This window comes from Paenibacillus sp. IHB B 3415, from assembly GCF_000802655.2.
In the GTDB taxonomy this organism is placed as follows: domain Bacteria; phylum Bacillota; class Bacilli; order Paenibacillales; family Paenibacillaceae; genus Paenibacillus_AQ; species Paenibacillus_AQ phytohabitans.
This window is the reverse complement of record NZ_JUEI01000030.1, coordinates 1-57,671: the sequence shown is the minus strand read 5'-3', so window position 1 is coordinate 57,671 and position 57,671 is coordinate 1. Positions and strand designations below refer to the sequence as shown.

General features: G+C 52.1%; 52 protein-coding genes and 1 pseudogene (1 of these 53 running past the window's edge). 17 read left to right on the top strand and 36 right to left on the bottom strand.

Translation table 11 applies throughout. The features are described from left to right. The 4 genes from QW71_RS15735 to QW71_RS15720 all read right to left on the bottom strand — a co-directional run. Window positions 1–263 carry the 5' portion of a MarR family winged helix-turn-helix transcriptional regulator gene (locus QW71_RS15735; RefSeq protein ID WP_039300070.1) on the bottom strand. Its footprint begins 280 nt before the window's first position, so the window shows 263 of its 543 coding nt (coding positions 1–263); it begins with the start codon at window positions 261–263; its stop codon lies off the left edge, out of view. A gap of 572 nt (window positions 264–835) precedes the next feature. Next, the gene (locus tag QW71_RS15730; protein WP_039300067.1) at window positions 836–1,957 is read right to left on the bottom strand and encodes a PD40 domain-containing protein; all 1,122 of its coding nucleotides are present in this window, start codon (window positions 1,955–1,957) and stop codon (window positions 836–838) included. Window positions 1,958–2,066: 109 nt separating this feature from the next. After that, entirely contained in the window at window positions 2,067–3,551 is a 1,485-nt protein-coding gene (locus QW71_RS15725; RefSeq protein ID WP_039300064.1) for a HAMP domain-containing sensor histidine kinase, read from the bottom strand. Next, a complete protein-coding gene (locus QW71_RS15720) occupies window positions 3,548–4,240 on the bottom strand; it encodes a response regulator transcription factor (RefSeq protein ID WP_039300061.1) in 693 nt (230 codons plus the stop codon). Before QW71_RS15720 ends, QW71_RS15725 begins: the two co-directional genes overlap by 4 nt. A 334-nt stretch (window positions 4,241–4,574) precedes the next feature. Here QW71_RS15720 and QW71_RS15715 point away from each other — a divergent pair, with 334 nt between their 5' ends. Beyond that, complete coding sequence (locus QW71_RS15715; protein WP_235441468.1) at window positions 4,575–4,985, top strand: hypothetical protein; 411 nt, start codon at window positions 4,575–4,577, stop codon at window positions 4,983–4,985. Between the two features lie 65 nt (window positions 4,986–5,050). Here QW71_RS15715 and QW71_RS15710 read toward each other — a convergent pair whose 3' ends face one another. The 6 genes from QW71_RS15710 to QW71_RS15685 all read right to left on the bottom strand — a co-directional run bounded on the left by QW71_RS15710 (window position 5,051) and on the right by QW71_RS15685 (window position 12,091). Continuing rightward, on the bottom strand, window positions 5,051–6,454 hold the full coding sequence (locus tag QW71_RS15710; RefSeq protein WP_039300058.1) for an MFS transporter: 1,404 nt from the start codon (window positions 6,452–6,454) through the stop codon (window positions 5,051–5,053). Further along, entirely contained in the window at window positions 6,451–7,743 is a 1,293-nt protein-coding gene (locus QW71_RS15705; RefSeq protein WP_039300055.1) for a CehA/McbA family metallohydrolase, read from the bottom strand. The genes QW71_RS15710 and QW71_RS15705 overlap by 4 nt, the downstream gene beginning before the upstream one ends. Window positions 7,744–7,758: 15 nt before the next feature. Then, window positions 7,759–8,631, bottom strand: coding sequence for a carbohydrate ABC transporter permease (locus QW71_RS15700; protein ID WP_047013796.1), 873 nt, complete (start codon window positions 8,629–8,631; stop codon window positions 7,759–7,761). A gap of 2 nt (window positions 8,632–8,633) precedes the next feature. Further along, entirely contained in the window at window positions 8,634–9,509 is an 876-nt protein-coding gene (locus tag QW71_RS15695) for an ABC transporter permease subunit (protein WP_039300052.1), read from the bottom strand. Between the two features lie 93 nt (window positions 9,510–9,602). After that, entirely contained in the window at window positions 9,603–11,048 is a 1,446-nt protein-coding gene (locus tag QW71_RS15690; protein ID WP_039300049.1) for an extracellular solute-binding protein, read from the bottom strand. Further along, on the bottom strand, window positions 11,045–12,091 hold the full coding sequence (locus QW71_RS15685; RefSeq protein ID WP_039300046.1) for a LacI family DNA-binding transcriptional regulator: 1,047 nt from the start codon (window positions 12,089–12,091) through the stop codon (window positions 11,045–11,047). The genes QW71_RS15690 and QW71_RS15685 overlap by 4 nt, the downstream gene beginning before the upstream one ends. Before the next feature lie 1,062 nt (window positions 12,092–13,153). On the opposite strand from QW71_RS15685, the gene pyk reads away from it, so the two are divergent. The 4 genes from pyk to QW71_RS15670 all read left to right on the top strand — a co-directional run bounded on the left by pyk (window position 13,154) and on the right by QW71_RS15670 (window position 18,058). Next, window positions 13,154–14,584: a pyruvate kinase gene (pyk, locus tag QW71_RS15680; protein ID WP_039300044.1), complete on the top strand. Its 1,431-nt coding sequence runs from the start codon at window positions 13,154–13,156 to the stop codon at window positions 14,582–14,584. A gap of 468 nt (window positions 14,585–15,052) precedes the next feature. Further along, entirely contained in the window at window positions 15,053–15,271 is a 219-nt protein-coding gene (locus tag QW71_RS42210) for an AarF/UbiB family protein (RefSeq protein ID WP_373604770.1), read from the top strand. An 85-nt stretch (window positions 15,272–15,356) separates the two neighbouring features. Next, a complete protein-coding gene (locus tag QW71_RS15675) occupies window positions 15,357–16,103 on the top strand; it encodes an ABC transporter ATP-binding protein (RefSeq protein WP_039300041.1) in 747 nt (248 codons plus the stop codon). Then, complete coding sequence (locus QW71_RS15670) at window positions 16,100–18,058, top strand: ABC transporter permease (protein ID WP_039300038.1); 1,959 nt, start codon at window positions 16,100–16,102, stop codon at window positions 18,056–18,058. The genes QW71_RS15675 and QW71_RS15670 overlap by 4 nt, the downstream gene beginning before the upstream one ends. 9 nt (window positions 18,059–18,067) lie before the next feature. Here QW71_RS15670 and QW71_RS15665 read toward each other — a convergent pair whose 3' ends face one another. The 4 genes from QW71_RS15665 to QW71_RS15650 all read right to left on the bottom strand — a co-directional run bounded on the left by QW71_RS15665 (window position 18,068) and on the right by QW71_RS15650 (window position 21,986). Then, window positions 18,068–19,060 (bottom strand): HAMP domain-containing sensor histidine kinase, encoded by a 993-nt coding sequence (locus QW71_RS15665; RefSeq protein WP_039300033.1) that lies wholly within the window; start codon window positions 19,058–19,060, stop codon window positions 18,068–18,070. Further along, window positions 19,057–19,731: a response regulator transcription factor gene (locus tag QW71_RS15660; protein WP_039300030.1), complete on the bottom strand. Its 675-nt coding sequence runs from the start codon at window positions 19,729–19,731 to the stop codon at window positions 19,057–19,059. The genes QW71_RS15665 and QW71_RS15660 overlap by 4 nt, the downstream gene beginning before the upstream one ends. A 60-nt stretch (window positions 19,732–19,791) precedes the next feature. After that, window positions 19,792–20,808: a S66 peptidase family protein gene (locus tag QW71_RS15655; RefSeq protein ID WP_039300027.1), complete on the bottom strand. Its 1,017-nt coding sequence runs from the start codon at window positions 20,806–20,808 to the stop codon at window positions 19,792–19,794. A gap of 149 nt (window positions 20,809–20,957) precedes the next feature. Continuing rightward, entirely contained in the window at window positions 20,958–21,986 is a 1,029-nt protein-coding gene (locus QW71_RS15650; protein WP_039300024.1) for an AI-2E family transporter, read from the bottom strand. Between the two features lie 217 nt (window positions 21,987–22,203). Here QW71_RS15650 and QW71_RS15645 point away from each other — a divergent pair, with 217 nt between their 5' ends. Next, window positions 22,204–23,043: an SDR family oxidoreductase gene (locus QW71_RS15645; protein ID WP_039300021.1), complete on the top strand. Its 840-nt coding sequence runs from the start codon at window positions 22,204–22,206 to the stop codon at window positions 23,041–23,043. A gap of 8 nt (window positions 23,044–23,051) precedes the next feature. Here QW71_RS15645 and QW71_RS15640 read toward each other — a convergent pair whose 3' ends face one another. After that, window positions 23,052–23,885, bottom strand: a complete 834-nt coding sequence (locus QW71_RS15640; RefSeq protein WP_039300018.1) for an MBL fold metallo-hydrolase — start codon at window positions 23,883–23,885, stop codon at window positions 23,052–23,054. A gap of 403 nt (window positions 23,886–24,288) precedes the next feature. Between QW71_RS15640 and QW71_RS15635 the strand changes: the two genes are divergently transcribed. Together QW71_RS15635 and QW71_RS15630 are read left to right on the top strand one after the other, a co-directional pair. After that, window positions 24,289–24,726, top strand: coding sequence for a DUF3888 domain-containing protein (locus QW71_RS15635; RefSeq protein ID WP_039300015.1), 438 nt, complete (start codon window positions 24,289–24,291; stop codon window positions 24,724–24,726). Between the two features lie 256 nt (window positions 24,727–24,982). Continuing rightward, on the top strand, window positions 24,983–25,396 hold the full coding sequence (locus QW71_RS15630) for a DUF3888 domain-containing protein (RefSeq protein ID WP_052770046.1): 414 nt from the start codon (window positions 24,983–24,985) through the stop codon (window positions 25,394–25,396). A gap of 105 nt (window positions 25,397–25,501) precedes the next feature. Here QW71_RS15630 and QW71_RS40490 read toward each other — a convergent pair whose 3' ends face one another. From QW71_RS40490 to QW71_RS15590, 9 genes are all read right to left on the bottom strand, one after another. Continuing rightward, window positions 25,502–25,651, bottom strand: a complete 150-nt coding sequence (locus tag QW71_RS40490; RefSeq protein WP_160311811.1) for a hypothetical protein — start codon at window positions 25,649–25,651, stop codon at window positions 25,502–25,504. Between the two features lie 87 nt (window positions 25,652–25,738). After that, on the bottom strand, window positions 25,739–26,188 hold the full coding sequence (locus QW71_RS15625; protein WP_039300013.1) for a hypothetical protein: 450 nt from the start codon (window positions 26,186–26,188) through the stop codon (window positions 25,739–25,741). Between the two features lie 71 nt (window positions 26,189–26,259). Beyond that, the gene (locus tag QW71_RS15620) at window positions 26,260–27,177 is read right to left on the bottom strand and encodes an ABC transporter ATP-binding protein (RefSeq protein ID WP_039300010.1); all 918 of its coding nucleotides are present in this window, start codon (window positions 27,175–27,177) and stop codon (window positions 26,260–26,262) included. After that, a complete protein-coding gene (locus QW71_RS15615) occupies window positions 27,170–28,183 on the bottom strand; it encodes an ABC transporter ATP-binding protein (RefSeq protein ID WP_039300007.1) in 1,014 nt (337 codons plus the stop codon). Before QW71_RS15615 ends, QW71_RS15620 begins: the two co-directional genes overlap by 8 nt. A 14-nt stretch (window positions 28,184–28,197) precedes the next feature. Further along, on the bottom strand, window positions 28,198–29,043 hold the full coding sequence (locus tag QW71_RS15610) for an ABC transporter permease (protein WP_039300005.1): 846 nt from the start codon (window positions 29,041–29,043) through the stop codon (window positions 28,198–28,200). A gap of 4 nt (window positions 29,044–29,047) precedes the next feature. Continuing rightward, a complete protein-coding gene (locus QW71_RS15605; protein WP_039300002.1) occupies window positions 29,048–29,998 on the bottom strand; it encodes an ABC transporter permease in 951 nt (316 codons plus the stop codon). A gap of 86 nt (window positions 29,999–30,084) precedes the next feature. After that, on the bottom strand, window positions 30,085–31,704 hold the full coding sequence (locus tag QW71_RS15600) for an ABC transporter substrate-binding protein (RefSeq protein WP_039299999.1): 1,620 nt from the start codon (window positions 31,702–31,704) through the stop codon (window positions 30,085–30,087). A 121-nt stretch (window positions 31,705–31,825) separates the two neighbouring features. Next, on the bottom strand, window positions 31,826–32,272 hold the full coding sequence (locus tag QW71_RS15595; protein WP_039299997.1) for a peptidylprolyl isomerase: 447 nt from the start codon (window positions 32,270–32,272) through the stop codon (window positions 31,826–31,828). Beyond that, window positions 32,269–32,487, bottom strand: coding sequence for a hypothetical protein (locus QW71_RS15590; RefSeq protein WP_039299994.1), 219 nt, complete (start codon window positions 32,485–32,487; stop codon window positions 32,269–32,271). The genes QW71_RS15595 and QW71_RS15590 overlap by 4 nt, the downstream gene beginning before the upstream one ends. Window positions 32,488–32,722: 235 nt before the next feature. On the opposite strand from QW71_RS15590, the gene QW71_RS41345 reads away from it, so the two are divergent. Then, on the top strand, window positions 32,723–35,029 hold the full coding sequence (locus QW71_RS41345; RefSeq protein ID WP_063776448.1) for a glycosyltransferase: 2,307 nt from the start codon (window positions 32,723–32,725) through the stop codon (window positions 35,027–35,029). A gap of 447 nt (window positions 35,030–35,476) precedes the next feature. Here QW71_RS41345 and clpB read toward each other — a convergent pair whose 3' ends face one another. The 4 genes from clpB to QW71_RS15565 all read right to left on the bottom strand — a co-directional run bounded on the left by clpB (window position 35,477) and on the right by QW71_RS15565 (window position 40,070). Then, entirely contained in the window at window positions 35,477–38,119 is a 2,643-nt protein-coding gene (clpB, locus tag QW71_RS15575; RefSeq protein WP_039299990.1) for an ATP-dependent chaperone ClpB, read from the bottom strand. A 96-nt stretch (window positions 38,120–38,215) separates the two neighbouring features. Further along, window positions 38,216–39,223, bottom strand: a complete 1,008-nt coding sequence (locus QW71_RS15570) for a DnaJ C-terminal domain-containing protein (RefSeq protein ID WP_052770045.1) — start codon at window positions 39,221–39,223, stop codon at window positions 38,216–38,218. A 162-nt stretch (window positions 39,224–39,385) separates the two neighbouring features. Next, window positions 39,386–39,535 carry a hypothetical protein gene (locus tag QW71_RS40485; RefSeq protein WP_160311810.1) on the bottom strand — a complete coding sequence of 50 codons (150 nt, stop codon included), beginning with the start codon at window positions 39,533–39,535 and terminating at the stop codon, window positions 39,386–39,388. A gap of 64 nt (window positions 39,536–39,599) precedes the next feature. Next, a complete protein-coding gene (locus QW71_RS15565; protein ID WP_039299988.1) occupies window positions 39,600–40,070 on the bottom strand; it encodes an Hsp20/alpha crystallin family protein in 471 nt (156 codons plus the stop codon). Between the two features lie 341 nt (window positions 40,071–40,411). On the opposite strand from QW71_RS15565, the gene QW71_RS15560 reads away from it, so the two are divergent. Beyond that, window positions 40,412–41,119, top strand: coding sequence for a DUF2569 domain-containing protein (locus QW71_RS15560; protein WP_039299985.1), 708 nt, complete (start codon window positions 40,412–40,414; stop codon window positions 41,117–41,119). Window positions 41,120–41,199: 80 nt separating this feature from the next. On the opposite strand, the gene QW71_RS15555 is transcribed toward QW71_RS15560, so the two are convergent. Further along, on the bottom strand, window positions 41,200–41,754 hold the full coding sequence (locus QW71_RS15555) for a GNAT family N-acetyltransferase (protein WP_047013795.1): 555 nt from the start codon (window positions 41,752–41,754) through the stop codon (window positions 41,200–41,202). Window positions 41,755–41,858: 104 nt separating this feature from the next. On the opposite strand from QW71_RS15555, the gene QW71_RS15550 reads away from it, so the two are divergent. Beyond that, window positions 41,859–43,280, top strand: a complete 1,422-nt coding sequence (locus QW71_RS15550; RefSeq protein ID WP_306766045.1) for a PLP-dependent aminotransferase family protein — start codon at window positions 41,859–41,861, stop codon at window positions 43,278–43,280. 193 nt (window positions 43,281–43,473) lie between these two features. Here the strand turns inward: QW71_RS15550 and QW71_RS15545 are convergent, their stop codons facing one another. Beyond that, window positions 43,474–44,433 carry a YafY family protein gene (locus tag QW71_RS15545; protein WP_039299978.1) on the bottom strand — a complete coding sequence of 320 codons (960 nt, stop codon included), beginning with the start codon at window positions 44,431–44,433 and terminating at the stop codon, window positions 43,474–43,476. A 114-nt stretch (window positions 44,434–44,547) separates the two neighbouring features. Between QW71_RS15545 and QW71_RS15540 the strand changes: the two genes are divergently transcribed. Continuing rightward, a complete protein-coding gene (locus QW71_RS15540; RefSeq protein WP_039299976.1) occupies window positions 44,548–44,973 on the top strand; it encodes a VOC family protein in 426 nt (141 codons plus the stop codon). A 113-nt stretch (window positions 44,974–45,086) separates the two neighbouring features. Here the strand turns inward: QW71_RS15540 and QW71_RS15535 are convergent, their stop codons facing one another. Genes QW71_RS15535 through QW71_RS15525 form a run of 3 tightly spaced genes read right to left on the bottom strand, consistent with a single transcriptional unit; the run spans window position 45,087 to window position 47,116 of the window. Beyond that, window positions 45,087–45,986: a DNA-3-methyladenine glycosylase gene (locus QW71_RS15535; RefSeq protein WP_039299973.1), complete on the bottom strand. Its 900-nt coding sequence runs from the start codon at window positions 45,984–45,986 to the stop codon at window positions 45,087–45,089. After that, window positions 45,967–46,545, bottom strand: coding sequence for a methylated-DNA--[protein]-cysteine S-methyltransferase (locus QW71_RS15530; protein WP_039299971.1), 579 nt, complete (start codon window positions 46,543–46,545; stop codon window positions 45,967–45,969). The genes QW71_RS15535 and QW71_RS15530 overlap by 20 nt, the downstream gene beginning before the upstream one ends. 1 nt (window position 46,546) lies before the next feature. Next, on the bottom strand, window positions 46,547–47,116 hold the full coding sequence (locus QW71_RS15525; protein ID WP_039299970.1) for an Ada metal-binding domain-containing protein: 570 nt from the start codon (window positions 47,114–47,116) through the stop codon (window positions 46,547–46,549). Between the two features lie 543 nt (window positions 47,117–47,659). On the opposite strand from QW71_RS15525, the gene QW71_RS15520 reads away from it, so the two are divergent. The 3 genes from QW71_RS15520 (at window position 47,660) to QW71_RS15510 (ending at window position 50,056) form a co-directional block, all read left to right on the top strand. Beyond that, window positions 47,660–48,517: a GNAT family N-acetyltransferase gene (locus QW71_RS15520; protein WP_039299967.1), complete on the top strand. Its 858-nt coding sequence runs from the start codon at window positions 47,660–47,662 to the stop codon at window positions 48,515–48,517. Window positions 48,518–48,674: 157 nt separating this feature from the next. Further along, window positions 48,675–49,070: a VOC family protein gene (locus tag QW71_RS15515; RefSeq protein ID WP_039299964.1), complete on the top strand. Its 396-nt coding sequence runs from the start codon at window positions 48,675–48,677 to the stop codon at window positions 49,068–49,070. A gap of 92 nt (window positions 49,071–49,162) precedes the next feature. Continuing rightward, window positions 49,163–50,056, top strand: coding sequence for an AraC family transcriptional regulator (locus QW71_RS15510; protein WP_039299962.1), 894 nt, complete (start codon window positions 49,163–49,165; stop codon window positions 50,054–50,056). Between the two features lie 269 nt (window positions 50,057–50,325). On the opposite strand, the gene kdgT is transcribed toward QW71_RS15510, so the two are convergent. The 3 genes from kdgT to QW71_RS15495 form a co-directional block, all read right to left on the bottom strand. Beyond that, a complete protein-coding gene (gene kdgT / locus QW71_RS15505; RefSeq protein ID WP_039299959.1) occupies window positions 50,326–51,330 on the bottom strand; it encodes a 2-keto-3-deoxygluconate transporter in 1,005 nt (334 codons plus the stop codon). 183 nt (window positions 51,331–51,513) lie between these two features. Continuing rightward, window positions 51,514–52,527: a tripartite tricarboxylate transporter substrate binding protein gene (locus QW71_RS15500; RefSeq protein ID WP_039299956.1), complete on the bottom strand. Its 1,014-nt coding sequence runs from the start codon at window positions 52,525–52,527 to the stop codon at window positions 51,514–51,516. A 172-nt stretch (window positions 52,528–52,699) separates the two neighbouring features. Then, window positions 52,700–55,018: a helix-turn-helix domain-containing protein gene (locus QW71_RS15495; protein WP_039299953.1), complete on the bottom strand. Its 2,319-nt coding sequence runs from the start codon at window positions 55,016–55,018 to the stop codon at window positions 52,700–52,702. Window positions 55,019–55,249: 231 nt separating this feature from the next. On the opposite strand from QW71_RS15495, the gene QW71_RS15490 reads away from it, so the two are divergent. Continuing rightward, window positions 55,250–56,887, top strand: coding sequence for an SWIM zinc finger domain-containing protein (locus QW71_RS15490; protein ID WP_039299950.1), 1,638 nt, complete (start codon window positions 55,250–55,252; stop codon window positions 56,885–56,887). Next, a pseudogene (locus QW71_RS15485) lies at window positions 56,884–57,671 on the top strand (ATP-dependent helicase); the annotation flags it as partial. The gene QW71_RS15490 and the pseudogene QW71_RS15485, both read left to right, overlap by 4 nt.

The following is a 57,671-nucleotide window of genomic DNA, read 5'->3' as shown; positions in this document are numbered from 1 at the left end:
TCTTCCTTGCGTCTGCGCACCGTATATCCGCCGGCCTCCAGCTTGTCACTCAGCGCCGTTATAGCGCCCGAAGTGAAATCGAGCTGCTCTGCCAGATCGCCCAGCCGCTGCTCACCATCGCGGATAATCTTTTGCAGAATCAGCATGCCGGGCAAGGAAATCCCCTCCACGCTTACGCGGTCACGTTCCTTGACGAATCTGCGCACCATTTTGCGGAACAGGTGGTCTGCCTCCTCCAGCCGCTCCCACGGGTTATCTTCCATGCTCTCTCTCCTCTGCTGTCCATCCAAAGGAACCCAAAAAGGCCCCCGGAAAATTCCCTGTACGGGAATATTTGCGGGAGCCTTTGGTGGTCCAATCAGCTCAAATATGATGGTCGTATTTATTATTTCATTGTTCATTTAATTAGTAGTGAACTATTGCTGATATCATATACCCCTTAAACCCACCTGTCAAGTATGAATATATTAAATGAATGTTAAAGGGCCTCCGGGGTGCTCTTACGGGCGGATGGAGGGTTCATGGTACTCTAGGTGTATTATTGTTGCATTATTTACAACTTTGGTTCATGGATAGCTGCGTGTCCGGGAGGATTGTTGTATGAAATACAAGAATTATCTTGTTCATCTGCTTGGAAGCGAAGAGATGCTGCATTTCCTGCAACAATTTTGGATTTAGGCCGATTTTAGGAGGGGAATGTTGTATTTGATGCAGGATTTTAAGACGCTTACCCGGCAAAAAGCGAAAATGATTGATGTTGTCAGCCGGAAAACCTCCGGCTGACCTTCTTTTGCAAAGATTCCAAGTGCTGGCGCCAAGCTGCTGATCCGGAGCATTAAGACAAACTGACCACGTAGGTGAGGAACTGATAGACGTTGTCCTTCAGCACAGTTGCTGTGGCCAGAAGCTTCTTGCCCGAGGGGCTCCAGTGCAGCTGGTCAGACACGCGGATATCATTCAGCACCGGCGTCTGCTCTCCGGTCTCCACCTCGGTAATGAACAGGTCTTCCTGGTCATCAGCAGAACCTGCTGCAGTGACTGCATAGGCCAGCTTGCTGCCGTCCGGCGACCAGCTGGTACCGAAGATCTGCTGGCCTGCAGCAAGCTGGGACTGTTCATTGCCTTCACTGTCACAGAGCTTCAGCACCATCTCGCCCGGTCCCTTACGTTCGACAATTGCGAGCGTGCTTCCGTCCGGTGACGGAACAACCCACATTACATTTTTCCCCAACACCTTGGCCTGCTTCGTGTCGATATCGTAAGCGCTCAGCTGGCTGTCTTCACCCGTAATATACAGAATACGGCTGCCACTCTGCATGACCTCATGTACATAAGGGATGCCGGTCTTCAGCACTGTCTCCGGCTTGCCGTTCACATCCGTGCTCATGATATTGCCTTCCATATCAGGGTAAATCACATGCTCATTATCCGCCCATCTTCCTTCTTCGTTTCTGAACTCCGCATCACTCATTTTCACAGAAACGCCTGTGGCCAGATCCATAATATAGCCAAGTCCAGTAGCTTCATACAGCTCTTTGTAGAATACATGCGTCTTGTCCGGAGACATTTGCGGTGAACCATAATTCAGCTCCCCCTCCTGCAGCGGAGTTTCATCACCCGTAGAGAGTGTATGCAGATAGAGATTCAGCGGATATCTTTCCTGGCCTTCGATCACCTGCGCAGGGAGATTACGGTTTTCTTTGGTCACAACCATGACGTCCTCACTGACGAAATCCGTGCCCCGCACACCCTCCACCTTATCAATTCCTTCCAGCTTCAACTGGGTATAGACGGATTCGCTAATGTTATCGAGGACCGTAATTTTTTGGCCGGATTTCTCGACCACCTGCCTCGTTTCAGTATTCTCCGCAGCGCAGCCTGTCACGGACAGCAGAACCGCACCACATAGCAGAATTGCCCGCACCTTGCCCTGTCTTCTATTGTTCTCAGCATTCATTAGGCTTCCCTCCAGCTTGTGTTACTCCCAGCATACCGGATGCTTATTTCCAAACCGCATATAGAATGTTTCCAAGTTGTAAACTAAACCCCACAACATATAAATTCTTTTACAGTGGAACCTGTTTTGCCGTCACTAAGGGAAAAGACAGCTCAAACGCTGCCCCCTCGCCTGAGCTTTCCAGCAGCACAATGGTTCCGTTCTGCTTCTCCACCAGGTTACGGACCAGCGAAAGTCCAAGCCCCGTGCCTCCCGAGGCTCTCGAACGGTCACGGTTAACGGTATAGAACGGCTCGAAGATCTTGTCCCGCGACTCTTCAGGAATGCCGATACCGGAATCGCGGATTGTAATCCATACCCGCCCGTCCCTGAGCTCGCTCCGCAGATGAATACTTCCCTGTGGAACATTATATTTGATCGCATTATCGAGCAAATTGATGAAGATATGCATGAAGCTCTCTTTATCGATCCAGATGTGCGCCGGCTTGACGTCAAGCGATACCGTAAGTCCATACCGCTCCGCCTTGCCTTTCATCCGGCCGCATATATCCCGCAGCATGCCCTCGACCTCCAGCAGCTCTGCCTGGGATTCGAAATCATATTTCTCCAGCGCGGTCAGCTGCAGCACCTTCTCCACCATCTCATACAGCCGGTCTGTCTCCTTGGCAATGCTGAGCTTGGCATCATGCAGCAGCTCGGGGTCATCGTCATACATGTTCAGCAGATCAACATAAGCCTTGATTGAAGTCAGCGGTGTCTTGAACTCATGGCTGATATTCCCGATGTACTGCTTCTGCTGCTGCTCCAGCGCCTGCAGCTTCTCCACTGCGAGCTGCAGCTTGCGCCGCTCCTCGTCCTTCGCGGCAATGCTGCTCTCGATCTCCCGGCTCATGAAGTAGATGCCTTCGGCCAGCTCCCCAAGCTCATCCTTGCGCTTCACGGGCGGAGCCGAGATGTAATCGGCACGGCGGATGTCCTCCGCCGATTTCTTCAAGCGGCCGATCGCTGCCGCAGCGCGGTTGAAGTACAGGTACCCGGTAATGAAGCTGAGCACCAGCACCGCGCCTCCTGTCGTCAGGAACAGATTCAGCAGCGTCTGCTGGAAGCTCCGGGCGTCCTGCAGCGAGTACTGCAGCTGCACCACACCCATCTGCTCCTCCGGCCCCTGCAGCGGAGCCAGATACAGCAGCTTGTCGCCTTCACTCTGATAGGCGACTTTATTATTCAGCGCGTAGTCCAGTGCCGCGCTGACATCCGGCCTGCCCGGCCCCGGCTCACCCTGCGCCGAGGTTCCCACCTGCTGACCCTGGCTGTCGTACAGGGTCACCTCCAGGCCGGTGTACCCGGCCAGCTCGGCGGCCAGCGCCCGGCCCCGCTGCTGCATGAAGGCCTGCGGCTCCAGGCGCACGCCGGTATAGTAAGTCTGCTTCACGCGCAGATTGACGGTTGTAACATGCTGGGCCAGATAGCTCTCCGTCTGCCCCTGCTGATTGCGCTCCACACCGCGCAGCACGAAATAGCTCAGCACGCTGAGCGCAAGAATGAGCAGCAGAGCCAGGAACAGGCTGAACTTCAGCTTGATGCTGACCCTCATGGGTAGCTCCCCGCAGGCACAGCCTTATAGCCGATGCCATAGACGGTCTGCAGGATGTTCTGGTAGGGCTCGCCCAGCTTTTTGCGCAGCCGCTGAATATGGATATCCACCGTACGCGTTCCCCCGGCGTAGTCCATATCCCACACCTGCTCCAGCAGCTCCTCGCGCATATACACCCGCTGCGGGTGCGAGAGCAGCAGCAGCAGCAGATCGAATTCCTTCGGAGTGAGCTCAAGGCTCTCCTCCCCAAGCTCGGCGCTGCGCCGGTCGGGATGCACCCGCAGAATGCCGTATTCGATCAGCTCGCTCTTAACCTCCGCCGTATTCTTCTCCAGCCTGCGCAGCAGTGCCTTGACCCGGGCCAGCAGCTCGCGGATCTCGAACGGCTTGGTCATATAATCGTCTGCACCAAGCTCCAGGCCGACAATTTTATCGACAATATCATTTTTGACGGTCAGCAGAATAATTCCGATATCATCACGGTTCTCAAGCTTGCGGCACACATCATACCCGCTCAGCTTCGGCATCATTACATCCAGTACCAGCACGTTCGGGCGGAAGGTGCTCGTCTTGCTCAGCGCTTCCTCCCCGTCACCGGCAGTATCGACCTCATAGCCTTCACGCCGCAGCGCGTAGGCAATCGCACTCACAATGGCCGGTTCATCATCGACGACCAGTATTTTTTTCATAGGAGGTTCATCCTTCCGTTTGCACTTGCTTTGGTAAGGGTAAGTATATTTCTGTGTCCATTCAAGGATAACGCAGATGAAGAAGCAGGATCAAGGAAATGCAGGCTTCGCCGGTATTTACTACTAGAATCACCGTCCGGGCCTGCTGGCAAACACCGGTTAGGCAAATGCTTTTAGAACGAACCAGGGCTTCCAAAACATTTAGGTTATCTTTAAGAAGACTTAAGCTTCATTTCAGTATTGACGGGTAAACTGTACTTAGCTGAAGTTCACTAGCCGCCGCAAACCACTAACCCTGAACGATATAACCAATTATGAAAAGAGGATAACAGATATGAACATAAAACGAATGAATATTAAGCGGGTAATGATTGTCGGAACGATGATTGTAGCCATGTCCTTTGGAGGAACTGCCTGGGGCAAGCCAGCATTACATACCCTTCCCGTTGCCAAATGGTCCACATCTGATGTGGCCGATACCGATGAGCTGCTGGACGCCTTGAACCTGAGCCAGTCCTCCGATGAAGAGCTGTACGACGCCCTATATGACGGCAAATCCCTGCGCACCATTGCAGAAGAGAACGGTGGGAATATCAATAATGTTATCAACCTGCAGGTCAAACAGCTGACCCAGCAGCTGGAAGCAAGACTGGCGAGCGGAAGCATCAATCAGCAGCAGTACACCGCACAGAAAGCTGAGCTTAGAGAGATCGTGACGCAGAGCGTGCTGACTTCGTTTGGCTGAGTAAGAATCACCTGGCAGACGGGAACTGTACTCTAATACTTAGCATAACAGAAACGGTACCGCCCTCAGGGGCGGTACCGTTTCTGCGATAAATGATGGTGAATATAGCACGGAACCTTCCGGTCCCGAGGCTTTTCATTACAAGACGCCGTGTCCCGTTTCTGCGATAAATGATGGTGAATATAGCACGGAACCTTCCGGTCCCGAGGCTTTTCATTACAAGACGCCGGGCCCTCAACCGCAGGTTTGCCAGGCAGCGCTAGCTGTCCAGCAAGCAGCAGCGGCAGGCATCCTATAAGGAATATACCTAACATGAACCAGCCTAACGTCGAAGCAGGGTCCGTCCATTTATACAGCATAACCAGGATTCCGACACTGGATATCCGCCCCACACTGAGTGCGCATTCCCGCCATACCACAAGCTCTGTGCTAATTCTGCCGCCTTGATTGAATTGGCTGACATAATTGTAAGTCAACGTATTAAAAGGCGTATCAAAAACCGGCCTGCTAACTGCATCCATAATTCCGAAAAGTAATAATGTACTTGGATTCATCTGAATTGCAATACCAACAATAGACAGGTTGAATAGCGCAGTGCCTGCGGCCATCAATCTGCGATGATGATATTCCTGACTGAACCGGCCGATCACATAGAAGCTGACTACCGATATTAAAGTAGTCAGAAAGGCGAATTTCCCGGTTGTCCCTTCGCTCCGGGTCGCTACGAATACCCACAGGCCTATCGCCGCTGACAGCACGCCTTCACGGAAAGCCAGAGCAATGAAGGCGTACGTAAGCCGTCTCCATGCTGGCTGCTCCAGCACAGCCAGCATGCTGCGGAGCTGGAAGGGCTCGCAGACCAGAATATCCGGGAGGCGAAAGGAGGCCAGCATGGACAACAGGAAGCAAAGGAAAGCCGCGCCGAATACCAGTGGATAACCCACTCCATCCGGTGCTGCTGACACCGTCCAGCCCGCTAATAAAGGCCCCAGCATCCCTGTAATGGAACCGATCATTCCATTCACTCCATTAAACCAGTTCCGGTTGGACGACGTGGTCAGATCGACCGACAATACGTTGATGCCCAGCCAATAGAATCCGGCTCCGATGCCGTACATCACACCAAGCTGGGGAATCCAATGAGCAGACTGCTCCGCGAACAAGAGGATCAGCCCGAAGAAGACGAGCTGAAGTACTGTCCCGATTGCAATGGTGCTCTTGCGGGAGACCCGCTTGCTGAACCAGCCGGCCAACCCGAAGGAGGGCAGCCATGCTGCATACGAGATCAGCGTGAAGAGCAGGGGGACAGATACATCCTGCGTCAATTTGTACCAGTATACGTTAAGGAACAGGGTGGACAGATTCAGGCCTAATCCATTTAATCCGTTCACCGACAATAACGTCTTGGCGGGTGAGGACAGCCTCGTGCGGTCGTTCACACGGGTGTCCGCGATGCCCCGGACACTCAAACTATCTTCTCTTCCTGCAGCTTACGAAGGTAGACGGGATTCGTCAGGCAAGTAGTGACCGTCATATTCGCCTCCGCCAGGTAACGGCTTGCTTCTGCACGATAGAACAAGCGGTCCGTTAACACAGGCAATGTATATTCTCTGCCGCTCTCCACGTTCCATTCCTGCTCTACGCCGCGGTCAGACCATAGCTGTACGAGGTCTCCTGCCGCCCCCGCCATTTTTATAACCAATTCATATTCCTGCTGCTGACTGTCCACGATTACCGTGTCACCAACGCCTGCCTCCCCGATGGATAGCTCGATGAAAGTCTCGTTTGTCCCGGAGGAAAGGACTACACGCCCGGCCCTGATTCCACGAAGAATCGCCTCCTTCGATTCTGCTTCCGAGCGGACATAAGTCGTAGGCGTTCCATGCGTGACATACGGCTCAATTCTATGCGTGTCACTTCCCCCTACTGCAATAATCTTCCGGCCGGAAGCCAGTTGCTCCTGCCACCAGCGCACGGCAGTCTCGTTAATCGGACGCCAGGGTCCATTCCATACCTCGATAGCATCGTAGGGCAAGTCAAAGCCTAATTCCCACGGACAGTTCGAGCAGAACGGGTGATTTAAAGAAATGAATGCCCCCTTATCCACCGCCCGCTGTAATACCCCTCTGGCCTGCTCAGGAGTCAGGATACGGAAGTCGTCCAGTGCGTCAGGATGCCCGAGCAGGTTGCAATGTCCTTTATAGCTGGTTAATTCCACCCCGGGAATAAGCACAATTTGCTCATCGGCTGCCAGTGTGGACAAATTCTGCGAAGCATTATTGTGATCGGTGAAGGCCATGAACTCCAGCCCTTTGTCCTTGCAAGACTGAATGGCCTCCTGGGTAGTGTAAGAACCATCACTGTGAACGCTATGCATATGCAAGTCGCCCTTCATCCAGCGGGAATGCTCATGAAAGAGCTTCACATGAATTCTGACCTCACACCCGCCCTCGGGCACACGGTAGGCACCCAGAAGGACCTTCCATTCTCCAGCAGCTATCGGACCGGCCAGGTAGCCGGGGGTCGCTTTGCCGAGTCCGGTGAAGAAGGATTCTCTGGCTCCGCCGCTCCAGCCTATTATCCGTTCCGGTGAACGGAGTCCAATATCAATGACAGCCGCCCCATTCTGACGTTCGTACGTATAGTTCACTTCGATCCTTTCCACAGCCGCCCCGGCTGCAAAGGGGATTTCTATATACGTTTGCTCCTCTTCTTTTACAATCCTTCTGTTCAAGGAAAGCTCTGAGATGATCTGCAAGTGATTTCACCCTTTCTATTCTTTGTTCGCGCCTAACATGAGGCCTTTCATGAAATATCTTTGGATGAACGGGTATACGGCCAACAGCGGAATAATTGAAATCAGGATTCCGGCCATCCGGACATTGGTGGTAATCAGCAGATTGCCGGATGTGGCACTCGCATCTGTGATCATCGACTTGAGGGCGACCTGAAGGGTAATCTTGGTGCTGTCGTTAATAAACAGTACCGGAGCACTCAGCATGTTCCACCGGCTCACAAATTCAAACAAGGTGACCGTAGCGACTCCGGTGATTGCCAGGCGTATATAGATCGTTGTGAAAATACGGAGCATCCCTAAGCCGTCAATCTGCGCAGATTCACACATTTCATAGGGAACACTCAGGAAAAAATTGCGCATCAGCAAAATTGAAAAGCCGGAGACCATACCTGATAAGACCAGAGAGCTTAGCGTATTTATAAGATGAAGGTCCTGATTCACCAGATAGAGCGGAATCATAATTGCGTCCTGCGGAATCATCATCGTCAGCAGAATAAATGAAACCATGAATTTCTTGCCGGGCAATTGCGGCTGGATAAGCACAAACCCCGCCATGCTGGACAGCAGGACATGCAGAAGCGTACCGGTGACCGTAACAATTACGCTGTTCATGAAGGGGCGTCTTAGATCCAGACTGTTCCACACCGTACCGAAGCCTTCTATACTGAATTCTTTGGGAAACAGAATGATCTCAGGCTTCATGGAAGCCATCCCGGAAGAGAAGGCGAGTGCGACTACATTGGCAAAAGGGATAATCATCGTTAACATCAGCAGGATCAGGAAAATCGCGTTCAAAGCATCAAACGTCCTGTTCCCCCATCCCCTTCTCTCCAAGCGTTCAATATTCATGATTACACCTCATCAAAACGTGTCATTTTTCTAACCACAGAAGCTAGCACCAGTGTAAATAAAACGACGAAGAAGCTGGCCGCCGCCGCCGGGCCTATACGGATCTCCATAATTCCTTTCTGGAACGTATACATCATGAGCACATCGACCTTGCTTGCAATTGCCGGATTCCGCATCACGAAGATCTGGTCAAATATCCGGAATATCCCCAGTGTATTCAGCAGCAGGATTACCTTCATCGTGTTCATTAACTGCGGCAGTGTCACATAGCGCACCTGCTGCCACCTTGTTGCCCCGTCCATCCGGGCGGCTTCGTAAAGAGTAGGACTAATCCCTGCAATGCCGGCCAGAAACAAAATGCAATTGTAGCCCATATCCTTCCACACGGCCGAACCAATCATTATAATTCTTGCCCAGGCTTCATCCGCCATAAAATTAATCGGCTGGATACCAAATATTTGGACCAGCAGCAAATTCACGAGTCCGCTGTCGGGGGACAGAAGGAAAATAAAAATCCCGCCGATGACCACCCAGGATAACAAATGCGGAACGTACAGCACCAGCTGCGCAGTTCTCTTGAACCAGCTCTTCATGACTTCGTTCAAAGAAAGGGCAATTAGCAGCGGAGCGATAAAACCGGTAATGAGAATCCCGCCGCCTATATATACCGTATTCCATAGTGCATCCCAAAAGGTCGGATCGTGTATAACCTGATTATAATTATCCAATCCGATGTAAGGACGTTCGCCCATAAGCTTGTAGTCCTGGAAACTGGTCTGCAGGCCTTTCGCCAGCGGGTAATACGAGAATACTGCAAAGTAAACGATCACCGGAAGCATCATGACGTAGAATGTCGAGTTTTTCCTGATCAATCTCATGGCTGTTCCGCCTCCTGCCTCATGAAGTCCTATAGCCCGCAGGGAGCGGCAGCAGTATCTTCGCCTGCCGCCCCGAAGCCTTCCTGATATGAATTAGTCAATTAAATTTGCCGCCTTCAATTCTTTCTGCATCTGTTCTACCGCGTCTCCCCCCGGCATCTGGCCGGACATAGCCTTAAGCGCGTAATTCGTCACAATCTTCTCAGCATCCGGCCATGTTGGCAGTGACAGCTCAAGTGTCGCGTACTGCCTGGAGAGTGCCATCGCCTCTTCAACACCAGGCAGAGCAGGGAACTGCGGCTTCACCGTGGAGTTATACCAATAGGGAACACCGTGGTCCATGTTGGCTTCCTTACCGGTATCAGTCAGTGTGTATTGTCCGTTATCCACGGTATAGTCGTAATCCTCGACGCCCAGGCTTCCGAGTATGATCCCGTCTTCTGTATTCCAGAATTCAAGGAACTTCTTAGCAGCCTCAGGATGAGGCGCATTGGCCGGAATAATCCAGAAATCCGGGTCTCCCCGGCGCATTAAGATCGTACCATCCGCTGCCTGGAGGCTTGCCATCCCTGCTGCCTGGAAGGTTGTAGCCGCATCTTCCTGCTGCTTCAGATTATTGAACATCCCTACCCAGGCATCCCAGTACGTGACCATCCCGACACGGTCGGTCAGAAAGAGGTTGCGCATCTTGGCGGTGTCATTCGTAATGAAATTCGGGTCCATAATCCCTTCCTTCACAAGCTTGGCGAACCATTCATACATCGGAATTGCCGCATCGGTTGCATAAGGAATGGTACGTTTACCGTCCTCCAGCACATATCTGTATTTCAGCCCGGCCGCGCTCATAATCCCCTGGATATCATAAAGTCCCGAAGTACTGAGTCCATAGGTATCCGCCTTCCCGTTCCCGTCCGGGTCCTCTTCCTTGAAAGCCTTCAGGACAGCATACAGCTCATCAAGTGTCTTAGGCTCCTTCAGGCCCAGCTTGTTCAGCCAGTCCTTACGCACGATAGGCATGGTTGCGCCCTGAAATTTGGAGAATACGCCGTATATTTTTCCGTCCGGGCCTTTCAGCTGCTCCCATTCGCCAGAGGGGATCACCGCAGGATCCGACAGGATTTTGGAGCCTTGCACGAAGCTTGTTAGATCGGTAACCACGCCCTGGTCGATGAACGCATTCAGCTTGGCCAAGTCACTGACCTCGATTAAATCATATTTCGCACCCGAGCTGAGCGCGGTCAGCACCTTCTGGTCATAGTCGCTGGCGGGCTTGTCCAGTGTCACATCAAGACCTGTCTTATCGCTGATGGCCTGCGCGAATTTCGTATTGCCCTCAGGCGTTTTCCCTCCAACGTTACCGGATAGAATTTCAAGCTTCATGCCCTCTGTTGCTGCCGCCGGAGACGTACTTTCCGAGGATGCCGGTGGTACTGTTGTTGCTGATGGTGAAGATGCGTTGCCGTTGTTGCTTCCGCATGCGGACAATAGAACAGTCCCGGCTAAAACTACTGAGAGTGCTGCATTCTTCTTCATACTCATGGTTGATTTCCTCCAAGGATTGTAATGGGTGCAGCACAAGAGCTGCGGATGACCATATCGGTTGGCACAATCGTTCTTTTGACGGTCTTAAGGCTCCCTGACATCTGTTCGATCAGCATAGTTGCTGCTTCCCGTCCCAGGCGCTCGGCGTGAAGGCGGACACCTGTGAGCGGCGGTGCGAACTCTGGTGAGAATATGGAATCGTCACTAAAGGCGAATACAGATAATTGACCGGGAATGCTGATACTGAGTGCTTCCGCCGCTTTGTAAACACCGAGCGCCATGGTGTCTGTATCTGAGATAACTGCTGTAATAGCCTGATTGGCCTGAAGCTCCTCAAGCGTTGTCTTATATCCGAAATCGAGCGAAGAATTGTCCGGATCAGGCTTAAATATGATTTTGTAGGATGACTCTGGAAGCCCTGCTTTCTGGATGGCAGCAAGAAACCCGCTGGCCCGGTCAACCGCAACAGTCCGGTCTGCCGGCGCGTTCAGAAATAAGAAATTCCTGTGTCCCAGATCGAGCAGATAGCGGGTAATCTGCTCAGTCATGCTGACGTTGTCATTGTCCACATAAGAAACATGATTCTCGAACTCAGCGGACGGCCTGCCGATCAGCACGATGGGGATATCCCCGGATAGCCGTTCGATAATCCGCTCATCATCACTCTCCGGATTCAGCAGAATCTCCCCGTCGGCCGGGCCTGTGACCATATGCTCCAGCTGGTTCTGATACGTATGGGAGAGCGTATTGACGAGCAGCCGGTAACCCTGTTCATAACAGACACTTAACACTCCATTTAGGAGCGAGAGGTGAAACTGGCTAAACTTGAATTTCTCTCCTTGAATATCAAGGCCTACAATGCGGGTCGACTTGTTCGCCAGGCTTCTGGCCCAATAATTAGGCTTGTAATTAAGTTCTTTGGCTGCCGCCAGTACACGCTCTGTGACTTCCTTGCTGATCGGTCTTTTTTTGCTGAACACACTTGATACCGTCCCCTTAGAAACACCTGATGCTTTTGCCACATCATCGATGGTAGCCATAGAAGAAAACCTCGCTTATCTCCTGCCCGTGCAGTCGGATTTTAGTAGTTTAATCCCGCATATCATTAAACCGGTTTAATGAATGGACATACTTCGCCCCCTGTCTCTGGTCTTGCATGGAGCCGGAGTTCCCGGAGTGCTGCACTATGTCTTACAGGCTTTATATTAAAGCGGTTTTGTACGACTAATATTAACGAGAAGTCATTTTTCTGTAATGCAGGGCCTTACTGCTATGTTACAACGGAGGGATTAACACAATACACTGCCGCCTCTTTAAAAAAAGAAGGCGCGAGAAGCCGGTTCATCACCGGATACTTCTCGCACCTTCTTTTTCTTGCCTAAATCAACGCGTCGAAATGGCCCTCTGCGTTTACCGTCCCCGATATGACAACATTACAACCACATTTTGTAAAATAATCGTCACATAGTCTAGTCGGCTACTTGTTTCAACCCCACCAAAGACCCACGGCAGGACCGGTAGAAGCCCCTTCATGATAAATAATTATGATGTAGTATAAACAAGCCTGCAGGAAAAATAACTACGCAACATTATAACGGCAAGTTTTCTTCAATCGCAGGAATTTCCAGAAGGAATTAGCGATTCCATGGCGAACATAGGTAGCGTCATGCCCAGATAGGAGGGAAAACATTACTTCTGGAAATTCGGTGAGACAACAGATGACACCGAACATAACAGACCCTCTCGATTGCCAGAGTAATAGCTGACGGCGGCCAAATTACGCATTCCTCTGTAGGTAAAGAACTCATGCTCTGCAAAAAAATGAAATCGCCCAACGCTGCTCCTTGGTAAATTTCAAGAAATTAGTAATCTCTCAATGTCCCGTCGTAACAATTCCTTCATTATTTCCGCTAATGTAATTTCCTTCCCGGCATATGGATGGTTTTTGGGTACAATAAACCAATCATAAGATGACCTGCCTTCTACATCAAAATTGATGAATAACGAAAATATTTTTTTTCTGATGAATCGTTATGCTTTGTTGTATGGGTTAGAGAAAGTTTTCACAAGAGTTCAACGTTAAATATAAGGAGAGAAAAGTCATGCGCAAAACTAAAATCGTCTGCACCATCGGTCCCTCCAGCGAAAGCCCAGAAATGCTCCGGAAGCTGATCCAAGCCGGTATGAACGTCGCCCGCCTAAACTTCGCCCACGGAGAGCTATACGAGCATGCGGAGCGTATCCGGCACATCCGGGAAGCAGCCAAAGAGCTGAACCAGTACGTTGCCGTCCTGCTCGACATCAAAGGTCCGGAAATCCGGATCGGAAAAATGGCCTCGGACTACGCGGAGCTGGTACCGGGTGAAGCCGTGGTTCTGACCACCGAGGAAGTGCTCGGCACCAAGGACCGCATTCAAGTCACCTACAAGCAGCTGCCCCAAGATGTGAAGCCCGGCAGCATCATCCTGATCGATGACGGCCTGGTCCGTCTGGAGGTCGTACATGCCGAAGGCACCGAGATCACCTGCCTCATCAAAAACGGCGGCAAGCTGAAGCAGCGTAAGGGCGTCAACGTTCCCGGCGTCAAAACCAGCCTCCCCGGCGTAACCGAGAAGGACGTCCGGCACATCAAGTTCGGCATTGAGCACAACATCGACATCATCGCCCAATCCTTCGTCCGCAAAGCCGAAGACATTCTCGAAATCAAACGTATCCTCAGCGAGCACAAGGCCGGCCATATCCAAGTCATTGCCAAGATCGAAAATGACGAGGGCGTGGAGAACCTAGACGCCATCCTGAGCGTAGCTGACGGCCTGATGGTAGCCCGCGGCGACCTGGGCGTAGACCTGCCGGTGGAGGACGTGCCGTTGGTTCAGAAAGATATGATCAGGAAGTGCAACCTGGCCGGTAAACCAGTCATCACCGCCACCCACATGCTGGAGTCCATGCAGATGAACCCGCGTCCGACCCGTGCGGAAGCGGGCGATGTCGCCAACGCTATCTTCGACGGCACTGATTCCGTCATGCTGTCCGGCGAATCCGCCGCAGGCAAGTACCCGCTGGAGTCCGTCGAGACCATGGCCCGCATCGCCGCCCGCGCCGAGTCCGTCCTGGGACGCCACGGTAGCTGTAGCTGCAAGGATGACGAGGCTGCCACCAACGTAACCGGCGCCATCGGCGAAGCCGTTGCCCGCTCCGCCCTTATGCTCTCCGCCAAGGCCATTCTCGCCCTGACCGAAAGCGGCTTTACCGCCCGAATGATCGCCAAGCACAAGCCGGCTGCACCAGTCATCGCCGTATCCACCAAAGAGAGTGTATTGTACGCCTTGTCCTTGACCTGGGGTGTAACTCCGCTGCTCCGCAGCGAGTCCGCTTCCAGCACTGATGCAGCCGTAGCAGCCGCCGTTGAACTAGCCAAGTCGGCCGGGTACGTGCAAGATGGCGACCTGGTGATCATCACCGCCGGTGTCCCTGTAGGCTGCACCGGAACCACCAACCTGCTGCGGGTTCACCAAGTAGGCGAAGCGCTCTAAAAAATAAAACATCCGTGGCAGGAGCCTATCGCACCTGCTACAGATGTTTTGGTTTTCCCTGCGTCCCTGTTCGAGCCGTTGATGATGAAGCTCGCGCTGGGCCGGCTATTCCAATGATCGCTGCCGCAAACAAAAATATCGTAATCATCAACACATTCTGCAATATCAGATACTGTATATAAGCGTTCGCTGTGAGGTAATACAATAGGGATCATGAATCACCAATATCAATTGGTGGTTTTTTTGATGAAGCTCGCGCTGGGCCGGCTATTCCAATGATCGCTGCCGCAAACAAAAATATCGTAATCATCAACACATTCTGCAATATCAGATACTGTATATAAGCGTTCGCTGTGAGGTAATACAATAGGGATCATGAATCACCAATATCAATTGGTGGTTTTTTGATTTACACCGACGGTAAATGGAATAATTCATGGGTCAGTTCCCCGAAATGATTAGAAACAAGTGGACACAATAATTGTGAATTATAGACGAGCTCGATTATCAACAAGAGGGGCGACATGCAGAAGAATTTCAGATGCAGTTTATCCATCGAAGGATGTCGTTGTTCCAGGCATTCATTGGTCCTATACCACTTCGAAAGTTCTAACCATGGAGTTTTTGGAGGGTGTAAAAATCAGGCTCACGCAATGGTTGAAGCGTAACTCTAATGATTCAACATGACAAAAATGTCACTTTAGATTGTATTAACTCGATGGTTGGACAGCAAAATAGTCGATATAGTATGGAGGTGAAGGAGGCCGTAACCATGGCTAAAATGATTCAAACAAAGAACTTATCGAAATCGTATGGAAAAACACAGGTCTTAAAAAGTATCGATTTGATCATTGAAGAGGGAGAATTTACCGCGATTATGGGGCCATCCGGCTCTGGGAAAACGACATTAATGAATACCCTCTCAACCATTGACCGCTTTGACGGCGGAGAGGTTTGGATCGAGGGAAAATCGCTGCTGGATTTGAAGAAGCAGGCCTTACGGGAATTCCGCCAGAAACGAATGGGATTTATTTTTCAAGACTACAACCTACTGGATACATTAACGGTGAAAGAGAATATCCTGCTGCCGCTTTCCTTACAAAAAACACCTGTCGCAGAAATGGAACAGCGATTAGCGAAATTACTTGAAGCGCTAAATATTGAATCGATTCTGCAGCAATATCCGTCTGAAATTTCCGGCGGGCAAAAGCAGCGCACGGCTGCAGCGCGGGCGCTTATTACCAATCCGGCGATTGTGTTTGCGGATGAGCCAACGGGTGCACTTGATTCCCGCTCTGCAACACAGCTGCTCGAACAAATTCAATCGCTCAATAGAACATTTAAGACAACGGTTCTGATGATTACCCACGATTCGTATGCAGCAAGCTACTGCCAGCGTGTGGTTTTTCTTCGGGACGGAAAAATCGTCAATGAAATGTTTAAAGGAGAACAATCGGAAAAGGAATTCTTCGACAGAATCCTGACGATTCAAAGTGCCATAGGGAGTGACAAGCGATGAACTTAATTGATTTATCATGGAGGAATATGAAACGGAACTTCCGGCTCTATACCATATATTTCATTTCCATGCTTGTCGGGGTTGTCATTTACTTTACCTTTTCCGGTTTAATGTTTAACAAGGACGTAGTTTCAGCCATCCAAAATAAAGAAAACTACAAAACCGTTATTTTCATTGCCTCGATGATCGTCTTTTTGTTTATTGTGTTCTTTATTTTGTACGCTAACTCTTTTTTTATGAAGCAGCGCAAAAAAGAATTTGGCATGTATTTACTTTACGGGATGAAAGAAAGACAAATTGCCGCAATGGTCTTCTTTGAAACATTATTTCTAAGCGCGATTTCTGTATCGAGCGGTATAGTAATCGGTGGATTGCTATCGAAATTTTTCGGCGCGGTATTAATGAATTTAATGCACTACAAAGACAATATTTCTTTTGCTTTTCCACTTGAAGCAATTGCCTTAACGATTCTGTTATTCGCTGTATTAATCGGCATTATTACCATTCAAAGTTATTTTAATGTACGTCGTGTGCAGTTAGTTGAATTGTTTCATGCCAAAGAAAAAATGGACAAACCGCTTAAATTTTCCATGCCCTTGGCGCTATTATCCATCCTATTGATCGCAGCGTCCTACTACACGATTACCATTGCAGACGATACAGACCTATGGAAGAATCATTTTGAAGCAACATTACTTGCGACAGCCGTAGTATTGATTGTTGGAACATATTTATTTTTCCGCCAGTTTTCCGGTTGGGTTTTACAAAAAATGAGTCAAAGTAAAAATTACTTTAATGGCAACAAAATGTTATGGATTTCCTCCCTTCGTTTTTCTATTCGCGGAAATACCGTTAACTTTACTTTTAATTCACTGATTAGTGCTGTTATCATCTTTGCAGTTGGATTTATTGCCGTAGATTACGCTGTGAAAGCTGATGTTGTAAAAAAAGAATTTCCAAACCATTTTGCTTTTTCGACGCAAGATGATGCAACACAACAACAAATTGAGCAAATTATGAATGACTCACATCCAATTATTGATCATCAAACCATTACCGGAATTCAAACTGAAAAAATCCCAAATAGAAAAATGTTTTTTAGCCATCCTGAATATTACACAGAGGAGTTTTACCTTTTCCCTGAGTCACAATTAAATGCGATTGTTGATTTACGTGGAGTGGGTGCAAAAGTAGATTTAGCAGGTGAAGAAGCAATTGTTTTGGCAAGAGGAATAGATGAACCGACGAAGTATGCAAGCTCTCAACTCGAAATCACCCTTTTGGAAGACCATACATTTCGTGTAGTAGAAAAAATCAGATACCCGTTGCTAAGCATCCCGACGAGTCCTGGTGGAGATACCGAACCTCAGCCTTCTGTACTCGTGATTTCAGACGAAGCTTTTGAGGACTTGAAAGAGAATCACACCCTTTCTTCCTATGAAATTTATAAAATCGAGGATCCGGAAACAGCCAATGATGTATCACGAAAAATATACAATATCATTATGAAAACAGAAGGAGCCTATTATTCAGCCTATATAGATATGTACTCCATTGATACTGAGTCGTCCTCTTTGATATTGTTCTCCGTTGCGTTTTTTGCAGTCATTGCATTGTTTGCTTTGGGAAGTGTCATTTACTTTAAACAGCTGCGTGAAGCTACTGAAGAGCGGGAACACTACGCCATTTTACGAAAAATCGGTGTGGACGACAAAGAACTGAAAAAGATTATCCGCAAACAATTGCTGTTCGTATTTTTACCGCCGCTCATACTGGGATTGGTACACAGCTGGTTTCTTTTATACTACACAGTCATTCTTGTCATAAAAGATTTACCTTCCTTAACGACGATTATTCTGTCTGTCATGGGGTTTTATGTGTTAACGTATCTGATCTTTTACGTATCTTCAACATCTATTTACTACAGAATTATCAACGAAAAAAATACACGATGAGTAAATAACTCACCGTGTATTTTTTTGTAGTATTAAATGCGGATCGCTATCTAGTGGGAAGTGAATAATAAATTGGGTGAACTCCCCCACTTCTGACGTACAGCTAATGTAATGTCCTAATTTGTTACTTAACTGCTGGGCTAAATATAATCCCATTCCCGTTGACTTCGTATAGGCCCGTCCAGTCTCTCCAGTGAAACCCCGATTGTAAATCCGCGGCAAATCTTTTTGACTAATACCAATTCCACTATCCCGTATCATCAGCTGTTTATCCTGCGGGGTTTGGAATGCTGAGATGGTAATCTCCCCGCCATGTTCTGTATATTTCAGACTATTCGTTAATAACTGATTGACGATAAACTGCAGCCATTTAGGATCACTTTGAACCTCCATTGAATCTGCCTGTAAATCAATACGGATTTTTTTTGAAAAGAAGGTTTTCGAATGAGCCTTAACAATCTCTTTCGTAATCTGGATCATATCACAATTTTGGATATCGTAATCCTGGTTAAAGCTATCGAGTTTGGCGTAATAGAGTGCTTGATCGACGTAATTTTCAATCCTTGTGATCTCTTCTCTTAAACTACCCGCGTCCATCTCAGTTTGCTGCAGTAAGCGAATAACCGCAATTGGTGTTTTTATCTCATGGAACCAGGAGACGATAAAATCATAATGCTCACTCTGCTGATCTTGGGTCCGGTTCATTTCATGGATATGCTGCTGCTTCAGCTCATTGATGTAAGCTTTAGCGAATTCTCCTTCCAGCGACAAGCTGTCATAATCCTCATTTTTCATTTGTCGGATTACACTTACATGCTGCAGGTAGCGAAATACTAGAAACCCGAGCAGTACAATTGAAGACAAGGTGAAGGCATATAACAATGTCCCCCATGTCCAGCCCCCACTGCTATCCGTAACCAACACTGCAGCCGAGATCATGAAACAGGACAGATACACATAAATATAGGGCTTTTCATAGGTTAGATAGCGCAGAAAGGTCATTCGATCAAATACCCCATTCCTTTCCGGGTGACAATGAACTCCTCCAGTCCAAGCTCAGCGATTGTCCTGCGTAACCGGTTCACATTCACAGTCAGCGTGTTATCATCGACAAATTGTTCTTCATTCCATAGTGCCTGCATGAAGTCCTCGCGCGAAATGATTTTCCCGATATTCCGCATCAGCAATTGTAAAAGGATGAATTCATTCCGGCTTAAGTCCGTGCTTTGCCCTTTATATTCAATGGTTGAATTGGTTACATTTAATTTCAAGCCCCGATGGATGAATCTGATGTTCTCGTCTTCCTGATAGGTATATTTCCGGCGGATGAGCGCACTGATCTTCGCTACAAGGATGTCCAAATCAAATGGCTTCTGGATAAAATCATCCCCACCCATGTTAATCGCCATAATGATATCCATATTCTGGTTTCTGGATGAAAGAAATATAATCGGCACCTTGGAAACCGCACGTATTTGCTGGCACCAGTAGTATCCGTCAAAAACCGGAAGATTAATATCCAATACAATGAGGTGTGGATCTGTCTGCTTAAATTCCGTTAGCACCTGGTCAAATTGGGTCACTTCCACCACATCGTACTGCCACTTGATCAAAGCATCTGCTACAATCCGTCTAATTTTTTCATCGTCTTCAATCATCATTATTCTATACATGAAATCCCCCATCATTGTTATAATGGTCACTACATTTATTTTAGCACGAGTACTTTTCATTTACGCCCGGAAATACTGCTTCACAGTCCCTTTACCTGCTCCAGCCAACACCTCCGCAAAAGCCCCGTTCACCAGCGTAATCTGCGGCGGCAGATGGCCGCAGTCGATATCGTAAATGACCGGCAGCCCCAGCTCGCTGGCCAGCTCCTGATAGACATCCTCCACGGTGTAATTCTCCATAGGACGGTTAGCTGCGCTCCGGCCGAACATCAGGCCGCTGCAATGGTCGAACCAGCCGGCCAGCTTCATCTGCAGCAGGGATCTGCGCAGATCCGTTACCGACAGCTCGCAGTTCTCCAAGTACCACAGGATAGGCTCATTCTGGATGTAATGCTGCTGGAAATGCCGCACATCCCCATACGGCGTGCCGATGAGATGCCGGATTACATCAATGCAGCCGCCGAGCAGCCGGCCCTGCATAGTTACGTTCTGATTACCTACAGTCTTCCAGTTGGTGACTTCGGTAAGATTGAACACATGGGGTGAAGGCTCCCCGCCTCCCCATTCCAGCTGGTACTGCTGCGAGGAATGCTGAAGTACCGATTCCCCGCTTGCTGTAGACAGTACGTTCTCCCACATAGCCGTCACCGGGTCTGTCTCTTTTCCACGTAAATCAATAAAATTGGTGCCGTGAGCAGTGGCGATGCCTGTCCGGAGAGTAACGGCCAGCAGCAGCACACTGATATCAGAGTAGCCGAGAATCCATTTGACCTTCATGTGATCAAAATCTACCTGCTTCAGAATCTCGATCAGCAGCTCTCCGCCCCAAGGCGGGATCACGAGCCCGATGCTGTCATCGGCCATCATGGCATTGAATTCAGCCGCACGCACGTTTGCCGGTGCAGACTTGGCCTTATCCTGCGTCCACGCCGTTGCTCCGCATACCACGCCATAACCCTGCTCCTGCAACCGGCTGCAGGCTAGCTCGAGCAGTTCACGCAGTTCCTCCCCTACTCCTGATGAAGGAGCTGTTACACCTATAACTGCTCTTGGCTCTAATACCGGATATTTGATCATCTTGCGCTTCCTCCTTAAATCAAATAAAAAGGGATACCCAAACCATGAGCAGTTTGAATATCACCTATTTGGATCACCTATATGTTTGTGTATGTCATTTATCTATTGGATCGTGTATTAATCGTTGCTTTACCTTACATCCTTATCCCTCAGGTTCCAGGCTTATCACGGCTGATCTCCAGAATATCCAGGAAAAAGACGAAGATCGGAATGCCGAGAATCAGTCCCCATACGCCGATATAATGCTCGGAGAACAGCAGCACGATGAAGGTGTAGAACATCGGAAGGTTCATTTTGGAGGACATCAGCTTAGGGTTGAGGAAGTAGCCTTCCATGACATGCAGCACGGCAATCATAGCCAGTATGTAGATCGTCATCACCAGTCCGCCGGTATTGTAGCCGATGATGCATAGCGGAATAAGCGAAATGACAAAGCCGACCACTGGAATCAGGCTGAGCATGAAGATCATAATGGCGAGCGCAAAGAGATACGGGAAGGGTTCGAAAAAGAAACCCATGATCCATAACCCGACAACCGTGAACAAAGTATTGAACAGCGCAATCAGGATCTGGGCTTCAATGACTTTACCGAAGGAGGCTATGAATTTCCTGCCGAAATACTCCAGTTCCACATAGAACCAGGAAATCTTGCTCTCTCTCAGGCGGGAGGTGAAGCTGACAATTCTATTCTTCTCCAGGATGAAGACAAGGCTCAGAATCGTTGACAGGACGAACGTAGTTCCCCAGTCACTGATTTTGAACACGTATTCAATGCCCTGATTCAAATAGCTCTGGTAGTTCAATTCCTTAACCATGCTGAATAAATACTGCATAATCTCGTTCTGTGGGATGTCGTCAGAGGTTAGTGTTCCGAGAAACGCGGTTAATTGCTTAATCTGCGAGAAGACCTTGGGCAGATATTTGACAAGGGCCAGTACGATCATAGTGATGAGCGCTAAGTATAAAATAATAATGATTACCTTGCTGTTCACCTTGACATATTTGCCGATTCTTTTGCTCAAAAGCACCTGAAAGCTGTTCATTACATAAGCAATCAGGAACGTAAGCAGCACCAGATTCAGCATGTCTCTAATACTGTACAGCAGCAGTCCAATCAGTGCCAGAATTAAAAAGCGACGGACTGTTAAATTTGCAAAGTAACGCTTGAATACATCCATTGTTTCCTTGTTCCTCTCCATTCGCAGGCGATTAGGACCTTTAGTTATAGTGTACCGTAACGAAAACAATTATAGCAACTTCGGCAGAGTCAAAAATACGCGAAAAAACAAACTTTATGTCATCTTGCCAGAACATAGGCTGCTTTATGCTATAATGTGTGCGAAATCGTGAAGGTTAAAGTAATTTAATTCCAAATCAATGGAGGCTGTATCCCTTATGGGCAAAATCATCTGTATCACCGGAGCATCATCCGGCATCGGCCTGGCGTCCGCGCTGAAGTTTGCACAGGAAGGCTGGACGGTCTACGCCGGCACCCGCCATCTGGAGCGCGATCAGGAATTGTACCGCAATGTGGACAATCTGCAGTTCGTAGAACTGGAGGTTACGCAGCCGGACAGCATTCAGCGGGTTATCGACCAGATTGACCAGGAGCACGGTACGCTGGATGTACTGTTCTGCAATGCTGGGTTCGGCTATCTCCGGGCGCTTGGACAAGCTCCATTCACTGATATCGAGCGCATATTCGACACTAATGTGTACGGGGTTATGCATACGATCCGGGCTGCACTGCCCCTGCTGCGCAAGACCGGCTACGGCCATATTGTGGCTACGTCCAGTGTCGGCGGGCTCATTGGACAACCGATGAACGAGATCTACTGCGCCAGCAAATTCGCAGTGGAGGGACTGCTGGAGAGTCTGGCTACCTATTACAAGCCGCAATTCAATATCGACATTACCCTGCTGGAGCCGGGCGCCATCGCTACAGAATTCAATAAGACCGTCCTTGGGCATGTAGCAGACACCGGCGGCATCCTCGACGATGAATACAAGCCGATTCTTGATGCCTACACAGGGACCTTCCTGAAACGGAATGTAGAACCGCAGACTGCAGAGTCCGTAGCAGACGTCATGTGGGATCTGGTTCAACTGGAGACCAAGCCGCTGCGTCTGCGCACCTCTGAACGGGCCGAAGAATTCGTCTCCCGCAAAGTCAGTACAGACCCTACCGGACTTGACGGTGTTCTTCATATTCGCAAAATCCAGCTGGATATGTAACTGCAGCGTCAGTCTTCCGCTTCCCCGGCCAGCTCCTTCGCGATCAGCTCCTGATTGCTGCGGTGGAAGTTGGACATATTGCGCGGGAACGCACAGCCTTCGATCAGAGCATCAACCGTTTCCTGGATGCCTGAAGCTACAGCCGTACGCATGTTGTGGATATACTTCAGGCTCTCTTCCCTACGCCGCTCCAGTTCTACGCTGCTGTCCGTTGCCTCCCCGTGTCCGGGGACCAGCAGCGTGAACGGGTGCCGCGCCAATATCTGCTCCAGCTTGCCGAGCGTTGCTTCGTAAGCCAGACTGCTGTCGTAGATATAGGGGAACTCCACGTCAGACAAGTAGTCTCCGGCAATGAACAGCCCGGCAGACTCCACTATAGTAAATAGCCCATCATCCGTATGGCCCGGAGCAGCATAGCAAGTCAGCTTCAAATCCCCGAATACCAGCGTCTGCCCTTCCTCTTCCATCACATGATCCACCTGCGGATACGTGATTTCATAGTCTCTCCTGAGATAATAACTATCGTCAAATGCCCGGATCTGTTCAAGAATATCTTCGCGTTCCCCGGCGCTTTTGTCCGCGAATGCCCTGCTTGCGATGATTTCAGCTTCCCTGAAGGCCCCATATCCGATAATATGATCGAAATCAGAATGGGTGAATAACAGGAACAGCCTTCTCGCGCCAAGGATGTTGTCTACATACCGCCGGATCTCCTCCACCTCACGGGGCAGCCAGCAGGGATCGGTTACCAGCACACAATCGTCCGTCTCCATAACAAGTGAATTCGTCATGTACAGATCACTTTGGAACAGAGTGACGGGGCCACGCTTCCATCTAAACATCAAATACCTCCCAAGGGACATTACCCCCGCATTATAGTTTACGATTCTTATCCTACGACTATTCTACATCTAGCGTTTCGGAATACAGGAACAATATAATTTGGTTCGGCTTATACAATAAGAAGCTCTGTCCACATAAGAGGCAGAGTTTCTTCGGCAAGACGGCGGTACAACTTCTGCGGTCGCAAAGAAGTTTCTTATGTTCCTAAATGTTTGGTTACGTTCATCGAGAATATCCGCAATATAACTGGGAAATCTCGCTTTCACGCACACGATAAATTCAAATTAGGTCTGATGCAATATTTCTTCGAACTGTGCAACATCTAACGGGCAGAATACATATTTCTTTTGTGGATATATTAATTTTGTTTGGTGAATTAAGGTGAGAAAAGGAGAACGGCTCATGAAGGTTTTAATTTGCTTCGTAATCCTAATATCAATGCTTGGAACGCAAACTCCATTCTGCAATGCAGTTGAGAAGAAGCCGCTTGAGGACTCAAGAGAATTGCAACTTCAAGATATGCTTGTTTTGCAATTACTACCGCATATGCAAGAGAAGCTTGAAGAGGTGTACTCAAATGTATTTTCAGTACCAGGTTCACCCGATATTTATCCTTATTTTGTTGATGTGAAGCATATAGAAAGGGTTAATGGCTTCCGTGGTTTTGATTTTTTGATCACTCTTGATGTGCATCCAACAATCGGTCCTCATATCCCTGTCGGCGAAGATATTTTTACCTATCGGATTTCACCATTTGGAGTTGAACTTAAAAACTTCGAACATCTTAGAGGACCCAATAAGAGTGACTTCCCCCCCAATTATCAAGATCTTTTGAAGTAACAGAAAGTTCAATAAACCAACAGTAGTCTAGGACATTATTTTTCAGTTTAAGATAGCTGTTGGTTTTTTATATTTGAACCCTCAAAAAAGAGCTCCTTTGGAATTCGCTAGTGAGCAGTATGCGTCTATTGTTCAGTGTCTTCGAACTGTGCAACACTCACTATGAGTCTCGATGAAAAGGCTTCATCAAGTTAACGGGCAGGCTAGTTTAGATGTCGTATGGGCATATTATTTAAAAAACTGAGGGGCGATCTCCATGCGACGCGGTGTATTGACATGTGCTTTGAGCATAATTTGTTTTTTGGCAACAATTCAAACAGCTTACGCTAAAACGAATGCAGACCCATATAGGGTCATACTCACTTTATTAACACCCGAAATACAAGAACAACTAGATATTTATTACAAGGATAAACTGAATGAAAAACCTACGTTTGCTCCATTTCTTGATCCATTGAATGTATTGGTTGGATATCAAGATTCCCATATCATCGTCAATGTAACAGTATCTCCTTATATCGGTCCACATCTTGATGTTGGAACTGACCTTATTTCCTTCAAGATTGACAATATGGGGACGGTAGAAGTAATTGAGTTTGAGCATCTTAAGGATTTTGAGTTGCCCCCCAATTGGAAGCACATAATTAAGAATTGGAAAGGTGTGGGCTGAACTGACGGAAAACGTTAGTTCAACAACACAGCGGCAGTCTATGACTTTATTTTCTCATTCAGAGCTGCCGCGTTTGGCTAAGATTCTCACCGTACTTTCCCTCCCTTACTGCGCTGTTTGCGTCAACCATCCATCACAAACGGTTTTATCAAAACTTCTGTTTATATTCTTTGAAATCAAATTTCCCGGTTTCCCGATCAACAGCGACAGACCAGTATCTTTTATGAAATGCCCCAGAGTTTCTGTATTCATCATGCAAAAAGCCCTCCGGCACAAAGCCGAAGGGCTAATTCTTAACATACACATAATTATGCAGCTTGTCTCTGCTGCTCAGCTCTGCTGTTACCGCTGGATCGGCTCGATCCGGTAAGTAGCGTTACCGCCATCTGTGGATGATTCGCCGCCGGTAATCTGCCAGCCGAAGGATAATACATCCTCCAGCCGTTGCTTCTGTGATTCCGTTAACACCGCTTCGACTGCTTCGCGGCCTTCCTCCAGCTCCAGCTTGGGCTCGATGCGGAGCGCAACGGCAATCCAACTGCGGATGCCGCGGATCGTGTTGTATTTGATCTGGTAGCCTTCGGTCACGGCTGACCGAAACAGCTCCGGCTGTTCACCAGCCAGCGTAGACAGCTGCCCGTAATCGAACTCGTATTCACTCTCGTCGGCAGGCAGATCGCCTTCAGCAACCCGCCGCAGCAGTTCTTCATCGGACCAGCCCAGAGAGCGCAGCGATTCCACCAGCAGGGCGTCCCATTGCGATAACTTTACCTTGTTCTTCGTTTCTGTCATTATAGATCCTCCTTATCCACATGAGTGCTCATATCCTGATCATTTGATCATTGCTCAGTTATTACCTGAATTCAGTCCGTAAAATCTCCAGCCACGTAATGCCCCGGGCTCACTTCCCGCAGTACGGCGGCTGCTTCATCCCCGCGCGTTACCGAGTAGGCATCCAGCCGGATTCGCTGGCTCGCCTTCAGCGGGTCGGTCTCCAGAATGGAAGACAGCAGCGCCTTGGTATACGGATGCTGCGGATTGTCATACAGCTCATCGCTCTCCGCAACCTCAACGAGGCGGCCGCCGTACATGACGCCAATCCGGTCAGAGATATGCCGGACCATCGACAGGTCATGGGCAATGAACAGATAGGTCAGTCCGAATTCGGACTGCAGATCCTCCAGCATATTGACGACCTGGGCCTGCACAGACACATCCAGCGCCGAGATTGGCTCATCGCAGACGACGAACTCGGGCCGGACCGACAGCGCCCGGGCGATGGAGATCCGCTGGCGTTGCCCGCCGCTGAACTCATGCGGGAAGCGGTAGAGATGCTCTCTTTTGAGTCCCACCTTCTCCAGCAGCTCCGCCACGGCTTCCTTGCGCTCTTCGCCTGGGTAGAGTCCATGAATCCGCATCGGCTCACTGATCAATTCCAGCACATTCAGGCTGGGGTTCAGTGAAGAGTACGGGTCCTGAAAAATCGACTGAATCCGTCTGCGGAACGGCTTCAGCCCTTTCTCGCCCAGCTTGCCCAGCGGCTGCCCGTCATAGAATACCTCGCCGTCCGTATAATCGTACAGGCGGAGCAGACAGCGGCCAACCGTTGACTTGCCGCTCCCGGATTCACCCACCAGTCCGAAGGTCTCGCCCTGGCGGATCTGGAAGCTGACGCCGTCCACGGCCTTAAGCACAGCCGTATCGCGCCCGCGTATATCCTTGCCCTTGGAGAAATGCTTCTTGAGATTGTTCACATCTACGAGCACTTTACTCTCACTCACCGGAATCCCTCCCCACTGTAACTGCCGCCTGCTGCTCTGCACCTTCAGCCAGCCAGCACATCGAGCGGTGGCCAGGTGCAAGCTCTACTACCGGCGGACGTTCACTGCAGCGGGCAAAAGCATGCGGGCAGCGGTCCATAAACGGACAGCCGGGCGGCGGATTCAGCAGATCCGGCGGGGTGCCTTCAATCGGAATCAGCCGCTCCCGCGATCCCCCGCCGCGCTTCGGAATGGAACGCAGCAGGCCCTGGGTGTACGGATGCTGGGGACGATAGAAGATGTCCTCCACCGTGCCCTCTTCCATAACAAGCCCGCCGTACATCACAATGACCCGTGTGCAGACCTGAGCCACGACACCAAGGTCATGGGTAATCAGCGCTACCGCTGTATCCGACCGTTCTTTCAGCTCCTTGAACAGATCCAGAATCTGCGCCTGGATGGTTGCATCCAGCGCCGTGGTCGGCTCATCGGCAATCAGCAGCTCCGGCTGGCAGGAGAGCGCCATCGCGATCATAACCCGCTGGCGCATGCCTCCGCTGAACTCATGCGGATACTGCTTCAGGCGCTGCTCCGGATCACGTATGCCGACCTGGCGGAGGATTTCCGCCGCCTCGGCATACGCCTCCGCTTTATTGAGTCCGCGGTGTCTGCGGATAACTTCGGTTAATTGCTGGCCTATTCTTTTGACCGGATTCAGCGAGGTCATAGGGTCCTGAAAGACCATCGCGATCCGGTTGCCGCGCAGGGTCCGCCACTGCTTCTCCGTGAGCCCCTTCAGACTCTCGCCGCGAAACTCCAGTTTCCCGGCAGTCATGCGGCCCGGCGGCGTGATCAGGGACATGATCGCCTTGGCGGTAACGCTTTTGCCGCTGCCGGATTCTCCGACAATCCCCACCGTTTCACCGGCATCTATATGGAAGCTAACGCCGCGGACGGCCTGATTCTCGCCGTCCCGGGTAGCAAATGAAACCTGCAAATTCTCAACAGTCAGCAGCCGTTCAGTCATGATGTTCCACTCTCCTATCTCCGGATCAGCTTTGGTTCAAAGCCGACCCGCAAAATATCACCCAGCACATTGAAGCTCAGAACGGTCAGCAGGATCATCAACCCCGGGAACAGTGCCAGATAAGGCGCCTCTGCAATATACCCCTGCGCGCTGTTCAGCATGCTGCCCCAGGTGGCATTCGGCGGCTGTACCCCGAAACCGAGGAAGCTCAGCGACGATTCCATCATAATGGCCGACGCAATATTATTCGTCGCGCCGACGATAATCACCGGCACCAGTCCCGGAAGGATATGCCGCCAGATCATGCCGAAGGAGCTTTGGCCGGAAGCCTTGGCGTACAGCACATATTCGCGTTCCTTGATCGTAAGGGTCTCCGCGCGCACAACACGGGCCACGTTCATCCACATTAACAAAGCAATAATAATGATCAGGTTGCCGATGCTTGGCTTCAGGTAGACGCTGAGCAGCAGCAGGATCAGGAAGGACGGAATGGACATGATAATATCCAGCATCCGCATCAGCAGATTATCCAGCCAGCCGCCGAAGTATCCGCTGATCACACCAACCATCACACCCACGAAGGTAGCCACGATCATGGAAGCAAACCCGACCAGCAGCGAGACACGGCCGCCATATAGCGCTCTGGACAGATAATCGCGTCCATAGTCATCCGTTCCGAACAGATGTCCGGCGCCGGGCTTGGTGAGGCGGGCCATGGCATCCATGGCATTCGGATCATATCCGGACAGGAAGGCAAAGATGGCCCCCAGCGTAAAGATAGCCAATACAGCAAGAGCAGCGACACCCAGACCGTTCGTAAACAGCTCTGACTGTAGATTTTTCCATTTACTGCGATTCATGAGGTCACCCCTTTAATTTAATTCGCGGATCGACAAAGCTGTAGAGTATGTCCGCCACCATATTACCGAGGATCAGCATTAAGGAAGAAAATAAGGTGATCCCCATAATAACCGGATAATCCATCCCCTTAACCGCCGTCATCCCCAGCGACCCGATGCCCGGCCACGAGAATACCGTCTCGGTGACAATGGCCCCGGCCACCAGATCCCCCATCGACATGCCCAGCAGGGTAATGACCGGCAGCAGCACATGCTTCAGGACATGACGGAACAGGATTGTCGATTTCTTCGAGCCAAAAGCGTACTGGATTTGCACATATTCTTCTTTCAATTGTCCAATCGTGCTGGAGCGGATATAACGCACATATCCGGCCAGGAATCCGAAGGCCAGCACCGAGCAGGGCAAGATCCCGTGCTTCAGCACATCCAGCGGCGATTCCACACCAATCGTGCGCATCCCCATACTCGGCAGCAGATGCAGCTTAATGGCGAACAGATACATCAGCAGGATCGCCAGCCAGAATAACGGAATGGAGATCCCCACATAGGAAATAAAGTTAATCAGCTTGTCTACCCAGCGGTTGCGGTTCGCACCGGCCACGAGGCCAAGCGGAATCGCCAGAATAACCGCCAGCGCAATGGCGCTGCCCATCAGACCGGCTGTAGCCGGCAAACGTTCCAGAATCTGTCCCAGCACCGGCTGGTGATTGATCAGGGAATATCCGAAGTTGCCCTGCACCATTTCCTTGATCCAGATGAAATATTGAATATAGGCGGGCTTATCCAGCCCCAGATTATGGCGGATACGCTCAATATCATCGGCATGCATATTGGGCGTAACGAAAGACAGCACCGGATCTCCCGGAGCCAGCTTAATCATTGTAAAACACACTACGGATACAAAAAACAGCATCGGCAGTGTTTGCAGCAACCTTCGGACGATGAGTTGTCTCATACGCAGCTTCTCCCAGCTCTTGACAGGCAAAAAATAAGCTGGAGAACCCAGCTTATTTTTTTGCCGTGCTTATTTTTTGGGGCAGATTATTTCTGGTAGATCTTGGACAGGTCTTCAAAGATAACAACCGGCTTCAATACAGCTTCATCAATGCCGCCGTAGTTCTTCGATACAGCTACAACTGTTTTAGTATACGCGATCGGGTAGATCGGCGCATCTTCAGCGACAAGCTCCTGCGCTTTCTTGTAGATCTCTGCGCGTTTTGCCGGATCAGCTTCGCCTGCACCGTCATTCATCAGCTTATCAACTTCACTGTTCGAATAATGCGAGTAGTTGGAAGAACTGTCTGTAGTGAACAGGATACGGTAAGCATCGGGATCATATCCCATGATATAACCGGTCAATGCCAGTTCGTAGTCGGTAGATTTCAGATCAATGAACTTCTGCACCCAGGCCGAGGAGTCCATGTTCTGCAGTTCCACTTCCACGCCGACAGCCTTCAGCTTCTGCTGCACATACAGCGAGATTGCTTCCTGTGCCTTGTTACCGCTCTGTACAATGTAACGAAGCTTCAGGTTGCTCTCTCCGGCAGACGCCAGAAGTTCCTTAGCCTTAGCGGCATCATTGTCAAAACTAGTTACTTCATTTGTGAAATACAGCGCGTCCGGAGTCAGGAATGACTTCGCCGGGTCAGCATATTCACTGGAAGTGTACGCTGTCTGGATCAGCTCATCGCGGCTGAGGGCCAGGGACAGGGCTTGACGGACTTCTTTTTTGGCGAGGGCGCCGGTATCACTGTTCGCATTGAACATCAGATAAGCCAGACGGCCTTCGCTATAAGGCAGAATTTCGAAATTGTTCGTTGCCTGAATGGTGGCTACATCCTTAGGATCAAGATACTGCACGTTGATCTCGCCGTTCTGCAGGGCAAGGTTCGCAGCATTGGTATCCTTGGCAATCCGGTAAGTTACAGAATCCAGATGCGGTTTGCCGCCGAAGTAGTTATCGAAACGTTCCAGTGTCAGGTACTCACCGGCTTTGTATTCTTTGAATTTGAAGGGACCGGAACCTACTGGAGAAGCGTTCTTGGTGCTCTTCTCAATGTCGGTTTCATTCTCAAAAATATGCTTTGGAATCGGGAATACCTGTACCAGTGTCGCTTCAAAAGCCGGGCTGACCTGCGGAAGCTGGAAGTCAACAGTCAGATCATCTACTTTAACCGCTTTGATGGCTTGGTCGCCGATCAGGAAGTTGGCTCTCAGGAAGCTGTTCTGCTTCTCGTCGAGAATGCTGTCAATGGTGAACACGATATCATCCGCCGTAAGCTTCTCTCCGTCATGCCAGGTAAGTCCATCCTTAAGCTTCAGTGTGTAAGTAAGATTATCCTCCGAAGGTGTCAGGCTCTCTGCCAGGTAGAAGGTCTTCTCCCCGTTATTCACCTGGAACAGCGGAGCATACAGTGCCTGGTCAATCGTCAGACTGACACGGTCACCCGCATAGTTCGGATTAAGTACAACCGGATCAGAAGCGACCCCTATAATCAAGCTTCCGCCATCCTTCGGTTCGCTGGCAGCAGGCTGCTGCGTTTCCGCCGGTGTCTGGCTTGCACCCGCATTTGTCGATGCCGCGTTATTTCCATTAGAGCATGCACTAATCATTAGTGTTAGTAGAACTAGAATGACAACCCCTGATACCCCTTTGCGCATTATCTCTCTCCTCCATGTCTATGAGCAATCTCACTCGTTGTGAAAGTTATTATATATCGGAATAGTCGGGATTACAATGTATTAATTTTCCACCTGTGAAAATTTGAACAACCGCCTGCTGTTACAGCTGAGGAATGCCGGCATCCCATACGTTGATCTCCTGTATGAGATCCCCGCGCCGCAAGGCATCCGCATGCTCCATTCCCTCTATTACTCTGCCGAACACCGTATGCCAGCCGTCAAGATAATCGAACGCATCATAGCAGATAAAAAACTGGCAGGAGCCCGTGCCCGGCCCGAAATGGGCCATGGATAACGCCCCGCGCACATGTTTATGCGGATTGCCTTGCGTTTCACAGGCGATTTTGTCCGTGCCGCCCCGGCCGGTACCCTCCGGACAACCTCCCTGGGCGACAAAGCCGCGGACAACACGCTGAAAAGTCAGACCGTTGTAGAAGCCGCTGTTCGCGAGCTTTTCAAAATTGGCTACGGTCCCGGGGGCCTCCTGGTCAAATAATTCGAGCCGGATCTCTTGTCCTTGCTCCAGTCTTATTAGAGCCAGCTTCATAAGGTTCCCTCCGCCTCTCCGGCTGCAGTGCCTGCGGGAACGCCGATATGAGCCACGGTCTTGGCCGCTTGCTCAGGCGCATAGATCTCCTGTACATCCTCGTCCAGCAGCGGCCGGAGTTCTCCATCCGCAGTATGCAGAAAAACCTCGGCGCGCGGATTCATCGCCAGGAGCAGGTTGATTAATTGCTGTACTTTTAACGGTGACTTGTCCATCCTCTCACTCCTGTCCTGCAGTCTGCAGAATGTCTATTCCTGTCTATGCGGTATTGTACAACAGCTCTCAGGCAGACACCAATCCATATATTTCCTCTCAGGTCTCTATTTTTTGAAAAACCGGGATTAGTCCCGTACTTCTCTAAATATATTGAATACATATAATTCATATCATCTATTTGCGAATCCAAGGGGATGTTCTATTAATGTTGACCTTATCCTGGAGTGGCCTGCTATGAATGAGACCCGAACCCGGGTTCTGCTGGGCAGCCCGATCCATCAAAAACCGGCTATTCTCGAGCAGTTTCTGAACTCTCTGCTGCGTCTGAACCTAACCAATATTGAGCTGCATTTCTATCTGATTGATGACAACCCGGACGAAGCTTCGAGTCAGCTGCTGCAGCAGTTCACCCAGAGCGGCAGAACGGTCTTCCTGCAGTCTTCAGGGTTTCATGATGCTTATATCCGCGATGATACTACCCATTTCTGGAATTCCAATCTGGTCTGGAAGGTGGCCGGGTTCAAGAACCTGATGATCCGGCGGGCCGAAGCCTTCGGTTATGATTATCTGTTCCTGATCGACTCCGATCTGATTCTTCATCCGGATACGCTGCTGCATCTGATCCGTACGGGCAAGGACATTATCTCCGAGGTGTTCTGGACCCAGTGGCAGCCGGGCACTCTGCTGCAGCCGCAGGTCTGGATGCATGACGAATACAACCAGTGGGAGGTTCTCCCGGGAGAGCAGCTCTCGCCTGAAGAGATCAACCGCCGCTTCCACGCCTTCCTGATGAAGATGCAGCAGCCGGGAATCTATGAAGTCGGCGGGCTCGGCGCCTGCACCCTGATCAGCAGCCGGGCTATTACTTCCGGTGCCAGCTACGACCGGATACACAACATCTCCTACTGGGGAGAAGACCGCCATTTCTGCATCCGTGCAGCGGCGCTTGGCATTCCGCTGTATGTCGACACCCACTACCCGGCGCTGCATCTCTACAGGGACAGCGACCTGCTCAAGGTGCCGGAGTTCATCCGGCAGACTTCGGGCGCGGAGGCTGGAGCGGGGCTGGAGTCGCCGGATGCGCCGGAGACGGGGCGTGGTGACGGGGAAGCGGAGCGGGATGCGCGGTATAGGGCGGAGCTTGAGCGGGAAGGGAAGGGCGAAGCGAACACAGGGCCGGATGGGCGGCACGAGGCGAAGCGGAGCGATGCCGAGTTAAATGAGGCAGAGCTAGGGCCCGAGGCGCGGGATGCGCCGGGGGCGGGGCGGAGTGACGCGGAGGCCGAGCGGAGTGACGCGGACGCTGAGCGGGAACGGAGGAGTGACACGGAGGCGGGGCGGGGCGATGCGGAGACTGCGCGGGAATGGCGGAGTGACACGGAGGCTGAGCGGGAACGGAGGAGTGACGCGGAGGCCGAGTTAAATGAGGCAGAGCTAGGGCCCGAGGCGCGGAATGCGTCGGGGGCGGGACGGAGTGACGGGGACGAGGCTGGCGCTCAGGCCGGCGGCGAGGAAACCGCTGCGCGCGAGGTTGCGCCTTCGGACAACGGCGGCGCGGCGGACCGTTCAGACATGCAGGGCGCTGTCGATGTAGCGCCCGTGGACAAAAGAGCGCTGGATGCAAGCGCGGAGTGGGATGCGCTGTGGACCGAGGCGGAGGCCCGGCGGCGCTTGTCCAAGGAGCCGCTGCCAGAGGGCGGCGGCGAGATCGAGCTGCCGGGCACTGGACTGGCGGCGGGCGCTGATGCAGATGCGGCCGACGGTGCAAATGCCTCAGGGCGGAGCGCCGCGCACGAAGCGGCGACCGGCTTCTCTGGAGCGGCTGCTAATTCAGCAGCTGTCCGGCGGCCCAAGCTGACGCTTACGATGATCGTCAAGAATGAGGGCTCGCGGTTTCTGCGGCAGGTTCTGCAGGAGCACCGCAAATATATCGATGAAGCCGTCATTATCGACGACGGCAGCACGGATAACACAGCGGATATCTGCCGGGAGGTGCTTCAGGGCATTCCGCTCCATCTGATACGCAACAACGTCTCCAGATTCAGCAATGAATCGGAGCTGCGCAAGCAGCAGTGGGAGGCGGTCCTTCAGACGAATCCGGAGTGGATTCTGAGTCTGGATGCGGATGAGATTTTTGAGGCCGGATTCCCGGAAGAAGTGGATGGCTTGCTGCGTACGGATAATTGCGACTTGTTCTGCTTCCGGCTCTACGATTTCTGGGATGACACTCATTACCGCGAAGATATGTACTGGCGGTCCCATCAGAGCTACCGGCCGTTCCTGCTCCGCTACCGGGAGGACTTCACTTATCTCTGGAACGATCTGCCACAGCATTGCGGGCGGCTGCCGGAGAATATTTTCGAGCTGTCCCATCAGTTAAGCAATCTGCGGCTGAAGCATCTCGGCTGGTCGAAGCCGGAATACCGGCTGGAGAAATATCTGCGCTATATGCTGCTGGACCCGGACGGCCAATATGGCTGGAAGGAACAATATCTGTCTATCCTTGACCAGCATCCTCATCTGATGCCCTGGAGCGAGTAGGCGGCGGGGAGAGTAGAGCTTCTATATAAACCACACTTAGGATTTCAGCCAAACAAGTAATCAATAACCGCTTAACCGCTACTGAGGCAGTGGTCCCGCCAAGCGTCTAATTGGGCTTTGAAGTTCATTCTGTATGGGGCAGGTATACAGGTAACAGGTATAAATGTTGTAAATATTACAACCCGGATTCATAAATAACCGGGTATGCGGGAGGATTGTTGTATGAAATACAATAATCCTTTCAGTTAGCCGCTTGCAGAAGATGAAATGCTGCATTTCCTGCAACAATTCTCGATTTGAGCCGATTTATTGAAGAAAATGTTGTATTTTCTGCAGGATTTAAGTCGAACGTCACAAGAAAAGCGTCCAGCCTTAAGGCGGAACGCTTTTTTCTTTGCCGCTTGCAGCTGCAGCCCTACGGAGGCATCGGCCGGGTCAGTTCACATTTTAGAGCGAGCCAACCGTCTTCGCAGATTCCGGTTTCACTATAGCAACAGTCAGCTCCCCGTCGGCTTCGTCAACCGTCATCACTGAGCCTTCCTCCGCTTCTCCGGCAATCAGCGCACGCGCCACCCGGGTCTCCAGGCTGCGCTGGATGAACCGCTTGAGCGGTCTTGCGCCGTACACGGAATCAAAGCCTTCCTCGGCAATGAAGCGGACGGCCTTGTCGCTCAGCGTAAGGCCGATGCCCCGTTCTGCCAGGCGCAGACGGAGACCGTTCACCAGCTTAACCACGATCTGCTGGGTTTCGCCCAGTGTCAGCGGTTTGAACATCACGATATCGTCCACCCGGTTAAGGAACTCTGGGCGGAAATGACCGCTCAGCTCCTTCATCACCCGGTCCTTAACCGCTTCGGTCAGCTCACCATTGTCATCGGTGCCCTGAATCAGATGCGGCGAGCCGATATTGGAGGTCATAATGATGATGGTGTTCTTGAAATCGACCACCCGGCCCTGGGAGTCGGTCAGCCGCCCGTCATCCAGCAGCTGCAGGAGAATGTTGAACACATCGGGATGGGCCTTCTCCACCTCGTCCAGCAGCACAACAGTGTACGGCTGGCGGCGCACCGCTTCGGTCAGCTGGCCGCCTTCTTCATAGCCGACATATCCCGGGGGAGCACCCACGAGGCGGGAGACACTGTGCTTCTCCATGTACTCCGACATGTCGATACGGATCATGCCGTCCTCGCGGTCAAACAGCGATACGGCCAGCGCTTTGGCCAGCTCGGTCTTACCGACACCGGTCGGCCCCAGGAACAGGAACGAACCGATGGGGCGGTTCGGGTCCTTGATGCCGGCTCTTGCCCGGAGCACAGCATCCGCCACCAGCCGGACGGCCTCATCCTGGCCGACTACCCGTTCATGCAGCGTATCTTCGAGCCGCAGCAGCTTATCCCGCTCGCCTTCCACGAGGCGGCTGACCGGAATGCCGGTCCAGCGCGAGACGATATCGGCGATCTCCTCTTCCGTCACGGCCTCGCGCAGCAGCCGGGTCTCCTGATCCTGCTGCGCGGCCTCCTCTGCGGCCTTCAGCTGCCGCTCCAGATCAGGAATTATGCCGTAGCTCAGCTCGGCGGACTTGTTCAGATCATAAATCTCCTGCGCATCGACCAGGTCCTTGCGCGCCTGCTCTAACCGCTTCTTCAGCTCGCGGATGCCCTGGATCGCCGACTTTTCCTTCTCCCAGCGGACGGTCATGCCCAGATGCTTCTCCTTGAGGTCGGCCAGCTCCCGCTGCAGGATTTCCAGACGGCGCTTGCTGGCATCGTCGGTTTCCTTTTTGAGCGCGGCTTCTTCAATCTCCATCTGCATCAGGCGGCGGGTCACTTCATCCATCTCACCGGGCATGGAATCAATCTCCGTGCGGATCATCGCGCAGGCTTCATCCACCAGATCAATCGCCTTATCCGGCAGGAACCGGTCGGTAATATAGCGGTTCGACAGAACACCGGCCGCGACGAGCGCGCTGTCATGGATCTTGACTCCGTGATGCACCTCGAAGCGTTCCTTGAGACCGCGCAGAATGGAGATGGTATCCTCGACATCCGGCTCGCTGACCAGCACCTGCTGGAAGCGGCGTTCCAGCGCCGGGTCCTTCTCGATATATTTGCGATACTCATCCAGCGTCGTCGCCCCGATACAATGCAGCTCACCCCGGGCCAGCATCGGCTTCAGCATGTTGCCCGCGTCCATGGCCCCTTCTGTCTTACCTGCACCGACAATCGTATGCAGCTCATCAATGAACAGGATGATCCGGCCGTCACTCTCGCGGATTTCCTTCAGTACGGCCTGCAGCCGCTCCTCGAATTCCCCGCGGTATTTGGCTCCGGCAATCAGTGCGCTCATATCCAGCGAGAAAATCGTCTTGTCCTTCAGCCCCTCCGGCACATCCCGGCGGACAATCCGGTGGGCCAGCCCTTCCACAATCGCTGTTTTCCCTACACCGGGTTCGCCGATCAGCACGGGGTTGTTTTTGGTTTTGCGGGAGAGGATACGGATAACCCGGCGGATCTCCGCATCCCGTCCAATCACGGGATCAATCTTGCCCGCCCGCACCTCGGCCACCAGATCACGGCCGTATTTCTCCAGCACCTCATAGGTGGCCTCCGGCTCCCGGCTCGTCACCCGCTGGTGTCCGCGGATCTCGGTCAGCACCCCGAGCAGCTTCTCCCGGGTAACGCCCCGGCCCGTGAACAGCCCGCGCAGCTCGCGGTTCCCGTTGCCCGAATCCGAGACCATCGCCAGCACGGCATGCTCCACAGCCACGAATTCGTCCTGCATCTTGGCCGCTTCCTTCTCGGCCTGCTCCAGCATGGCGATCAGCGCGGGTGAGGCATACCGCCGCATCGTGCCCGCTCCGCTTCCGCTTACGCTGTGCTTCCGCTGAAGCAGCACCTCCGTACCCTGCAACAGCTCGGCTGCAGGAATATTCATCTTCTGCAGCAGCCTCGGCAGCAGGCCCTCATGCTGCTGAAGCAGTGCCTTCAGCAGATGAAGATTATCAATCTCCTGATGTCCGCTGGCCGCAGCCAGGGACTGGGCCTCTGCGACGGCTTCCTGCAGCTTCTGTGTAAGCTTGTTGAAATCCATAAGATCATCGCCTTTCCTTAAATGTATGCCGCTGCAGCCCCAGCTGCAGCATTCCATATGTCAGTCAGCCGGATAACCGGCGTTATATATTCATCATTACCCCGTTGTCGCTCTGCGCCGCTGTGCCCCGCCGGGAGGCTGCCGTTTGGCTCCGGCCTGGAAGCTGCCGGAATCGGCCAGTTGGCGGTACAGCTTCTTCTCCGCTTCCGAGGTATCCGCCGGAATAACGATCTCGATCCGGAACAGGATGTCACCATTCGTTCCATTAGGACGCTTAAGCCCCTTGCCGGAGAGGCGCAGCGTTCGGCCGCCTGCCATACCTGCGGGGATCTTCAATTTCACCTGGCTGCCATCCGGCAGGGCCACCTTGGCTTCTCCGCCAAGCACAGCCTGCCAGGGGGCAATCTCTACCGTGCCGAGTAAATCCCCGCCGCCGTCCGGTTCATAGATGTCATGGGGCAGGAGATGCAGCGAGACCAGCAGGTCGCCTCCCTGTCCCGTCCCGCTTCCGCCGCCGGGAACCCGGATCACCGTCCCTTCGGACGAGCGTGCCGGAATCTGCACACTCAGGTCTTTGCCTGCAGCCTGAACGCTGATATTTCCGCCTTTGTAAGCCTGCTCCAGCGTAATCTCAAGCTGGGCCTGCATCGTGCTGAACTCATCCGTCCAAGGACTTCCCCCTTGGCGGACACCGCCGCTGCCGGAGAAGAAATCGAAGCCGGCGCGGTCCGCCGCCCCCCGGCTGCCGAAGAACATCCCGAACAGGTCCTCTTCGGGTATACTGCTGCCGGAAGCAGCGCCGCTGCTCCAGCCTGCGCCAAAAGGCGATTCCCAGGACGCGGAGGAGGCAGCCCCGCCGCTCCGCGGACCCCGTGCCCCGGCGTTGCCGAACCCATAGCGCAGCTCCTCATCATAGACTTTCCGCTTCTCTTCATCACCCAGTACTTCGTACGCTTCGGCCGCTTCCTTGAATTTGGCTTCTGCCTCCGGGGCTTTGTTGACATCGGGATGCCACTTCTTAGCCAGCTTCTGATAAGCTTTTTTGATCTCCTGCTTCGAGGCCTGCCTGCCGACGCCCAGAGTCTCGTAATAATTTGCCGCCACTGGTACCTCCTCCTTTCGTATATTGGGAACCTTACTCTATAGGTTATAGCATTCCGCCCTGTAACAAGCCTATTCCCGGTGCCGATGATTATTCACCAAGTCCGTTTCTCCGGGAAAAGACGCATCATAGCCGGTATCCCCACTACAATGCGCCCTGTATGATCATGCTATATGAAAAGCCCGGCGAAACCACTCTGCCGCAGGGGACCGGATAGGCCAGCGGCAGAAGCCGCTTAGCCCGGGAACCCCGCTGAACCCGGCTGCTTCAGCCAGACTTGGAAGTCCTGCTTCCTTCGCCTTCCTCCCCAGCATCCCCAGTGTTTCCGCTCTCCGCTTCCCCCGGAGAACCGCTCACTATGGAAGCTGTGCCTGCCTCTTACTGAAGCTGCGCGTCTGAAGAATGCCCGCCATCCTGAATTTCAATCCGTTTGCCCTGTGCCTTCTGCCGTTTCGGCACCTCCAGGCTCAGCACCCCGTCTTTCAATGAAGCACGGATACTTTCTTCCGCAATATCCTGAACGTAGAAGCGGCGCACATACTCACCATACCGCCGTTCCCGGCGCACAGTCTGATGTTCCTTGTTCTCCTCGCTGTTCTCTTCTTTGCGTACTGCCTTGATCGTCAAGTAAGGGCTGGTATAATCGATGTCGATTTCTTCTTTTTTGAAGCCCGGAAGCTCGGCCTCAATCAGATACGCCCCTTCACTCTCGCGGATGTCTGTCCGGAAGGACAGCGTGGAGCTTGTCAGCGGTGCAAAGAAATCATCATTAAACACTTCGTTAAGCGACTTAGCCAGCACACCAAAAGCATCATCTCTGCGTTTACCAAAAGGAACCAAATCAAACATTATCCATTCTCCTCTCATTTGACTTTGACTTTATTTGACCTATGGCTTTATTATAGTCGCCGGCTGCCCGGATGACAAAACTCATATAAGCCGAAAATCCGGTAAAATCCGGCGTTTCGGCTTGTTTTTTAGTATAAATTTTAACATTATTAATAATTTGACCTTATTTGACCTTAACCCTTTATTTCACATGATTTCTGGCTGTATCCTTACAGTCATAGTAAATATAAAGAACTAACACCTAAAATATAACAAGTAAATTAAAGTAATTAATGGGAATTGTCGATATAAACGTCATAGTAAAAATCCCGCAGCCAATGCGGATATGATGAGGTGATGAAGTGGCAAAAGCAGGACTGGGCATTATCTTCTTCGTCATAGGTTTTATTCTACATAGAACTTATGCAGCAGATCCTAACGTTATTATTTCTATTGTGATTGGAGGGCTTGCAGGAATTATCGGGTGGGCGACCGGCGGATTAATTAGGCCATTGCGCGTCAAGAAAGCTAGACCAGCTGATGATGAGGCCGCCGCTGCTTCCGAAGGGGTCCTGGAATCCTCAGACCAGCCCGCAGATGAATCAGAGCCTTCCGGCTCCGGAGGCTGGCTAGGACTTTTCGCAATAGGTATTGTTCTCTCCCTCTTCGCGGGTGTGCGAATGCTTTATGGTAATTTCTCCTTATTCGGCTCTGAAGGGCTTAAGCTTCTTACCGACCCTGACAGCAGTTACTACGTCGCTTCAATGCTTCCTAGTCTTGTGATAGAAACGGTATTAGTATGCATTCAGGTCGTAATGATCCTGTTCATTCTATACCTGGGTCTCAAACATAAAAGATTATTCAAATACATATCTATATCTTTCATTGTTTATAACATCTTACTTAATACCATAGATACCTTAATGTTCAGCCATGTTCAGACTACCCTTTCCGGTCTCATACCGGATGATACCTCTTATACGGATATCTTCCGGTCCTTCATTTATGCTGTGATCTGGATCCCCTATTTCCTGCGGTCAAAGAGAGTCAAGAATACGTTTATTTATTAACATTTTTGTACATAGTCTCTACAATTCTTCCGGACCTGCGGTATTGTTGAATCAGCTTTCGCAGGTCCGGTCTACCCTCCCTATTTCACATACCGCTCACGGTATTCGCTATCCAGCATGCCCATCATAATCACATCATGGTACTCATGGTTATAGTAGAGCGTCTGACGCCGCACACCCTCACGCACAAAGCCGATTGATTCATATACATGCGCAGCGCGGGCATTATAGCTATAGACCTCCAGCTCAATCCGGTGCAGATTCAGAATGCCGAAGCCGTAGTCCAGCATCAGCAGCAGCGCTTCCCGTCCATACCCTTGTCCCTGATGCCGCTCATCCCCAATAGCAATCCGCAGATTTGCACTGCGGTTGTCAGAGTCCATATCCTGAATGACGATATCACCGATGACCTCATCGTTCTCCCTCAAGGCAATCAGCAGCAGCACCGTACTGTCGTCCCCTGATTTGCGCGCGATATAATTCTCAATCTGCTCTTTGGTAATATGCTTCTTCGTTCCTGTAAGCCTGCGGACTTCCGTGCCGTAGAACATATGGTAATACATTTCGGCGTCTTCTCCATTAAGCGGGCGCAGATATACCTTTTCCCCTGTTAAAAGCCCTGAATGTCTGGTCATTCCCGTCATCTCCCGACTGTTGTTATAGCTCTTATGGTAATGCAGATCTGCATACTATAAAATATACAAAAACGTCTAATTTCAAAGGACAGATTCGAAGGTGTATGATGCTGCTTGTCCCAAATCTGAATGAGCACAGCGAAATTCCTTACTATATACAGCTCTATGATTATTTTGCAAAAGAGATTATCGGCGGCGCTCTCCCCAGTGGTACACGCCTGCCTTCCATCCGCCGCCTGGCGGCATTATGCGGTATCAGCGCCACTCCTGTCGAGCTCGCCTACCAGCAGCTGCTTGCCGAGGGCTTCATCGCCAGCAAACCGCGCAGCGGTTACACTATCCTGCCAGTCCATAGGAATGGCGGACCTGCAGAAGCCGAGGAGCGGCCACGTCCGGCTGTCCGTCCCATTACTCCGCGCGATTCGCGGCAATACGCATATGATTTCCACATGTCACGGAATGATTTCTCTTTATTCCCGCATAAAATATGGCGCAGCCTCTACCAGGAACAGCTCGCGAATCCGCACCTGCTCCAGTATGGTGATCCGCAGGGGGAGCCGGCGCTCCGCGAGAGCATCGCCGCCCATCTGCGGCGGTTCCGCGGGCTGCGCTGTACAGCAGAGCAAGTCGTGGTCGGCGGCGACCAGTATACACTGTGCTCTTTGTTATGCCTGATGCTTAATGAACGGGTGACCAGGCTCGGAATTGAAAATCCGGGGTATCACCTGCTGCCCGCGGCATTCAAACGCGGCGGTTATGAGATTATGCCCATTCCGCTGGAGGAAGACGGGCTGATGATAGAGAAGCTGTACCGAAGCGGGGCTGACGCCGTATACATCTCCCCGTCCCATCAGTTTCCCAGAGGCATGGCCATGCCGATAGCCAAACGCCTCGCCTTGCTGGACTGGGCGCGGTCAGCAGGCGGCTATATCATTGAAGATGATTATGACGGGGACTTCCGCTATCATGGACGGCCCATCCCTGCGCTTCAGGGGCTTGCAGCGGACAGTCCGGTAATCTACATGTGCAGCTTCGCGCAATCGGTAGCTCCTGCCCTCTGCCTTCATTATATGGTTCTGCCCGAGGAGCTGCTGCCGCTCTATCATAGCCTGAGAAGCGAGCTGTATCTGGAGCACTCAGCTTCGCGGCTGCATCAGATCGCGCTGCATTATTTTATAGAGAGAGGGCACTTCGAGAAACATCTGCGCAGGATGCGGCTGCTCTATCAGCGCAAGCATGACCTGCTTCTGCGCTCGGTCCAGCGTTATTTCGGCGATGCAGCAGCCGTCAGCGGACGGGATGCCGGATTTCATCTTCTCCTGACCCTGAAACCGCCCGCAGCGGGCAGTGCACGGGAGCTTGCTGCAGCAGCGGAAGCCGAAGGTATCCGTGTTACGCCTATGTCGTATACGTGGTGGGATAAGCCGGACTGCGATGAACCGGAATTCATTCTGGGCTTCGGCGGGATTGCCGAGGATCTGATTGACGAGGGAATCCGCAGGCTGGCGGAGATATGGCTGGGATAGTGAGACGTGGATGGAACGCAACGCAGAGCTTGACCAGACTCTTCATCTGCCATCCTTCGATCCGCTGACAGAGTCTATAGAATTTGTAGATAAACAGCTTATAACTGTTACCAAATAAAGTGTAGACTCTATCTATCTTGTCCGCCCGGGTTCCATCCGGATACATAAATACTTAATCATCAGCCCTGTCCCCCTACTTATATTGCGCCAGCATCCCCGCCAGCGTCCGCTTCACCTCCGCCACCAGCTCCGGCGGCTCCTGTACCGTGGCCTCATTGCAGAGGCCGATTACGAAACGCGCGAAGAAGCCCAGATCGCTCTGCGGGATTCCCCCCTCCAGCCAGCCCGTCCCATCCCCGCGGATATGCAGCAGGGGTGAGGACCATACCTCGGCTTCGCAGGCTTGTACGCCTCCATTCCCCAGTTCAACGAACAGCCGGACAAGACTTTTATCACCCTGCTGAGTTTGACTGCTGTAATCATCCTTATTGCCCAAATGGACATGCTTCAGATCAAGCGCTTCCGGCCCGGACTCGTCGTATCCGGCAGACTGAATCCGGTCGCAGCGGAATACGCGAATATCTTCGCGAAGGAAGCAATAGGCCGGACAATACCACAAGCCGTTATGGGCGTAAATGCCCACTGGCTGAATCCATCTCGCCTTACGCTGCCCCTTCGATTCATAATCGATCAGCAGCACCTTTTGACCGGTGGCCGCTTCCAGCAACAGAGACAGATAGGGGAACTCCGCCTGTCTCGCCGGGGTGAGGAAATCAATCCGGTTCTTCATCTCGTCAATCCGGTCACGGACATCGCCGGACATATAGTTATAGAATTTATGCAGGGCAGATAATGATTCTTCCTTGAAGGGGAGATACTTGTAGTGGCGCAGGGCATGGCTGGCGAAAAAAATCGCCACCGCCTCCTCCTCCGTGAACGCGATCGGCGGCAGAATTCTTTCGTTCAGCACCTGATAGCCTCCATGCGGCCCCACTTCGGAATAAAGCGGAACGCCTAACTCCCCCAGCTCCTGCAAATCCCTGAGGATGGTCCGGGAGGATACATTGAATTCGTCGGCCAGCTCTTTGACGGTGAATTTCCGCTTGCGGTTGACCGTCATCATCAGGTCCAGCAGCCTTTTGGATTTAGACATCAGCTTCACTCCATTTATTATTATATTCATGACAATACCTGTCACTATTATAGACTACACTATAATCAAAGCCGGTTAGTACAGGCAAATCAAATCCTAAGGAGCGATTTAGACATGACCCTGCAAGTAAATCCTTTTATTCTGGTGGACGGTACAGCAAGTGAGGCGATTGCCTTTTATCAGGAGGCACTGGGTGCTACGCTGCTCTTCAAGCAAACTGTGGGCGAAGGCCCGCAGAACCCTGACTCCCCGATGACCGAACAGGAAAAAGCGCGTATAGCCCATTCCGTCCTGCTGGTGGGTGAAACCAAGTTTTTCGTCGCAGATCAGGAAATTGGCCAGCCGCTGAGCCATGGCAATGCCATCACCATCTGTATCACAGCGGATACCGCGGAGGAAGCGCAGCAGCTGTATGACTCGCTCAAGGCAGGCGGAACGGTTGATATTGAGCTGGCTCCGGCTTATTTCAGCCCCGCCTTTGGCATGGTTACCGATAAGTACGGTGTATGCTTCCAGATCTTCACGAAGCGGGCGCAATAAAGCTCAAGCTGGCTGGGGTGAACCCTTCAGGCGCAGGATACAAAAAGCACTGTCTCCCGGAATCTCCGGTGAGACAGTGCTTTTGGCCGTCACGGCTCCGCACCTGCCGCGCGCTAATATAATGCCCGCCACAGATAAAATGTGGCGTAAGCCTCCCAGCCCTGCCAGGGCTGGGCCAGAACGAGCAGCTCCGCAGGCGTAGGCTTGCGGTCCATACCGGTGAGGAACTTGATCACGTTCTGCAGACCGACGTCGCCCACAGGGAACGAAGAGCTATCCCGCAGACAGCGCATGCGTACATACTGCGAGGTCCACGGCCCGATCCCGCGGATCTGCAGCAGCCGCTGCTCGGCGGCGGCCGGAGACGGAAGCGCCAGCAACTCTTCACGGCTCAGCTCTCCGCTTGCGATCAGCGAGGCTACTGTGAGGATTGTCTGTGCTTTGCTGCGGGTCAGCTGCAGGGCGCACAGTTCTTCGATCTGCACCTCCGAGAAGACCTCCGGTCCGGGGAACCGGTAGTAGGTCCGGCCTCCCCACTCCAGAGATTCTCCATACACTTCGGTCAGGCGCTGCTTCAGCCTGTAGGCAAAAGCCAGGTTCACCTGCTGGCCCAGAATCGCCCAGCATAACGCCTCGAACAGATCCGGAATGCCGATAATCCGCAGCCCCCGGTGCTGAATTGCCAGCGGCCGGAGCAGCGGGTCCGCTTCTGCAACCCGGTAGAACGGGGTAAGATCGCGGTCCAGATCGAACCACTCTACAATATAACGGGCCAGCCATTCCTGCTCCAGGACGCCGGGGACAGCGCCGTGCAGCCGGGTTACGCTCAGCCTGTTCCCTTCAGGCACACTTAACCGGATAAGGACCGGGCCGTCCTCCAGCTTGAACATCCGGGTCACTCCCGAGTCATCCGTCTGGAACAGGCATTCCAGCGGCGAACGGTTCATGTACTCCAGACAGGCGTCCAGGTTGAAATCCTCCGGCAGCGGCAGCTCAAAAAGCAAATCGTTCATGGCCCGCCGCCTTCACATTTAGAATCCCCTCCAGCTGAAGAAGCTCCTGCTTGAGCTGCAATCCGCCCCGGTAACCGGTTAAGGTACCGTTCGCACCGATCACCCGGTGGCAGGGCACAATGACCGGCAGCGGATTCTGTCCGTTAGCCGTGCCGACAGCACGGACCGCCAGCGGTCTGCCAATCCGTGCAGCCAACTCCTTGTAGGTTGCAACCTCACCATGCGGGATCGTAAGCAGCCCCCGCCATACCTCCTGCTGAAACGGAGTGCCCCATAAATCAAGCGCAAGACTATTGAAATCGACCGTATCTCCATCAAAATAACGGCGCAGCAGCTCTATAACCCCAAGCTGCTCAAACCTTCCGGCACCCTCCAGGAATTCATAGTCCGGAGCGTACATCTTCAGCCAGGCGGCGGGCAGCTGCCCTCCATCCTGCGGATAGGACACGCGGATAAGTCCCTTGCTGCTGGCCCATAGGGTCCACTCCCGATTCCCGAGATTCAGGGTATGGTGATATATCATGTTCCGGTTCGGACTCTGGTTTATATTCATATTCATCCTAATTTCCTCCCTCATTATGCTTACTGCGATACTCCGTAGGGGACAGACCGGATTTCTTGACGAACCAGGCTGCGAAGTGGGACGCGCTGCGGAATCCAACTGCCTTGCCTACATCGGCAATGCCTGTATCCGTCTCCGCCAGCAGCCTGCGGGCTTCGCCCGTGCGCAGTTCATCCAGTCTGGCAGCAGGCGACTGGCCGGTTACCCGCTTGTAGGTCCGCTGCAGATGGAACGGGCTGACCTTCAGCTGCTCCGCCATCGACTGCAGTGTCAGCTTGCTCCCGAGCTGCCCGTCCATAATGGCATCCGCCTGCGACGCCAGCACGGCATCCGGCCGGAGGGTGCCGCCTTCTTCGGGGCGGCATCTTTTGCAGGGCCGGAATCCCTCGCGGACAGCCTCCTGCAGGGAGCCGTAGAATACCACATTGGCTGCCTTCGGCGTTCTTGCCCGGCAGGAAGGCCGGCAGACAATACGTGTCGTCAGCACCGCTGTATAGTAAACACCGTCATAGGTCGGCTCACGCCGCACCACCGAATCGTAAATACGCTCAAATAATTGCGGCTCCATCCAAAATCACCTCTTACCGCCAGTATAAACGATTCGTTTTGGCTTATGCAGCATATTGGAATAGGAGAGCAAGATTACGACAGCGTGCAGGGGGAGATGCAGATGCAGATGTGCCCGTAGATGTACGTTTGCTGGCCTGCTGAAGTTACAGTGTTAAACACTTCGATTAGATAGTGATTCGCGCATCTCTCCTTGCGGACTGAGATTCCGCTAATTCTCAAAATCCGGGCTTTTTCCGCCCCACGCGGACTGAAAAGACCTTATCCCCTGCTGTAAGGAGTAATTTGAGGCGGAATTCGGGAAATAAAGGATCTGTAGTCCGCGACAGCTGCCAAACAGGTAATTTCAGCAAAATAACGGAACTCTAGTCCGCAAGCGGAGAAATGCCCTGGCTTTTGTTCGCGGCGGTCCAATCTGCAGTCCTCAATGTACAATTTGGTTGAAATACCCCTTATTCTATGCAATAATCATCGGCGATAAATAGAAATGGTTTCGATTGAAGTTGTTGATACGTATCAATTTAAAAGGAGGACTCAGAGGCTAATGCACCTGTCAGATATCCGCTACGAACGCTTCAGTAAGAAGGAACACTCTACCGCCAGAGAATTATTAACCCAGGATGCGGAGACTGGCGCAGACCTCCTCCGGGTGCTTGATGAAGAACCGGAAACGTTTATTTGCGCTTTTATTAAGGAAACACTTGTTGCACTGGCTCAAATGGAAGCGCCTACACACCAGTCGCATTTACAAGTGTTCGTCGCTCCCCGGTATCGCAGACAAGGAATCGGCACGGCAATGGTGCAGGCTGCCGAGACACAGTTGCAGGCAGGCGGAACCCGCACGGTCAGCACCTCTTCTCGTTCCGGGGCTCCAGCATCTCCCGGGTTTGCCCGTAAGCTCGGTTACGCTCCATACTACTCACTTGTTTATATGCAGCGGACCGGCGGTTTCTTTTCTCAGGAGGAGGCTCCCGTAAGGCTGTATACAGATGAGGACTTTCTTCCAGCCCACTCGCTCTATGCCACTGCATTTCATGAAATGCGCGTCCGTGTCGGCTGCTTCCCTGATTCCGTGGTTGCCCAGCCTAATGAAGGCAGACGAAACGCCTGGAAAGCGGATGCGGAAGACCGGTTTGTCTACGAATTCAATGGGGAAATCGCCGCTTACAGCCACCTTCACGGGAATGAAATCAGCAGTGTCAGCGTACGTTCAGACCTTCAGGGATGCGGGATCGGACGAGAGTTTGTGAAGTACCTATGCAATGAGATCTATCAGCGCGGCCATGCAACCGTCGTTCTGTGCTGTGTCGTTGGGAACGAAGCCCGGCAGCTCTATGACAGCCTTGGGTTTCAGGAAACGCATATTGTGGAATATATGAGAAAACCGCTGGGAAGCGTGTAAAAGGTCTGCACCAATTAAGAGTCTACAAAAGCGTTCTGCAACGATATTTTAGAGACCAGCTGCGGTACTAATCCCCTCCGGAAGTCTGGTCGCTTGGCTAAATGAATGACCACAAGTTGTAATCCACAATCCAACAGAGAACGGAGCGGTAAACAGTATGAGTAACCTGGGATCACGGAATATCAGTGTAGTAACGTTGTTTGTTGAGGATCTGCCGGACACCATGGCATTCTATCAGGAGGTTTTTGGTCTTGAAGAGGTGTACGCGGACGAGAATTCGGCCGTCTACGATTTCGGCAATATGAGCATCAATCTGCTGCAAATCTCTGAAGCCCCCGGGCTGATTGTGCCTGCTGCCGTTGCCGGCCGCGCCTCCGGATCACGGTTTCAATTCACAATCCGCGTGGAAGATGTGGATGCGGTATGCACAGAATTAACTGCACGCGGCGTAAGCCTGCTTAACGGGCCCATGAACCGGCCTTGGGGCATCCGCACAGCCAGCTTCGCAGACCCCGCAGGACATATTTGGGAGGTTGCTCAGGAGCTGGTATAAGCTGAGGCTACCGATGGACAAATCAAAGCATTCCCGGTCAGGAACAGCTCTGCCGGTTTCTCTACAATGAAATTGAAAGGAGAGGTGAGGATTTGGAAACGATCCGATTGCTTCAGCAGGCGATTGATTATGTGGAGCAGAACTTGAGCTCCGCCATAGGAGTTGAGGATATCGCCGGAGCAGCGATGACATCGAAATACCATTTTCAGCGCATGTTCCATGCCTTGACGGGCTTTACCGTTACTGAGTATGTACGCAACAGGCGGCTTACATTGGCGGCGGAAGAACTGGCCGGAACGGACAGCAAGGTGATCGATATCGCGCTTAAGTATGGTTATGAGACATCGGAGTCCTTCGCCAAAGCGTTCCAGAGAATGCATGGGGTAACCCCCCAAATGGCAAGAAAAAAGAACGTGAAGCTCAAGTCGTTCCCCCGAATCTCCTTTCAAATTCAGATCAAAGGAGAAACCGAAATGAATTACCGGATGGTGGAAGAGAAGGGTTGCCGCGTCATTGGAAAAGAGGTGATCGTTCATAAGGATGCTTACACAGAAATACCTGCATTCACGGAGAAAATCTGGAAGGACGGGACGCATGACCGGATTAACGAATTAGCCGGAAGATCCGCAGGTTCGCTGCTGTTCGGCTATTATTACGACTTCAGCGAGGACGGAACCAAACGTTATCTGATGGGAACTGAACTGCCGGAAGGACAAGAGGTCCCACAGGAGCTTGACACCCTGACTGTACCTGATCAGACTTATGCCGTATTTGATAGCCGTGATACGTTTCCGGATGACGCGGAGATGGGACTTGAGATTCTGAATGTGTGGCGAAGAATTTATTCCGAATGGTTCCCTTCGGCAGGCTTTGAGCAAGTGGAAGGACCGTGCATGGAGAAATACTACTGGACCGATGACAGCCATGAAGAAGCAATCTGCGAGGTGTGGATTCCGGTGGCCAAGAAATCACTGAGTGGTGATTAAGTGGAAAAACGTATCTTAATATGAAGAAATTTAAGTGCTGTTTTTCCAACTGTTGTTTTAATAGGCGCCCTTCGTTAATCAGCAAGTGGAGAAAATCCAACTATTTCCGGACGATTCAATGTTCGCTCGTTCCCGTCTATACTTTAAAAAAGCCCTCCGGAAACAGCCATAGCGGCGGTTTTCAGAGGGCCTTGTCAATGTAATTCCTGCGGCTTAGCGTGCAGAAACCCAAACTTATATATATTCAATCAACGTTGTTATACGACGTACTATACCGCTGCTTCCTGAATCTTAGCATCTATAGGACCCTCTGCTGCCGGCGGGTTCTTTTTCTTCATATAGTCGGAATAGTAGGCGGTTATGATTGGAACAAGAATGGACGTTACGATAACCGAGGCGGCTACCAGCGCCGTGGCTGTCTGGGCTGCGGGCAGGAACTCCGGCTTCATGTTCGCCACCAGCATAGGGTTGGCGACAGCAGCTCCGGCAGTACTGGAGGCAGCAAGTCCGGCGGTGCCGTTACCGCGGCCGATGAATTTGTCGGCCAGGATCAGCGGAACACCTGTAATAATGATAACCACTACACCAAGCAGAATGCCGAGCAGGCCAGTGTCAACGATAACGCCGAGGTCAATCGAGCTGCCCAGTGCGAAACCGAAGAACGGAATAAGGGTCTGTGTGGCTTTGCCGAAATAAGCACGCAGGTCATGATCCAGGTTACCCAGGATGAAGCCGATCAGGAACGGAAGCACAGCGCCGATGAAGAGATGCGGTTCGAATACGGCAACCCCGGTGCTGCCCAGAATAAGCATCGTTACAAGCGGACCGGATTCGAGTGACATCAACACGAATGCTCCGGATTCTTCTTTGGTACCATACTGCTGCATGATGGAAGCGTACAGGCCGCCGTTGGTCATATCCATGGCGGAGATGATCGCGAGGACTGATAATCCGGCGAAGAAGCCGGTTTGCACACCGCCCTCAGGCAGGAACTGGATCGCGATCATAGCTACAACCCATGCTACAGCAATCTTGGTTAATACAAGCGTACCCGATTTGCGGAGTACCGTTCCGGTTGCTCTTACATCAATCGCTGCGCCCATACAGAAGAACCATACGGCCAGAATCGGCACAGTTCCTGTCATCAGGCCTTTGGTGAAGCCTCCGAAATATTCGCCTGCATCAGGAAAAGCAGTGTGTATGATCGCTCCCAGGAACAGTGGAACCAGCATCATTCCGCCGGGAATCCGATCTAATGTCTTTTTAATTTTCATATGATTACCATACCTCTCTTACTCATAATGAGTTTATATAATATTGAATATAATGCTTATTTTTCCTTATGAAGGCGCAGCAAACCAGCCCCAGCAAATTCCCCGTTCACTACAATCCTGCTAGTCAGCAAGCGGGTTTCCTGAGATCCCTTTGCCTGATGGCGCTTTCACATTTCGTACAGGTTACCTGCGGCTTAGTCCGAGCTCCGGGATCATTTTGGCGAATAAATCATCGCTTTCCTTAAGCTGTTTCGAGAAGGCTTTACCGTCCTTCACCAGCAGTCCAAGTCCGTTCGACTTCATATATTCGCGGAAAGCCCTGTCCTCGGTCCCTTTGATAAATGCCCCGGCCAACACTTCCGCAATGGCATCCGGCGTATCCTTCGGCACAGCAAGTCCTCTCCATGTACTGGTGAAGTTCACATGTATTCCGGTCTGCTCTTCCAGAGTCGGCACATCCGGCAGCGCCTCTGAACGTTTATCGGCGTTAACCGCCAGTGTCCGCAGCTTGCCTTCATCTACATACTTCTTCACCTCGGCGGGACTGACCGGCACCGCGTCCACGAATCCGTCCATCAAAGCGGAAACGGCTGGCCCTGCGCCTTCAAAAGGAATATGTGCAAACTTCACACCTGTCTCCCGTTCCAAGGTTACGGCGGCCAAATGCCAAATGCTCCCCGTTCCTGCGTTTCCCATTTTGAGTTCCTCTGGATGCGCTTTCGCAAAGTCGAGAAATTCATTAACGTCTTGCCATGGCGCGTCCTGTCTTACGGTAATGGCGGAAGGATCAAAATTCGTCTGTGCGATGGGTTTGAACTTCTCATAGGTAATCGGCAATAGTCCCAGATGGGGAAGAATCGTCAGCTCGGCCGGCAAAAAAGTGACGGTATAGCCATCGCCCTTAGCGCCCGCGCCTTCCATCAGTCCTACTGAACCTCCGCCGCCTGTCCGGTTGACCACAATAATCGGCTGGCCCAGCACCTTCTCTGTCGCTTTGGCGAGTGCTCTTGCCGTGGTATCTGTTCCTCCGCCTGCAGCATAGGGCACGATCAGTGTAATCGGCCGCTCGGGAAAATCGGTGCTGGCATTCTTCTGATCCGCATCGCCCGTCAGTTGAATGAAGGTTCTAAGGATTAGCAGAACTGCGAGTACTGATGCTGCCCAGATTCCTATTTTGGTTGTCCGCTTCAAAACCATCCCTCTTCTCTATTAACAGTAATCGGGCAGCCTGCTGAATCTCACGCTGGCCCTGCGCCCGCTGCTTCACCCCCCGAATTCTCTGAGCATCAGCCGCCCTTCCAGGAAGCTGTGAAAGTTTTCTCAAATAGAACTTTATCGCATTCGGGGGTGTTCCTTCAATCGTATAATCTTATTCTGAATCCTCAGAAACGCCGGAATGGCGCGGTTTTGGCCGATCTGCATACTCTTTGGAAGATTTGCTGTTCTCCCGGAACTTGCCCGGAGTCGTTGATTTAATCTTGCGGAATACACGGATGAAGCTGTTCTCATTCTGGTAGCCGACCTGCAGCGCAATATCGGCGATCCGCAGGGTGCTGTCCTGCAGCAATTCACAGGCTTTATCAATTCTGAGGTTGGTCAGATAGTCATACACGGTTGTTCCGGTCTCTTCCTTGAAGATAGTACTCACCGAGGACACCCCCATATTCACATGAGAGGCGATATCCTGAAGTCCGATATTGAACTGCAGATTCTCTTCCATATACTTGATGAGATTCTGTACAAGCAGGAATTCCTTCGATTGCCGGTGCGCTCCGAACGCACCGGCCATATGAACAGCAATGCTGCATAGCATGTCCTCAATCTCGTGAAGCTCCATCGTCGACACCTGATGCCAGGTGTAGTCAGCCAGCTCGGCAGGCAGCGGATATCCCCCGGCCGCTGCCATATGCAGAATCTCCTCCAGCAGGTCATCGACGGTGCGGAATACTTTTTGCGGCTGAATTCCTTTCTTACGGGTCTCAGCCGACCATCTGCGGATCCACTCCTGCGCAGCCCGGGCGTCCGAAGACTTCAGGGCACTCAGCATTTCCTGCTTCCAGGCATCATCAGCCGCCCCGCTGCTCTCTTCATATTTGTTCTCCGCATGTGAATACACACGGACATGGGCATAGCCTTCATATAACCGGTAGGATAGAGCCAGCTGTGCCTCTGAATAAGAACGCGGCACCTGGGCAATCGCCCCGGCCTGCTCCCCGATGCCAATGGACACCGATATATTCAGCACTTCAAGAATAAGGTCGGCCAGCTTACGCGCATCTGTATATAACGGCTTCTCTTCGCGGCCTTTGGCCTGCAGCAGGATGACCAGACTGTCCTTCTGCGGTGCCGCAATAACGGTCCGCCACGAAGCTTCGAAATACTCGTGCACCATATTGATCATTGCGTACTTGAGCAGCATCTGATCTTCTTCTATGAACCCCGCCGCCCATTGGGTATGCCGGTCTATGGACAAGGCGAGCGTCTCGAACGGACCTTCCGTCCAGCCGGTAAAATAATGTTCAAATTTCGTCTGCGTCTCCTGGGTGCCGATACTTCGCGTAATCAGGTCCTGCACGAACTTGGAACGCAGCTCCGGCAGGCTCCAGTCTGCGACCAGCGATTTGCTCTGGAAGTCACCGACCAGCTTGCCGATAACCGGCTCCAGATCATACAGATTGCCTTGCCCGGCCGCCTTCTGTTCGGGAAGCAGCAGCTTGTTAATCCGCTTGAGCGGCCGGAAGGCCGCGAAATTATAATAATAAATAGCGGATAGACCTACGGCGATGGAGATCAGGGACAGCATCAGCATCATATTGCGCGCGATCTTCACATTCTTCAGCAGCTGCTCCATCGGTACCAGCGAAATCAGCCGCCAGCCGGTCACATTCGAGAAGGTCTGGTTGGCCATATAGGCCTGGCCACCGATCCGGACATGGGCAAACGGGCTGACATCAATATCCTTCAGTACATTCTGCATGTCCGCCAGCGGGAACGGAAGGTTCAGCTTGGGATAGATCAGTTCCCCCTCCAGGTTGTACACCAGCTGATAGTTCGAGAGATGGGTATACATTTTGGAGAAAAGCATATCGTAATCGAGATCGATCAGCACCGCACCGGTCACTTCCCCGTTCTCTACAACCGGCCGGGCCAAAGACAGCAGCTCTGTTTCTCGGAGACGGGAGTCGGTGCCGGTGTACAGCCTTCTTTTGATCAGAAGCGGCTTCTCCTTAATCTCCCCGATCCAGGACTCCCAGGCATGCTCCGGCGCATTCTCCCAGGAGGATACGTAGCCGTAGCCGCTGGAGAGGACGGAATGATCCTTGAACTTGATCACGCTGATGGCATGCACATCCGGCTCTGTCGCCAGCGTCTTGAGATATTCCTGCGGCTCTGCGGCAATGCCGGCATTGTCCCCGGTAGCGGCTTCTATATATTTCAGTACAGCCGGGTGAAAGGATAAATCGACCGCTTTGTTATCGGATTCGCGGAAGGCCCGGTTCGTCACATCTACGTTAATCTGCAGCAATTCGACATTCGGTGTATTGAGCTCGGTATCCAGTGCGTTGCGGTACTCTCTATAGGAGAATAACCCGATCAAAGTGATCAGAAGCGAGACTCCTGCCGTCAGCATCAGAATCAGCCGGTTTTGTTTGTTGTTCAGCAGATATTTCAATTTAAATCGCAGCATTTCCTTAGCTTCATCCTTCCGGCGTTCTCTCTTGGTCCAGACCTTAGAGTAGCATGTTCACCTATACTTCAATATGGAGCATGTCATACCCTTTAAGATTTTAAGCATTTACGGATAAAATACACAGAAATGATATAATGAAAGGAATGATTCAATCCGAAACGACGCTGCCGTCCTGTTTGCAGGGGCAGTACTGTTTCAACACCAATCTGCTACAGGAGAACGATTGCGATGCAGCCAAATTATGCCATGGATGATGCCGGATGGGACAAGCTCATCTCGGATGTGGCCCGGATTTTTGATGATCTGACCCTTAAACGGGGGTTTCAATATTATAAACAAAAACGCGTGCATGCCTTCCAGATGAGGACGGACAGGAAAATCATGTCCATCGTTGAAGGCCGGGAAGATTATATGGTTGCCGTTGAGCTGGAGCATCTGCTGGAGAGCCGCTGCGACTGTCCGGTATCCGGCCCGTGCAAGCATATGGCCGCTGTGCTGATGTACTACGCGGAGCTTCAGGGCAAACCTGTACATTCGATCGCCAATGCCAAGGCACTTGTGGACATTCCCAAGATTCCTTCTGCCCCTGCTCAAGGAGTTCCGGGACGGCGCGGGGAACAGCTTAAGAAGCTGGAGGCGCTTATTCCAGAGGCCACTGTGCAGCAGTGGCGTGAATATATGGCACTCCTCATAGAGCCCCTGGCCCATACCGTGCGAAATCCGCAGTATGCCGACCGGGCGCTGGCCGCCATTTCCGGGGTCCGCCCCAAGCTGTCTCCCGCTGCCGGCCAGCTGTTCAAGCTTCATACCCATCTCTGTGTGCTGGAAAGCTTAGTTAAGCCTGGAGGACAGCCGCTCGCGGCGAACCTCTCCTCACTTGGTTATTCTGTCGGCTACTATACTTCAATTGCGATTTCCGAGCTGCAAAAGCATATCACGGACATGATGAAGAAAGGCCTGCCGCTGGCGGAGGCCCCTGAAGAATGGCCCAGAGTCTATGATACAATCGCCTATCTGCGAGGCGAGATGCTGACGGAAGCCCGCGACCGTTCGCGGGATCAGCCCTACTTTTCTTACTGCTATACCCTGCTGTGGACAAATTGGATTACGCCGAATCTAAGCGGACCGGAGCTGTATGCCGAAGAGCTGGAGCACCTGCGGCAGGCCGGGAGCGACTTAAGTACCCAGGCTTCCCGCCATGCCCGGCTGCTGGCTGAGAGCCGGATGTATTATTCTCTGCATGATGATGCTGCCGCCATGGAACAGCTGCGCGCAGCAGCCGAGCGGCCCGGACTGCACCCGGAGGAACTGATAAGCTTCCTGCCCCCGCTGGCCGAAGCCCGGCAGTGGACACGCCTCACGGCATGGCTGGCGGAGATTGGCCCGCTGCTCAGCAGCCGGCTATATAATCTGCAGGAGTACGCCGGGTACTGGGATGAAGCAGTCCGTCATCTGCCCGAAGCCGAGCCCCGGATGTGGGATACGCTGGCCGGTATGCTGCCGCTGTCGCGCGAGATCTATGAAGAGCAGCTGCTGACCTACGGCAAATGGCAGGAATGGATGGATATGCAGTTATCGGCCGGGCGGCAGCCTGCCGACTTCCGGGTCAGCGACCTGCAGCCGGTGGAGAAGAATGCACCGGAGCTGCTCCTGCCGTTCTATCATCAGGCTGTGGAACGATTCGTGCTGGACAAAAACCGGCACAGCTACAAAGCAGCGGTGAAGCTGCTGAAACGTCTGTCCAAGCTGTATAAGAAGCTGAAACGCGAAGCACGCTGGGAGGAATTCCTCGAAGCCTTCACGGACCGGCACAGCCGGCTGCGCGCTCTTCAGGAGGAACTGCGGAAAGGAAAACTGATTCCATGAACACAATGATGCGCAATATTACGGTCCAGCTCGCCTTAAGCCAATATGGCGACGCGCTGATCTACGGTGTAGATGACCGGGATGATTATGTACCCGGCGTCCAGTTGAAGCAGATGCTGTTCGCCTGGCATGAAGAATCCTTCTATGGAACGGAGCTTACTACTTCGAAGGCGGATGAGGTCGAGCTCGTGGTGCTTCCTGCCGAGCAGGTGATTCCGTTCTTCGCCAGCCTGCGGCTGCTCCGGCATGTAGGCTGGAGCTGGCAGGGCGATGCCCAGCTCTTGAAGCGGCTGGCCCCGCTGCTGGCAGAAATGCTGGATAACAAGCAGTATGCTCCCAGCTTCTCCGCCTACCGGGAAGGCCAGCTCAGCTGGGCCTGGGAGGAGAAGCTGCTGGCTGAAGCCGCCGAAGGCAACTGGGACGATGCTGCGGCGCTGCACAGTCTCCAGGGCCGCAGCGGGTTCGCCGAAGGTCTGCGGGCCGCCTTCTCTGCGGCGGTCTTCCAGCGCTATTACGGCACCGATGCGGAAGCCGGTGACCTGCGCAGTGAGTTCCCGCTGCTGTTCAGCGCTAGCCGGAGCAGTGCGGCCGGGATGGACGAAGACAGCTGGCTGATGTCCATCGGCTGGAAGGCAGACACCGCGCCGTTCCGGCCGGTGCTGCAGCTGCTTGAACCAGACGAAGAGCTGCCGCACTGGCGGCTCCAGCTACTCCTGCAGGACAAGCGCGACGAGTCCGCGCTTGTGCCGCTGCGGCTCACCGGGGACGGCGAGCCGCATGGCCT

Coding starts and splice junctions, on each gene's coding strand:
- QW71_RS15605 (WP_039300002.1), bottom strand. CDS start 29,998: ATGAGACAACTCATCGTCCGAAGGTTGCTGCAAACACTGCCGATGCTG.
- QW71_RS15645 (WP_039300021.1), top strand. CDS start 22,204: ATGGGCAAAATCATCTGTATCACCGGAGCATCATCCGGCATCGGCCTG.
- QW71_RS15590 (WP_039299994.1), bottom strand. CDS start 32,487: ATGGACAAGTCACCGTTAAAAGTACAGCAATTAATCAACCTGCTCCTG.
- QW71_RS15730 (WP_039300067.1), bottom strand. CDS start 1,957: ATGAATGCTGAGAACAATAGAAGACAGGGCAAGGTGCGGGCAATTCTG.
- QW71_RS15665 (WP_039300033.1), bottom strand. CDS start 19,060: ATGACCTTTCTGCGCTATCTAACCTATGAAAAGCCCTATATTTATGTG.
- QW71_RS15630 (WP_052770046.1), top strand. CDS start 24,983: ATGCGACGCGGTGTATTGACATGTGCTTTGAGCATAATTTGTTTTTTG.
- QW71_RS15545 (WP_039299978.1), bottom strand. CDS start 44,433: ATGTCTAAATCCAAAAGGCTGCTGGACCTGATGATGACGGTCAACCGC.
- QW71_RS15535 (WP_039299973.1), bottom strand. CDS start 45,986: ATGAACGATTTGCTTTTTGAGCTGCCGCTGCCGGAGGATTTCAACCTG.
- QW71_RS15555 (WP_047013795.1), bottom strand. CDS start 41,754: ATGACCAGACATTCAGGGCTTTTAACAGGGGAAAAGGTATATCTGCGC.
- QW71_RS15600 (WP_039299999.1), bottom strand. CDS start 31,704: ATGCGCAAAGGGGTATCAGGGGTTGTCATTCTAGTTCTACTAACACTA.
- QW71_RS15660 (WP_039300030.1), bottom strand. CDS start 19,731: ATGTATAGAATAATGATGATTGAAGACGATGAAAAAATTAGACGGATT.
- QW71_RS15635 (WP_039300015.1), top strand. CDS start 24,289: ATGAAGGTTTTAATTTGCTTCGTAATCCTAATATCAATGCTTGGAACG.
- QW71_RS15685 (WP_039300046.1), bottom strand. CDS start 12,091: ATGGCTACCATCGATGATGTGGCAAAAGCATCAGGTGTTTCTAAGGGG.
- pyk (WP_039300044.1), top strand. CDS start 13,154: ATGCGCAAAACTAAAATCGTCTGCACCATCGGTCCCTCCAGCGAAAGC.
- QW71_RS15625 (WP_039300013.1), bottom strand. CDS start 26,188: ATGACAGAAACGAAGAACAAGGTAAAGTTATCGCAATGGGACGCCCTG.
- QW71_RS15650 (WP_039300024.1), bottom strand. CDS start 21,986: ATGGATGTATTCAAGCGTTACTTTGCAAATTTAACAGTCCGTCGCTTT.
- QW71_RS15490 (WP_039299950.1), top strand. CDS start 55,250: ATGCAGCCAAATTATGCCATGGATGATGCCGGATGGGACAAGCTCATC.
- QW71_RS15675 (WP_039300041.1), top strand. CDS start 15,357: ATGGCTAAAATGATTCAAACAAAGAACTTATCGAAATCGTATGGAAAA.
- QW71_RS40490 (WP_160311811.1), bottom strand. CDS start 25,651: ATGATGAATACAGAAACTCTGGGGCATTTCATAAAAGATACTGGTCTG.
- QW71_RS15540 (WP_039299976.1), top strand. CDS start 44,548: ATGACCCTGCAAGTAAATCCTTTTATTCTGGTGGACGGTACAGCAAGT.
- QW71_RS15595 (WP_039299997.1), bottom strand. CDS start 32,272: ATGAAGCTGGCTCTAATAAGACTGGAGCAAGGACAAGAGATCCGGCTC.
- QW71_RS15715 (WP_235441468.1), top strand. CDS start 4,575: ATGAACATAAAACGAATGAATATTAAGCGGGTAATGATTGTCGGAACG.
- QW71_RS15720 (WP_039300061.1), bottom strand. CDS start 4,240: ATGAAAAAAATACTGGTCGTCGATGATGAACCGGCCATTGTGAGTGCG.
- clpB (WP_039299990.1), bottom strand. CDS start 38,119: ATGGATTTCAACAAGCTTACACAGAAGCTGCAGGAAGCCGTCGCAGAG.
- QW71_RS15530 (WP_039299971.1), bottom strand. CDS start 46,545: ATGAATATGAATATAAACCAGAGTCCGAACCGGAACATGATATATCAC.
- QW71_RS41345 (WP_063776448.1), top strand. CDS start 32,723: ATGAATGAGACCCGAACCCGGGTTCTGCTGGGCAGCCCGATCCATCAA.
- QW71_RS15725 (WP_039300064.1), bottom strand. CDS start 3,551: ATGAGGGTCAGCATCAAGCTGAAGTTCAGCCTGTTCCTGGCTCTGCTG.
- QW71_RS15565 (WP_039299988.1), bottom strand. CDS start 40,070: ATGTTTGATTTGGTTCCTTTTGGTAAACGCAGAGATGATGCTTTTGGT.
- QW71_RS15615 (WP_039300007.1), bottom strand. CDS start 28,183: ATGACTGAACGGCTGCTGACTGTTGAGAATTTGCAGGTTTCATTTGCT.
- QW71_RS15550 (WP_306766045.1), top strand. CDS start 41,859: ATGATGCTGCTTGTCCCAAATCTGAATGAGCACAGCGAAATTCCTTAC.
- QW71_RS15495 (WP_039299953.1), bottom strand. CDS start 55,018: ATGCTGCGATTTAAATTGAAATATCTGCTGAACAACAAACAAAACCGG.
- QW71_RS15670 (WP_039300038.1), top strand. CDS start 16,100: ATGAACTTAATTGATTTATCATGGAGGAATATGAAACGGAACTTCCGG.
- QW71_RS15655 (WP_039300027.1), bottom strand. CDS start 20,808: ATGATCAAATATCCGGTATTAGAGCCAAGAGCAGTTATAGGTGTAACA.
- QW71_RS15690 (WP_039300049.1), bottom strand. CDS start 11,048: ATGAGTATGAAGAAGAATGCAGCACTCTCAGTAGTTTTAGCCGGGACT.
- QW71_RS15610 (WP_039300005.1), bottom strand. CDS start 29,043: ATGAATCGCAGTAAATGGAAAAATCTACAGTCAGAGCTGTTTACGAAC.
- QW71_RS15695 (WP_039300052.1), bottom strand. CDS start 9,509: ATGAGATTGATCAGGAAAAACTCGACATTCTACGTCATGATGCTTCCG.
- QW71_RS15500 (WP_039299956.1), bottom strand. CDS start 52,527: ATGGTTTTGAAGCGGACAACCAAAATAGGAATCTGGGCAGCATCAGTA.
- kdgT (WP_039299959.1), bottom strand. CDS start 51,330: ATGAAAATTAAAAAGACATTAGATCGGATTCCCGGCGGAATGATGCTG.
- QW71_RS40485 (WP_160311810.1), bottom strand. CDS start 39,535: ATGCTGGGGAGGAAGGCGAAGGAAGCAGGACTTCCAAGTCTGGCTGAA.
- QW71_RS15525 (WP_039299970.1), bottom strand. CDS start 47,116: ATGGAGCCGCAATTATTTGAGCGTATTTACGATTCGGTGGTGCGGCGT.
- QW71_RS15515 (WP_039299964.1), top strand. CDS start 48,675: ATGAGTAACCTGGGATCACGGAATATCAGTGTAGTAACGTTGTTTGTT.
- QW71_RS15640 (WP_039300018.1), bottom strand. CDS start 23,885: ATGTTTAGATGGAAGCGTGGCCCCGTCACTCTGTTCCAAAGTGATCTG.
- QW71_RS15700 (WP_047013796.1), bottom strand. CDS start 8,631: ATGAATATTGAACGCTTGGAGAGAAGGGGATGGGGGAACAGGACGTTT.
- QW71_RS15520 (WP_039299967.1), top strand. CDS start 47,660: ATGCACCTGTCAGATATCCGCTACGAACGCTTCAGTAAGAAGGAACAC.